This is a genomic window from Glaciihabitans sp. GrIS 2.15, assembly GCF_035984695.1.
Classification (GTDB): Bacteria; Actinomycetota; Actinomycetes; order Actinomycetales; family Microbacteriaceae; genus Lacisediminihabitans.
The window spans coordinates 1-45,045 of record NZ_JAXCHU010000016.1 but is presented as its reverse complement, the minus strand read 5'-3'; the positions used below and the strand labels follow the sequence as shown (position 1 = coordinate 45,045).

The 45,045-nt window shown below is 62.7% G+C and carries 37 protein-coding genes and 3 pseudogenes; 23 read left to right on the top strand and 17 right to left on the bottom strand.

Annotated elements, in window-relative coordinates; all coding sequences use genetic code 11:
- Nucleotides 1-89: 89 nt before the first annotated feature.
- Nucleotides 90-458 (bottom strand): IS3 family transposase, encoded by a 369-nt coding sequence (locus RCH11_RS18250; protein WP_442789062.1) that lies wholly within the window; start codon nt 456-458, stop codon nt 90-92.
- A 787-nt stretch (nt 459-1,245) separates the two neighbouring features.
- The gene (locus tag RCH11_RS16665) at nt 1,246-1,539 is read right to left on the bottom strand and encodes a hypothetical protein (RefSeq protein ID WP_327058146.1); all 294 of its coding nucleotides are present in this window, start codon (nt 1,537-1,539) and stop codon (nt 1,246-1,248) included.
- Between RCH11_RS16665 and RCH11_RS16660 the strand changes: the two genes are divergently transcribed.
- The 8 genes and pseudogenes from RCH11_RS16660 to RCH11_RS16625 all read left to right on the top strand — a co-directional run bounded on the left by RCH11_RS16660 (nt 1,510) and on the right by RCH11_RS16625 (nt 6,445).
- Complete coding sequence (locus tag RCH11_RS16660) at nt 1,510-2,244, top strand: DUF488 domain-containing protein (protein WP_327058145.1); 735 nt, start codon at nt 1,510-1,512, stop codon at nt 2,242-2,244. The genes RCH11_RS16665 and RCH11_RS16660 overlap by 30 nt on opposite strands.
- Before the next feature lie 91 nt (nt 2,245-2,335).
- Nucleotides 2,336-2,545, top strand: coding sequence for a DUF2945 domain-containing protein (locus tag RCH11_RS16655; protein ID WP_327058144.1), 210 nt, complete (start codon nt 2,336-2,338; stop codon nt 2,543-2,545).
- A gap of 346 nt (nt 2,546-2,891) precedes the next feature.
- The gene (locus tag RCH11_RS16650; RefSeq protein ID WP_327058143.1) at nt 2,892-3,500 is read left to right on the top strand and encodes a DUF2231 domain-containing protein; all 609 of its coding nucleotides are present in this window, start codon (nt 2,892-2,894) and stop codon (nt 3,498-3,500) included.
- 48 nt (nt 3,501-3,548) lie between these two features.
- Nucleotides 3,549-3,935 carry a ferredoxin gene (gene fdxA, locus RCH11_RS16645; RefSeq protein ID WP_327058142.1) on the top strand — a complete coding sequence of 129 codons (387 nt, stop codon included), beginning with the start codon at nt 3,549-3,551 and terminating at the stop codon, nt 3,933-3,935.
- Between the two features lie 126 nt (nt 3,936-4,061).
- On the top strand, nt 4,062-4,394 hold the full coding sequence (locus RCH11_RS16640) for a LuxR family transcriptional regulator (RefSeq protein WP_327058149.1): 333 nt from the start codon (nt 4,062-4,064) through the stop codon (nt 4,392-4,394).
- 95 nt (nt 4,395-4,489) lie between these two features.
- Nucleotides 4,490-4,828: a hypothetical protein gene (locus tag RCH11_RS16635; protein WP_327058141.1), complete on the top strand. Its 339-nt coding sequence runs from the start codon at nt 4,490-4,492 to the stop codon at nt 4,826-4,828.
- Between the two features lie 42 nt (nt 4,829-4,870).
- Nucleotides 4,871-5,347, top strand: a pseudogene (locus tag RCH11_RS16630) (molybdopterin-dependent oxidoreductase).
- A 27-nt stretch (nt 5,348-5,374) separates the two neighbouring features.
- Nucleotides 5,375-6,445, top strand: coding sequence for a tellurite resistance/C4-dicarboxylate transporter family protein (locus RCH11_RS16625; RefSeq protein WP_327058140.1), 1,071 nt, complete (start codon nt 5,375-5,377; stop codon nt 6,443-6,445).
- A gap of 47 nt (nt 6,446-6,492) precedes the next feature.
- On the opposite strand, the gene RCH11_RS16620 is transcribed toward RCH11_RS16625, so the two are convergent.
- The 5 genes and pseudogenes from RCH11_RS16620 to RCH11_RS16600 all read right to left on the bottom strand — a co-directional run bounded on the left by RCH11_RS16620 (nt 6,493) and on the right by RCH11_RS16600 (nt 13,668).
- Nucleotides 6,493-7,842: a pyruvate dehydrogenase complex dihydrolipoamide acetyltransferase gene (locus RCH11_RS16620; protein WP_327058139.1), complete on the bottom strand. Its 1,350-nt coding sequence runs from the start codon at nt 7,840-7,842 to the stop codon at nt 6,493-6,495.
- A 9-nt stretch (nt 7,843-7,851) separates the two neighbouring features.
- Entirely contained in the window at nt 7,852-8,892 is a 1,041-nt protein-coding gene (locus tag RCH11_RS16615; RefSeq protein WP_327058148.1) for an alpha-ketoacid dehydrogenase subunit beta, read from the bottom strand.
- Nucleotides 8,892-9,998, bottom strand: coding sequence for a pyruvate dehydrogenase (acetyl-transferring) E1 component subunit alpha (gene pdhA / locus RCH11_RS16610; protein ID WP_327058138.1), 1,107 nt, complete (start codon nt 9,996-9,998; stop codon nt 8,892-8,894). The genes RCH11_RS16615 and pdhA overlap by 1 nt, the downstream gene beginning before the upstream one ends.
- 363 nt (nt 9,999-10,361) lie before the next feature.
- A complete protein-coding gene (locus tag RCH11_RS16605) occupies nt 10,362-10,730 on the bottom strand; it encodes a carboxymuconolactone decarboxylase family protein (protein ID WP_327058137.1) in 369 nt (122 codons plus the stop codon).
- A 144-nt stretch (nt 10,731-10,874) separates the two neighbouring features.
- Nucleotides 10,875-13,668, bottom strand: a pseudogene (locus tag RCH11_RS16600) (aconitate hydratase).
- Nucleotides 13,669-13,789: 121 nt separating this feature from the next.
- On the opposite strand from RCH11_RS16600, the gene RCH11_RS16595 reads away from it, so the two are divergent.
- The 5 genes from RCH11_RS16595 to RCH11_RS16575 all read left to right on the top strand — a co-directional run bounded on the left by RCH11_RS16595 (nt 13,790) and on the right by RCH11_RS16575 (nt 18,727).
- Entirely contained in the window at nt 13,790-14,431 is a 642-nt protein-coding gene (locus RCH11_RS16595) for a DNA-3-methyladenine glycosylase (protein WP_327058136.1), read from the top strand.
- Nucleotides 14,432-14,598: 167 nt separating this feature from the next.
- On the top strand, nt 14,599-14,961 hold the full coding sequence (locus RCH11_RS16590; RefSeq protein ID WP_327058135.1) for a DUF488 domain-containing protein: 363 nt from the start codon (nt 14,599-14,601) through the stop codon (nt 14,959-14,961).
- A 24-nt stretch (nt 14,962-14,985) separates the two neighbouring features.
- Nucleotides 14,986-15,567 (top strand): universal stress protein, encoded by a 582-nt coding sequence (locus tag RCH11_RS16585; protein WP_327058134.1) that lies wholly within the window; start codon nt 14,986-14,988, stop codon nt 15,565-15,567.
- 44 nt (nt 15,568-15,611) lie between these two features.
- Nucleotides 15,612-16,370 carry a beta-phosphoglucomutase family hydrolase gene (locus RCH11_RS16580; RefSeq protein ID WP_327058133.1) on the top strand — a complete coding sequence of 253 codons (759 nt, stop codon included), beginning with the start codon at nt 15,612-15,614 and terminating at the stop codon, nt 16,368-16,370.
- Nucleotides 16,367-18,727: a glycoside hydrolase family 65 protein gene (locus RCH11_RS16575; protein WP_327058132.1), complete on the top strand. Its 2,361-nt coding sequence runs from the start codon at nt 16,367-16,369 to the stop codon at nt 18,725-18,727. Before RCH11_RS16580 ends, RCH11_RS16575 begins: the two co-directional genes overlap by 4 nt.
- A 36-nt stretch (nt 18,728-18,763) precedes the next feature.
- On the opposite strand, the gene RCH11_RS16570 is transcribed toward RCH11_RS16575, so the two are convergent.
- Together RCH11_RS16570 and RCH11_RS16565 are read right to left on the bottom strand one after the other, a co-directional pair.
- Nucleotides 18,764-19,147 carry a VOC family protein gene (locus RCH11_RS16570; RefSeq protein WP_327058147.1) on the bottom strand — a complete coding sequence of 128 codons (384 nt, stop codon included), beginning with the start codon at nt 19,145-19,147 and terminating at the stop codon, nt 18,764-18,766.
- A gap of 62 nt (nt 19,148-19,209) precedes the next feature.
- Nucleotides 19,210-21,111, bottom strand: a complete 1,902-nt coding sequence (locus RCH11_RS16565; protein ID WP_327058131.1) for a transketolase — start codon at nt 21,109-21,111, stop codon at nt 19,210-19,212.
- Between the two features lie 122 nt (nt 21,112-21,233).
- On the opposite strand from RCH11_RS16565, the gene RCH11_RS16560 reads away from it, so the two are divergent.
- Nucleotides 21,234-21,680, top strand: a complete 447-nt coding sequence (locus RCH11_RS16560; protein ID WP_327058130.1) for a hypothetical protein — start codon at nt 21,234-21,236, stop codon at nt 21,678-21,680.
- A 15-nt stretch (nt 21,681-21,695) separates the two neighbouring features.
- Complete coding sequence (locus RCH11_RS16555; protein ID WP_327058129.1) at nt 21,696-22,310, top strand: NAD(P)-dependent oxidoreductase; 615 nt, start codon at nt 21,696-21,698, stop codon at nt 22,308-22,310.
- A gap of 63 nt (nt 22,311-22,373) precedes the next feature.
- On the opposite strand, the gene RCH11_RS16550 is transcribed toward RCH11_RS16555, so the two are convergent.
- Together RCH11_RS16550 and RCH11_RS16545 are read right to left on the bottom strand one after the other, a co-directional pair.
- Entirely contained in the window at nt 22,374-23,600 is a 1,227-nt protein-coding gene (locus RCH11_RS16550; protein WP_327058128.1) for an NAD(P)/FAD-dependent oxidoreductase, read from the bottom strand.
- Between the two features lie 96 nt (nt 23,601-23,696).
- Complete coding sequence (locus tag RCH11_RS16545; protein ID WP_327058127.1) at nt 23,697-25,061, bottom strand: NAD(P)/FAD-dependent oxidoreductase; 1,365 nt, start codon at nt 25,059-25,061, stop codon at nt 23,697-23,699.
- A gap of 110 nt (nt 25,062-25,171) precedes the next feature.
- Here RCH11_RS16545 and gap point away from each other — a divergent pair, with 110 nt between their 5' ends.
- The 5 genes and pseudogenes from gap to RCH11_RS16520 all read left to right on the top strand — a co-directional run bounded on the left by gap (nt 25,172) and on the right by RCH11_RS16520 (nt 33,668).
- Entirely contained in the window at nt 25,172-26,239 is a 1,068-nt protein-coding gene (gap, locus tag RCH11_RS16540) for a type I glyceraldehyde-3-phosphate dehydrogenase (RefSeq protein WP_327058126.1), read from the top strand.
- A gap of 7 nt (nt 26,240-26,246) precedes the next feature.
- On the top strand, nt 26,247-29,117 hold the full coding sequence (locus RCH11_RS16535; RefSeq protein WP_327058125.1) for a bifunctional transaldolase/phosoglucose isomerase: 2,871 nt from the start codon (nt 26,247-26,249) through the stop codon (nt 29,115-29,117).
- 4 nt (nt 29,118-29,121) lie between these two features.
- Nucleotides 29,122-30,135 carry a phosphogluconate dehydrogenase (NAD(+)-dependent, decarboxylating) gene (gnd, locus tag RCH11_RS16530; RefSeq protein ID WP_327058124.1) on the top strand — a complete coding sequence of 338 codons (1,014 nt, stop codon included), beginning with the start codon at nt 29,122-29,124 and terminating at the stop codon, nt 30,133-30,135.
- Nucleotides 30,132-31,861 (top strand): annotated as a pseudogene (locus RCH11_RS16525) (L-aspartate oxidase). The gene gnd and the pseudogene RCH11_RS16525 overlap by 4 nt, the downstream one beginning before the upstream one ends.
- 16 nt (nt 31,862-31,877) lie before the next feature.
- Nucleotides 31,878-33,668, top strand: coding sequence for a molybdopterin-dependent oxidoreductase (locus RCH11_RS16520; protein ID WP_327058123.1), 1,791 nt, complete (start codon nt 31,878-31,880; stop codon nt 33,666-33,668).
- A 413-nt stretch (nt 33,669-34,081) separates the two neighbouring features.
- On the opposite strand, the gene RCH11_RS16515 is transcribed toward RCH11_RS16520, so the two are convergent.
- Nucleotides 34,082-35,590, bottom strand: coding sequence for a GntT/GntP/DsdX family permease (locus RCH11_RS16515; RefSeq protein ID WP_327058122.1), 1,509 nt, complete (start codon nt 35,588-35,590; stop codon nt 34,082-34,084).
- Between the two features lie 21 nt (nt 35,591-35,611).
- Complete coding sequence (locus RCH11_RS16510; RefSeq protein WP_327058121.1) at nt 35,612-36,127, bottom strand: gluconokinase; 516 nt, start codon at nt 36,125-36,127, stop codon at nt 35,612-35,614.
- Between the two features lie 166 nt (nt 36,128-36,293).
- Between RCH11_RS16510 and zwf the strand changes: the two genes are divergently transcribed.
- On the top strand, nt 36,294-37,706 hold the full coding sequence (zwf, locus tag RCH11_RS16505) for a glucose-6-phosphate dehydrogenase (RefSeq protein WP_327058120.1): 1,413 nt from the start codon (nt 36,294-36,296) through the stop codon (nt 37,704-37,706).
- 291 nt (nt 37,707-37,997) lie between these two features.
- Here zwf and RCH11_RS16500 read toward each other — a convergent pair whose 3' ends face one another.
- The 3 genes from RCH11_RS16500 to RCH11_RS16490 all read right to left on the bottom strand — a co-directional run bounded on the left by RCH11_RS16500 (nt 37,998) and on the right by RCH11_RS16490 (nt 40,267).
- Nucleotides 37,998-38,405, bottom strand: a complete 408-nt coding sequence (locus tag RCH11_RS16500) for a hypothetical protein (RefSeq protein ID WP_327058119.1) — start codon at nt 38,403-38,405, stop codon at nt 37,998-38,000.
- Nucleotides 38,406-38,573: 168 nt separating this feature from the next.
- Nucleotides 38,574-39,959 (bottom strand): Nramp family divalent metal transporter, encoded by a 1,386-nt coding sequence (locus RCH11_RS16495; RefSeq protein WP_327058118.1) that lies wholly within the window; start codon nt 39,957-39,959, stop codon nt 38,574-38,576.
- Nucleotides 39,960-40,123: 164 nt separating this feature from the next.
- Entirely contained in the window at nt 40,124-40,267 is a 144-nt protein-coding gene (locus RCH11_RS16490; protein WP_327058117.1) for a hypothetical protein, read from the bottom strand.
- Between the two features lie 304 nt (nt 40,268-40,571).
- Between RCH11_RS16490 and RCH11_RS16485 the strand changes: the two genes are divergently transcribed.
- Nucleotides 40,572-41,033, top strand: coding sequence for a low affinity iron permease family protein (locus RCH11_RS16485; protein WP_327058116.1), 462 nt, complete (start codon nt 40,572-40,574; stop codon nt 41,031-41,033).
- A gap of 147 nt (nt 41,034-41,180) precedes the next feature.
- Here the strand turns inward: RCH11_RS16485 and RCH11_RS16480 are convergent, their stop codons facing one another.
- A complete protein-coding gene (locus RCH11_RS16480; RefSeq protein WP_327058115.1) occupies nt 41,181-41,339 on the bottom strand; it encodes a hypothetical protein in 159 nt (52 codons plus the stop codon).
- Nucleotides 41,340-41,585: 246 nt separating this feature from the next.
- On the opposite strand from RCH11_RS16480, the gene RCH11_RS16475 reads away from it, so the two are divergent.
- A protein-coding gene (locus RCH11_RS16475) for an IS3 family transposase (RefSeq protein WP_327058114.1) occupies nt 41,586-42,730 on the top strand; the annotation gives its coding sequence in 2 pieces (ribosomal slippage) (nt 41,586-41,865 and nt 41,865-42,730; 1,146 coding nt in all).
- The last annotated feature ends 2,315 nt before the right edge of the window (nt 42,731-45,045 follow it).

Sequence of the window (45,045 nt, the reverse complement as noted above, 5' to 3'; positions counted from 1 at the left end):
ACTCTAGACAAGCTCTATTTTCTCTGATCAGGAAGGCATTCTCGGTTTAACGCGCCGCTAGACACCCAGCCCGATCGGTGGATCGAGGCTTAGCGGCAGCACCCCCGCCCAAGCCATGCAACGACTACTATTCGACCCAGAAGAACCCAATGTTGCAACGACCGCCTGAATTCGCCGATCCTCTGCGGGACAGCTTGGTGTTTGAGGCGTAGCTCGTGCTCGATAGGAGTCGAACGGCCCAGTCGCGAGTGACGGCGATTATGGTTGTAGGAACTCTCGATGAAGTCGAACATTGCATTCGCCAGGCTGACCCGGGTTCGCCATTTCTTCCGATTCAGCAGCTCAACCTGCATCGATGACCAGAACGATTCTTGTCGATTGAGTTTTCGTAGCAATCGCCGATTGTTCCGAATGAGGGCATCAGCTCTGAAGCGCGGACCTTGTTGGTGACTGCTCACGAAGTGAACTGAAGCGGATTCAACCGGTTGTCGCAACACCCCGTTGTTGCAGCAATCGTAGATATTCGTCGAGCGCTTCGACGGGGTTGCGTCAGCCGCGCCTCTTGCCGGAGCGGGTGTTGAGGTAAAGGCGATCGCTTTTATCTCTTCGGCGTCCCACCGGGATAAATCGGTGCCTTTCCGAAAGTGCTACGCAGAAGCCCATTGGTCTTCTCATTCGTGCAGTGATGCCAAGAGCTCTTCGGTAGGTGAAGTAGAAGAGCTACACGCCAGTGGCGACGATGAACCTGGCGTGAACGGAGAGCTCTGTGCCGCAGTCCCACAAGTGACCGACCGACGCAACTGCTCCGGCAGGGTGGTGATCGTATTCGCAAGGGCGTTTGCCATCGTCATGAACAATAGTCGGCCAGGGCGGCCCCGTTCTTCGTGCGCAGGACCATTCCGAGGCCTTCCTCACTGAGCAGGTGGATCAGCCGTGTGAAGCGGGTGGTGCGCTCGACCATGGTGCATATCGAGGAGCGCCGCAACCCGATGATCAAGTCTCCGGATCTGATGCAATGCTTGGTACCAATTGGCCGGTGGTGCCGTAGGGTGCTGCCGGAAAGATGTCATCGTGGAAGCCTTATCCGAACGAGTTCCGGGAGGACATTGTCGCTATTGCGAGGCGTCGTGATCCGCGTGTCCAGATTCGTCAGATCGCTGCCGATTCTGGGATCAGCGAGTCGTATATCCAGAACTGGTGGCGCCAGGCTGATGTTGAGGACGGTTCGAGCGCGACCGCATGGACTCATCGCATGCGCTTGGGCATCCCCAATTCGTTCACGGGTTCGTCGTCGACCACCGGCGGCAGGTGAGGCGCGGGACAGTTCAACACGGTGTTGGCCGTGGAGCGATCGATCGTGTGTTCGGCCATCGGCCTGCCGCAGATCGGGCACACCGAGACGGCCACTCGCTCCACGACATGGTCGTAGGGTCCGATGTCCGCCGGACCGATCTTTCCGACCAGCTTGTGATTCAACCAGTCAATGAAACGGACGAAATTGTCTTGGTGATGCTCATCGAAACCAGTATCGTCAACCATGACGCCAGACTACGCTTCAATCCGCGGCAGCGGCAGGGGCGAATGCCGGGCGACAGGGTGATGGCCTACGGACTTGACCTCTCCGACACGTCGTTGGCCAGAACAACATCGAGCGTGCATGAATTCGATGTTCCTGATGCGGGCTTCGACAGCACGCAGTTCAATGGGATCATGGCGGAAACCTGTGTGTACACGATCGGGCATTCGACTCATCCAATCGATGAATTCATCCGGATGCTGAAAGCAAACGATATCGAACGGGTCATCGACGTGCGCACCGTTCCGGGGTCGCGTCACAACCCGCAATTCGGGGAACGCGAACTTGCCACAAGCATGCCGAACGTAGGTATCGATTATCAGCGACTCAAAGAGCTCGGCGGGTTACGGCACACCCCGATGACAGCGGCAACCATCAATGGGGCGTGGCGCAACAGAAGCTTCCGCAACTACGCCGACTACATGCAGACGCCTGAGTTCGCCGCCGGTATTGACGAGTTGATTGCACTGGCGAAGAAGCAGACGGTCGCGATCATGTGCGCCGAGGCCGTGCCATGGCGCTGTCACCGATCGCTGATCGGAGACGCGCTGCTGGCTCGCGGCCTGCAGGTGGCCGACATTATGAGCCTGAACTCCACGAAGCCACACACGATGACCGGCTTCGCGAAAGTCGACGGCGACCATGTTTGGTATCCGCCCGAAGATTGACCAGCGCGGTGCGAGCCTGAATCTGGAGTGAAATGGCGCACCGGTTAAGCTGGAGAGTCCCAGCAATACCGTGGCGGCGGAAGGTATACCAATGAGGAAGAAATTCTCAGTCGGTGATCATGTGCGCTGGAACTCCGAGGCCGGCCATGTGCGGGGCACGATCACGAAAGTCCATACGAAAGACGTGCAGTACAAGGGTCACACGCACCGGTGCAGTGCCGAGGATCCGCAGTACGAGATCAAGAGCGACACAACCGACCATGTGGCGATGCATAAGGGCGACGCACTGACGAAGATCTAGCCATCCCCGCCCACCAGTGAATACTGCGAACGTATGGGCGTTCTGTGACTGTGGGAAGCGATGATGATGACTATGGTTCCGACGGCCACACTCACGAGGTCGGCGGGATACGTATGCACGAATCGGACAGCACCGTCTCCGTCGTGGCGCGAGGAAACGCTGATAGCGGTGGGGCAGCCCGCTGTTCAGAGCCGGGGGCCAAGAAAGGGCCGAGACGGCTCGCTGACGAGGCGTTGACGGCGTACTGTTGAACGACCAGCGCGTTCACCGGCCCAGCTAGGCAGTTCGGTTTTTTCTGCACGGAACGCCAGCCGGCCGTTGATCGAATCTCTTAGGAGTAGACATTATGGCCATACGTCTGGAGCAGATGCGCCCCGCTCTCGTCCACCTACCGATCGCGCTTTTGCCACTTTCAGTCGGCGCAGACCTTGTCGGCGGCATGATCCGTAATAGGCCGCTCCTGTCGTTTGCGAAGACGGCATCGTGCATCGCGGCAGTGGGCGCAGTGGGGTCCGCCGTCACAGGACTGATCGCCGGCGAAGAGGTCAATGTCGAGGGTGCGTCGATGGACATGCTGATGACCCATCGCAACCTGAATTTCCTTGCCGCCATCGTTGCCGGCGGCATGGCGATATGGCGCGTCAGTCATCGGAAGCCGAACGCTGCCTATCTCGCCACGGGCATCATCGGTGTCGGAATCTTGACATACACCAGCTACCTCGGCGGGAAGCTCGTCTATGAGACCGGGGTCGGGGTGGAACCAGCGCACGGAGTGTATCGAGTCGACGCGCCGGCGCTGAAGTCCGGACAGGTAGGCACCTTCGTGAAGACGGCGGGCACTGACTTCGTTCACGGGGTGCAGCACATGATCCAAGAGGTGAAAAAAGGCAATATTGTCCCCACGATCATGGCGGGGCTTCGGAAGCAACCCGCTGCTCCTCGACCGGTTTCATAGTTTGGTGCCCATCCACTGCACGGACGGGCAATAAGGAAAAGGCATCGCATGACGTATGTGATTGCGGAACCTTGCATCGACGTCGTGGATCGCGCCTGCGCCGACGACTGCCCAGTTGACTGCATTTATGAGGGCAGCCGTGAACTGTACATCCGATCGGACGAGTGCATCGAGTGCATCGAGTGCATCGACTGCGGCGCCTGCGAGCCGGTGTGTCCGGTGTGTCCGGTTCAGGCCATCTACTACGAGGATGATCTTCCAAAGGTTTGGTCAGAGTTCACCGATGACAATGCGCGATTCTTCGTTGTAGCGTTGCGCGGCAGGCAAACGCCGCTCGGTTCCCCTGGTGGTGCGACGAAGATCGGACCTACCAGCATCGACAATGAACTTGTCACCGACTTTCATGCGACGGAAGAGCCTGATGGCCAAGAATGATCTGGCGTGTCGGCTATCTCGCGGTCTCGGAGGAAGAGCGTTACGGGGGACCTCATCGGAAGCCGTCGCTTGTGGAGATGAGAATTCTGCGCGCGAGCGCGCACATCACGAACGAGGGAACCAATGATGCAAAAAACGTCGCTCACCGCACTTGCACGAAACGAGCTGGAACTCGCTCGCGCCGCATCCAGCGGTCGGAGCGCCACAACCGTTTACGGTGGCCACGAACATGTTCTTCGGCAGACCGTGATCGCTTTGCACGCGGGCCGGCAACTCGACGAACATCCCAGCCCGGGCGAAGCAACTCTCTATGTACTGTCCGGGCGGGTCCTCCTGGAAAGTGAGGGCATGTCCTGGTCTGGCTGGACCGGTGACCTGCTGATCATCCCGAACGCGAACCACACCCTGAAGGCGTTGGAAGACTCGGCCGTGCTGCTCACCGTTGCCAAACTCATCTGAACACCACCGCCGAGTCACCAGTGGATGCGTGGGAGCTGAAGAAGCATTCGTGATCAGTGGTAGCGGGCGGCACAGTCGGGCGCAAAACCACTGAGGTGCTCGGCCGAAGTTACGACTGTGTTGACGTCATCCATGTGACGCTGGTTCTGACCACCGGTGCCCTCCGCAACCTCAACCCTACGTATGTATCGCAGAACACCGAATCGTGGATGGGGTTCTGGATGTTCGACGCATCGATGGTAGTCGTGATCGTCGGCTGGGTAGCAGCCACACCGTCCACGTCCCGGCATCCCCGGGTCGTACAAAAGGTGAGCTTCGCGCTCATCGGTCCGGCCCAGCGTCTATACGAGCACATCGACTCGAAACCTGGTCAGTACGCGGAGAAAGATATCTCTCCCTACTTCTGGCACAACGGCAAGTATCCCGAATCATAGGAGTACCAGCAGCTCGAGGCGGGCGCCTTCGCCAACTACAAGTTGTCGATCGGCGGTCTCGTCGAGAACCCGCAGGAGGTCGACCTCAAACAGTTGCGTGACTTCGCCTACCACGAGCAGATCACTCAGCATTTCTGCATCCAGGGCTGGCCGGGTGTGGCGAAGTGGGAGGGGGTCCCCATGCAGATCATCCTCGACCTGGTCACGCCGAAGCCATAAGCGAAGTAGCTCATCTTCTGCTCATTCGCGACCGGCCCGGAAGGCGGCCTCTGCTGCGACGCCCAACCCTTAGAACAAATGAGCTACCACCTGACCATGCTCGCCTACGACATGAACGACGCACCGGTGGCATTCGGTCACGGCGCGCCACTTCGGCTGCGCAACGAAACGCGGCTCGGCTTCAAAATGGTCAAGTGGATCAAAAAAATCGAATTCGTGGCGGGCTTCGCCGAAATTGGAGGAGGCTTGGGCGAGTGGAACAACGGTCACGAGTTCTTCGGCTACCGGCAATCCATTTGAGCTACGAGCTCCGGGATCGTCGCGACGATGGGCGGATCTTCGGTGTGGCATGAGGCCGTCGGTCGGCTTCCGACCGGCTCGTTCGCTTTCGTGATGGCAACGGGCATCGTTTCCACCGCCCTCGGCATCGTCGGCTGGCACGCAGCATCCCTTGCCCTCCTGGTTATCGCTGTTAGCTCCTTGATTGCGCTCGCCCTACTGACCACGGCGCGACTCGCCCTGTCGCGCCCGGCCATGATGCTGGATGCGCGGGATCCGAAACATGCTTTCGGTTACTTCACGATCGTCGCGGCTATCAACGTCGTCGGCATCCGGCTGTATTCATCGGAGACGCCGACGACCACGATCATCCTGGCGATCGCCAGCGTTCCCGTGTGGTTGCTGCTCACCTACGGAATTCCCGGAAACTTAATGCTCCGACCACGCACAGGCCCGGTTGCGGCAGATATCGACGGTAGCTGGTTTCTCTGGGTGGTCGGCACCCAGTCCCTCGCGACGGCGGCCGCAGTAGTCGGGAAATCTTCCGGGAACTCCGCTTTGGCTGAGATCGCGGTGGCACTCTGGGGTATCGGAGTGATGCTCTACATCATGCTGGCCACTCTAGTCACCCTGCGCTTACTCACGGTGGCCAGTAAACCCAGTAGCTTCGCACCCTCATACTGGATCTATATGGGAGCAACCGCGATTACCGTGCTCGCGGGCTCACGGATACTGATCTTGGCGCCCGATCTGCCGATCCTCAAGGCCACGGCACCGGTCGTGTCTGGCTTGACGTATGTTCTGTGGGCCTTCGGAGCGTGGTGGGTGCCGTTACTGGTCATCTTCGGGATTTGGCGCCACGTCGTCAACCATGAGCGGCTTCGCTACCAGGCGGGCTTGTGGAGCATCGTCTTCCCGCTTGGCATGTACTCGGTTGCGAGCATGCACTTCGGTACGGTGACACACCTTCCATTCCTCGTGACGGTTGGACGGATCGGCACCGGGATCGCCGCAGTCGCCTGGGCGGCGGTAACCATCGGCATGATCTCCGCGGGTGCTGGATATCTGCGCACACGCAACACGAAGAGCGTGCGCACCGTACACGAACCCGACGGTTGACGCCAGTAGTCCGCAGTGCCGCGACGCGGTGCACCGGGAAACTACCGCTAGATGACGATGCGCAGGGGCTCCTCGAGAATGACCTTCAGGTCCCGCATGAACGCTGCGGCGGTTGCCCCGTCGAGAACGCGGTGGTCGACCGTGAGTGTGAGTTTGATTTTTGGCACTGTGACCAGTTCTCCATCGCGCACGGCCGGCTCTTGTGTTGCCGCTCCGACGGCGAGGATGGCCGCCTCCGGCGGGTTGATTACCGCGGTGAACTGGTCGATGCCGAACATACCAAGGTTGCTGATCGTGAACGTGCCGCCGCTGAACTCCTGCGGCTTCAGTTTTCCCTCGCGTGCGCGTACCGCGAGTGCACGTGTTGCGACAGCGATTTCTCCGAGGCTCTTGCGATCGGCGTCGGTCACGACGGGAACTATGAGGCCGTCCTCCAGCGAGACGGCGACACCGATATTGATGCGGTGATGGCGCAGGATCTTGTCTTCGCCCCACGACGAGTTGACCTGCGGATGCGCGCGAAGCGCGACCGCGCAGGCACGTACGAGCAGATCGGTGACGCTGACCTTCATTCCGTTGCCGGCTAGTCGCTCGTTGACGTCGCTGCGGAACGCGGTGAGGCGTTCGGCGTCGATCACGGTGGTGAGGAAGAAATGCGGGACCGCTTGGCTTTCGGTCAGGCGACTGGCCGTGATCCGGCGGATCTTGCTCACCGGCACCTCTTCGACGTCGGTTACCGTAGACGGCCGCGGCGCTGCGTCAGGCTGATCTGTGGACTGACGTCGGGATTCCGGTGCTGAAAGTGGTCGATTCTCGTGGCTGTGCGCGGTGATCGCGTCCTCAACGTCGGCACGAACGATCCGCCCGCCAGGACCGGTCCCCTCGATCGATCCGAGGTCGATGCCGTGTTCGCCGGCGACCCGTCGGGAAAGCGGGGAGGCACGCAATTGGTCCGAGGAAGGATGCGTCGCCGGCTCGGCAGACGAAGGATGTGCGATCGTTTCTGCTGCCGTATGGGCGCTGAGCTCAGGCTCAGATACATTCTTTGGCGGCGTTCCCGGTCCTGCGGCATCTGACTTCGGTGGTGCATTGGGTGCCGGCGTGGCCGAAGCGCCCGCCGTGTTCTCCTTCGGGCGTTCCCTGGGCGTCGGGCTCGCGCCGCTGCCGTCGCCAATGAGCGCAAGGGGCTGGCCGATCGGTACGAGTGTCCCTTCGGCGACGAGGAGTTTTTCGAGCACACCCTCATCGAAGGCTTCCAAGTCCATGGTGGCCTTGTCGGTCTCGATCTCGGCCAGGACGTCGCCCTTGTGGATCTGATCGCCCTCCTTCTTCAGCCAGCGGGCGAGTTCACCCTCCTCCATGGTGTCGGAAAGGCGTGGCATAACGACCTCGGGCATTGTGGACTCCTATTCCCCAAACCTGGTGGCGGCGAGAACCTCGTGGATGACTTTGATCAGCGTGTCCCCCGTCGGCAGGGCGGCTCGCTCCAGTGGTTTCGCATACGGTAGCGGCACCTCGGCGGCGGCAACCCGGCGAACGGGTGCATCCAGATAGTCGAATGCGCCCTCGCTGATCGTGGCGGACACTTCCGCCCCGATCCCGTAGCTCAGCCAGTCGTCTTCGAGCACGATTGCGCGGCTGGTCTTGCGCACGGAGGCGCAAATCGTCTCCCGGTCAAGCGGCCGCAGGCTGCGCAGGTCGACCACCTCGATGGAAATACCTTCGTCTTCAAGTTTCCGCGCAACATCCAGAGCGACAACAGCCGCTCGAGAATACGCCACAACGGTGAGGTGGGTGCCTTCTTTCACTACGGCTGCCTTGCCGATCTCGGCGACCTGCTCGCCGTCGGGGACCTCACCTTTGGTGTTGTACAACGCCAGGTTTTCAAGGAAGATCACCGGATCGTCATCCCGTATCGCCGCCGTCAGCAGGGCCTTCGCATCGGCAGGCGTGGCCGGGGCGACGACTTTGAGCCCCGGAATGTGGGCGTACCAGACCTCGAGGTTCTGTGAGTGGGTGGCGGCGAGTTGTTGCCCCCCACCGCCAGGGGTGCGGATCACCATGGGCACGGAAACCTGGCCGCCGAACATGCTGTGCATCTTCGCGGCGTGATTGACGATCTGGTCGATGGCCAGGAGGGTGAAGTTGATTGTCATGATTTCCACGACCGGCCGCATGCCGAGCATCGCAGCCCCGAGCGCTGCCCCGGAGAACCCCTCCTCGGCGATCGGGGTGTCGATCACTCGTTTCGGACCGAATTCTTCTAACAGGCCTGCGGTGATCTTGTACGACCCCTCGAAAATTCCGATCTCTTCCCCGATGAGAAACACGTTCTCGTCACGTATGAGTTCCGACCGCAACGTGTCGTGCAGCGCCTGTCGATACGTCATCACCGACGTCCCCTGGGTGGTGGCCTGCTCCTGGGTGGTGGCCTGCTCCTGGTTCATCACAGTGCCATCAGCGGTTCGCCGGGCAGCGCGTGCGGCGCATTGGCCACGGGGGTGGCATATGCGTAATCGAACAATTGATCCGGCGTGGGATCGGGGCTTTCATCGGCGAACTTCACGGCCTGCTTCACTTCCTCGGCAACCTCCAGCTCGATCCGGTTCGCCTCTTCTTCGTCCAGAACTTTCGTTTCGATGAGGCGAGCGCGAAACGCAGGCACTGGATCGAACTGCTGCGCCTGCTCGGTGTCGACCTTGGAGCGGTAGCGAGCGGGATCGACGACCGAGTGTCCTTTGAGCCGATAGGTCATTACCTCGAGCAGGCCGGGTTTGCGATCAATCCGAGCGCGTTTCATCAGCGCCAGCGCGGCGTCTCGAACGGCGAGCACGTCGTTGCCGTCCACGCGCTTCCCGGGAATCCGATACGAACATCCACGCTTGTACAACTCGGGTTCAGCGGAGGCCGCCTCGACCGTGGTACCCATACCGAGCCGGTTGTTGATAATCACATAGAGGATCGGTAGATCCCAGATCCCCGCGAGGTTCAGTGACTCGTGAAACGCACCGATATTGATGGTCCCGTCCCCGAGCAGACACATGACAACCTCGGCGTCGGGACCCGGCTCGCTGCGCAGACTGAGCGCAAGAGCGGCCCCCGTGGCCGGCGGTATTTGGCCCCCCACTATTCCGTAGCCGCCGAGCATGCGCAGCTTCGCGTCGAACATGTGCATCGACCCACCCCGACCGCCAGAAACCCCGGTGGTCTTACCGAACAGTTCCGCCATCACGCGCCGCGGTTCCATGCCACGCGCAATCGCATAACCATGGTCACGGTAGGTCGTGAACAGGTAGTCGCGTGTCTCCAGAGCCTCGGTCAGTCCGACGACGGCTGCCTCTTCGCCTAGATTGAGGTGGCAGTAGCCGCCGATTTTCGCTTTCGCATACATTTCCGCCGCGGTCAGCTCGAACGAACGGATCAGGGCCATCTCGCGGTAATAGGCCAGAAGTGACGGCACGGTTTCGACCTCCGCCAAGCTCTTCGGCTTCTTAGATCTAGCCGCGCGGTTCGTGGCCGCCATTGGTATCTCCACTCTGTCGACCGTGATCATCGATTGTCGATGCATCCCGCTCAGCCAGCACCTTCAGCTTATGTCTGATCGCTCGTTCGCGGCTAGCGAACGCCGCTTACACGTTCGGCTGAAGCGGCCTCACGTGGGGGGGCAACTGGTGCGGCGCCCTTCAACGACCACACGAAGGACACCGAACGATCGCCCGAGTCACACGCGGTAACTTCCGGCTTCTGGAGCGTCCTGTCCTCCAAGTTGAGCGAGTGACGAAAATTAATCGCCTCACCTCACCGTCACCACCAACATCGACGAAGACATCATCGAAATACGGAGGTAATCGGAGCCCGCGAACTGAGTCCGATTGGTCGCTATCGGCCAGGGGAGGCGGGGCGCAGAGTCATTCGTTCACGCGGTGTCACCGTCGGGTAGAGCCTTGTGTGTTGCGACGGCGAGCCTGTTCCACACGTTGATTGTGGCGATGGCCATCAGCAGTTTCACCAGCTCGACTTCATCGAAGTTCGCGGCAGCGTCATTCCACACGTTGTTGGGCACCCCGGTGCGAGAGATCAGGGTGACCGCCTCGGTCAATGACAGTGCGGCCCGTTCCGGCGTGGTGAACAGGTCGGGTGCTTCCCGCCACCCGGCCAGGACGTACAGTCGCCGCGGGGATTGCCCTTCCTCGGCTGCCTCGCGGGTGTGCATGTCGAGGCAGAATGCGCTCGAATTCAGTTGCGAGGCTCGGATTTTGATCAGATTCAGCAATCGGGGAGGCAACCCGCTCGCCCGCAGTTAGTTCTCCAGTGCCAGAACGGCGTGGTGTGAAGCGGGGTCGACCTCGTTGGTGACCAAACGTGGGGTGCCGATCATGGTTCTCGTCCTCTCTTTCGGATGCCGCACTGTGTCCGCGTCCGCTCGGGTTCAGGTGTCGAGCAGTTGCCGCAGCACATACTGCAGGAGCCCGCCGTGCAGGTAATAGGCCGCCTCTGCCGGTGTGTCGATGCGCACCACCGCAACGAACTCACGAGCAGCACCATCCGAGTCGATCCGCACCGTCACTTCACTCGGCGGCGTTTGACCGCCGGCCAGGCCGACGATGGAATAGGACTCCTCGCCGGTCAGACCGAGGCTTTCTGCGGTGTCGCCGGCTTGGAACTGCAGCGGAAGCACACCCATCCCGATGAGGTTGGACCGGTGGATCCGTTCGTAGGATGTGGCCAGCACGGCCTTGACCCCGAGTAGCAGTGTCCCTTTGGCAGCCCAGTCGCGGGATGACCCGGAACCGTAATCCGCGCCTGCGATCACGATCAACGGGGTGGCTCTGCCCGCATACACGGTCGCGGCGTCGAAGATGCTGACGGTGTCACCGTCAGGAAGCACCCGGGTGAAGCCTCCTTCCACGCCGGGCACGAGCTTGTTGCGCAGGCGCACATTGGCGAAGGTGCCGCGGATCATCACCTCGTGGTTCCCGCGCCGGGATCCGTATGAGTTGAAGTCAGCAACAGCATCGCCGTTTTCGATCAGGTAGCGACCGGCCGGCGAGTCTTTCTGGATCACTCCGGCCGGCGAGATGTGATCGGTCGTCACCGAGTCGTCGAGATAGGCGAGCACACGTGCGCCGGCAATTTCCTGCAACGGTTGCGGATCGCGCGGCATCCCCCGGAGATACGGTGGGTTGCGCACGTAGGTTGAGTCCGGGTCCCATTGGAACATTTCGGATGTTGACGCGTCCATGCCACGCCACCGGTCGTCACCGGTGAGGACGTCCCGGTAACCGTCGGTGAACATCGACGCCCCGACGTTGCACCGACGACAGAGGCGATCTCCGCGGTGGTCGGCCAGATGTCCCGCAGGTACACCGGGTCGCCGTTCTGGTCGTCGCCGAGGGGTTCCTGCAGCAGATCCGCGTGCATGGTGCCGGCAAGCGCGTACGCGATGACCAGCGGCGGAGAGGCGAGGAAGTTCATCTTCACCTCGGAGTGGATGCGCCCCTCGAAGTTTCGGTTCCCGGACAGCACCGATGCCACGGTCAGATCATTTTGGGTCACCGCCGCGCTCACCGCCGGGATGAGCGGTCCGGAGTTGCCGATGCAGGTGGTGCAGCCGTAGCCGGCGAGGTTGAATCCGAGAGCTTCGAGGTAGCGGGTGAGGCCGGCCCGGTCGTAGTAGTCGGTGACCACACGAGATCCGGGCGCGAGGGTGGTTTTCACCCACGGTTTGCTCCTGAGTCCGCGCTCGACGGCGTTCTCGGCCAACAGGCCGGCGGCGACCATCACAGTCGGATTCGACGTGTTCGTGCAGGAGGTGATCGCGGCAATCACTACGTGCCCGTGATCGATGTCGTGAATGGTCCCGTCCGGGAGTTTCGCCGCGGCCGGGTTTGTCGGCCAGGCGGACGGCTCCTTGTACTTCTTCGAGTGAGGTCGTTCGTCACGCGCCACGTCTGGACTGATCGAGATCGGGTCGCTGGCCGGGAACGAGTGGGCGTCCGCGTCATCCAGACCGCCTTGCGCGGCTTCGATTTGTGATTTGCGGGCCAGCAGGGCCAGAAGGCGCGCTGCGCCTTTTTCAGCGGGATCCGGTCCTGTGGGCGTTTCGGTCCGGCGAGGGAGGATTCCACAGTCGTCAGGTCGAGTTTGACGACTTGGCGGAAGTCGGGCTCATGGCCGGGGTCATGCCACAGCCCCGGCGCCTTGGCATAGGCTTCGACGAGGTTGATGTGGTACTCGGTCCGCCCGGTCAGCCGCAGATAGTCCAATGTCTCGTCGTCGATCGGGAAGATGGCACAGGTCGACCCGTACTCCGGGCTCATGTTTCCGAGGGTCGCCCGGGTTGCCAGCGGCACATTCGCCACACCAGGGCCGAAGAAGTCGACGAACTTTCCCACCACCCGGGTGCGACGCAGAAGTTCCGCCACGGTGAGCACGAGGTCGGTGGCGGTGGTGCCCTCGGGAAGCTCGCCGGTGAGTTTCAGGCCGACGACCGGCGGGATGAGCATGCTCATCGGTTGTCCGAGCATGGCGGCTTCGGCCTCGATCCCGCCGACACCCCAACCGAGCACGCCGAGACCGTTGACCATCGGGGTGTGCGAATCGGTCCCGACCAGAGTGTCCGGGTATGCCCGCGGCCCACTTGGGCCATCGGTGGTGAAGGCGACCCGGGAGAGGTATTCGAGGTTGACCTGGTGGCAGATTCTGGTGTCCGGCGGCACGACCAGGAAGTCGTCGAAGGACTGTTGCGCCCAACGCAACAGTTGGTAGCGTTCCTGGTTGCGCTGGAACTCGAGTTCGGCGTTGATATGGAACTCGTCCGGTCGGCCGAAAACGTCGGCGATCACGGAATGGTCGATCACCAGTTCGGCGGGGATCAGCGGGTTGATTGTGCGCGGGTCCCCGCCGAATGCGGCCATGGCATCGCGCATCGCCACCAGATCGACCACGCACGGCACTCCGGTGAAGTCCTGCATGAACACCAGTGCCGGCGTGTACTGGATCTCAGAGCTGCTGGCCACGTTGGGGTCCCAGGCGCCGAGCGCGGTCACCTGATCCGCGGTCACCAGGTGGCCGTCTTCATTCCGGAGAAGGTTCTCCAGCAGCACCTTCAGGCTGTATGGCAACCGCGCCGCGCCATCGATGGCGTCGAGCCTGAAGATCTCATAGTGCGTGTTCTCGACAGCGAGTTCACCGCGCGCACCAAAACTGTTCGAGGTCATCATCGCTCTCCATCCGCGGGGTTGCCGGTGCCTACCGTGCTGTCCGGTCGCACCGGTACTCTTCCAGTACTCACCCGCGTGCCTCACTTCGGGAGGGCACAGGATGAGCAGGTACGGTTGCCTGGTGAGCGACTTCGGCGGGTTGCGGCCCGCGAGCCGCAGTTTCTTTGCCCGCGATGTGCTTGAGGTGGCGCCGGAGCTTCTAGGTTGCGTCCTGCAACGCACCGACGGTGAGGGGACGGTCGCCATCAGGATCACCGAGGTCGAAGCGTATGCGGGCGAGCGCGACCCCGGTGCACACGCTTATCGCGGCAAGACGAACCGCAATAAGACCATGTTCGGTGCACCCGGCCACATCTATTGCTACTTCACGTATGGGATGCATCACGCCCTGAATCTCGTTGCCGGGCAAGCCGGGGAACCGTATGGGTGTCTGATTCGGGCTGGCGACGTCATCACGGGCAGCGAACTTGCCCGGGCCCGGCGCGAAATGAAACCACGGAAAGTTCCGCTTCCGGACCGTGGGCTGGCACGGGGCCCCGGCTGTGTTGCCCAAAGCTTCGGGGCCAATCTGACGAACGACGGCGACGACCTCTTCGGCGGACAATGGCGGTTCTTCGCCCCGGATGATGGTGCCGTTCTACCGCATGCGAGTGGTCCGCGGGTGGGCGTCAGCGGGCCTGGTGGCGACGCGACGAGTTTCCCGTGGAGGTATTGGCTAACGGGCGCCCCATCCGTTTCGACTTACAAACCCGGACGCACGTAACAACGCGGCTCCTATCCATCAACCGATGGTTTCTCCCGGGTGCGATTTCGGCCGGGAAGAGCATAATGACAACAAGGGCAAGAGACGGGCGGCCGGCCTGTTCCGACGATGTTTCGCCTAATTGGTGGGTGCACACTGTTGGCGTGAGTCGCCCAGAAGGTCGGGCCATGACGAAGAAACCGGACGTGCGGGTGCGCAGAGTGTACGAGGGCGCCGAAGAACAGGATGGTGTCCGGGTTCTGGTCGATCGGATCTGGCCACGCGGCATGACGAAGGCGAAGGCGGCACTGGATGAGTGGTGCAAGGATGTGGCGCCGTCAACGGAATTGCGTAAATGGTACAGCCATGACCCGGCGAAGTTCAGCGAGTTCACCCACCGCTACCGCACAGAACTGAAACAAGTCGAGCGGGGCAAGGCACTCCAGCACCTACGAGATCTGGCCGCCGACAAACGTCTGACCTTGCTCACCGGCACCAAAGAGCCGGACATCAGCGAAGCCGCCGTCCTCGCCGACATCCTGAACCGATGAGCAGATGCCCGTCGGATCCAGGTCATGGTGCGAGCGATTCGCAAGGAGGAGCTCATGGGCGACAGCGACAGTGACTTTTACGGGACTGGGGGCTCGAACAATCCGGGCGAGGCGCAGGTCAGGGTCACCGAACGTCGACGCAATCCTGGACGGATCGTGGTCGGGGTTGACGGGTCGGCCGGGTCGGGGGCTGCATTGGATTGGGCGGTCAGTGAGGCGCAGCTACGCGATGTGCCCGTCCATGCGGTCATGACCTGGCAGGAACCGCAGTTCTATGGGGCCGCCGGGATCGGGGCACTGGGAATGAATCCGTCCGAGGATATGGCCCGTAAGTTGTCAACGGCAACCACCCGCGCGGTCGCCCGGCTGGCGCAAGACGCGTCCCGCGGTCGTAATGTGGTGATCACCAGTGAGGCGGTTGAGGGGCCTCCGGCCGAGGCCCTGCTGCTCGCCGCGGAAGACGCGGCGATCCTGGTGGTCGGATTGCGCGGGCATGGCGGGTTCGCCGGCGTCCTGCTCGGATCGGTGAGCCAGCATGTGGTGGCGCGCGCCCGGTGTCCGGTCGTGGTGGTACCGGACCCCGTGCGCGAAGCAAACAGTCCATGACCGGCCCGGCCGTAAGCAAGCCTGCCGAGGGGGACTCCTCTGGGGTGACGGATGTTGCCGCCGTTGGTCTGCCCGACGGGGTGCGCGGATGCTTGTTCGATCTGGATGGTGTCATCACCAAGACGGCGACCGTGCACGCGGCGGCGTGGAAAGAGATGTTCGACGCGTACCTGGCGAAGGCCGCCAAGCGCGCCGGTGAACGTTTCACGCCGTTCGACAAGGTTGCCGACTATGACGCGTATGTTGATGGGAAGTCGCGGGAAGATGGTACCCGGTCATTCCTGACGTCGCGGGGCATCACGTTGCCGGAGGGCGAGTCTGGTGACCGCGCGGGGGCCGAGACCGTGTCTGGGCTCGGCAACCGCAAGAACGACATTGTTCAGCGGCGGATCCGCGAAGACGGCGTGGCCGTGTACGACGGATCGGTGCGTTACCTGCGCGCGGTGCGGGCGCACGGGCTGAGGTGCGCGGTCGTCTCCTCCAGCGCCAATTGTCAGGCGGTGCTTGTCGCGGCAGGGATCGAGAATCTCTTCGACCAACGTATTGACGGGCTGACGGCCCGCCGCGAACATTTGAATGGCAAACCGGCGCCGGACATGTTTCTGGCCGGTGCGCGCGCGGTGGGGCTGAAACCGGCGCAATGCGTTGTCTTCGAGGATGCCCTGGCCGGTGTCGCGGCCGGCCATGCCGGCAATTTCGCTCTGGTCATCGGCGTGGATCGGGTCGGACAGACTGACGCGCTTCGCAAGCATGGCGCGGATGTCGTCGTCACCGACCTGACGGAATTGTTGGCCACGAAATGATCGATCATCCAAGCTTCACGGTTGAGCCGTGGTGCCTCCGGGAAACGAGCTTGGACTTGGACGTGCTGGCGCAGACGGAGTCGGTCTTCGCGCTGTCCAATGGGCACATCGGTTGGCGCGGGAACCTGGACGAGGGCGAACCGCACGGACTGCCGGGCTCCTACCTGAACGGGGTGTTCGAGGAGCGGCCTCTGCCGTATGCCGAACGCGGGTACGGGTATCCGGAGTCCGGGCAGACGATCATCAACGTGACCAACGGCAAATTGATTCGACTGCTGGTCAACGACGAACCGGTCGATGTCCGCTACGGACAACTACGCTCCCATGAACGCAGCCTCGACTTTCGTGCCGGTGTCCTGAGCCGGCAGGCCGAATGGGTGTCCCCGGCGGGCTGTGCGGTCAAGGTCACCTCCACCCGCATGGTGTCCCTCGTTCAGCGGGCGGTCGCGGCGATCTGTTACGAAGTCGAGGCCCTCGACCAGACGACACGGATCGTCGTGCAGTCCGAGCTGGTGGCCAATGAGCAGCTTCCCGATCCTGGTGGGGACCCGCGGGTGGCTGCGGCATTGGAGTCCCCATTGGTGGAACAGGCGGATTCTGCGCGGGGCGCGCGCGCCGGTCTGGTGCACTCCACCCGGAACAGCGGTTTGATCGTGGCTGCGGTGATGGATCATGTCGTGGACGGACCGCCCGGAACGGAGGTGCACTCGGAGAGTTTCCCGCACCTGGGGCGAACGACGGTGTCGACCACCCTGGAGCCGGGGCAGCGGTTGCGGCTGGTCAAGGTGGTCGCGTATGGCTGGTCCGGTTCCCGGTCGCTGCCGGCGGTCCGCGATCAGGCCGACGCGGCGTTGGCCGGTGCGATGCAGACCGGGTGGGATGGGTTGCTCGCCGAGCAGCGCACTTACCTGGACGAGTTCTGGGATCGGGCGGATGTGGAACTCGGCGGCGATACCGCAATCCAGCAGGCGGTGCGGTTTTCCCTCTTTCACGTGTTGCAGGCCGGCGCACGCGCAGAGGGGAGGGCGATCGCCGCGAAGGGGCTCACCGGACCCGGATATGACGGGCATGCCTTCTGGGACACCGAAACCTTCGTGCTCCCGGTGCTGACCTACACGGTACCGGATGCGACAGCACACGCGCTACGGTGGCGACACAGCACCCTGCCTGTCGCCCTCGAGCGGGCCACGCAACTCGGGCTCACCGGTGCGGCATTCCCGTGGCGCACCATCCGCGGCGAGGAATGCTCCAGTTATTGGCCAGCCGGCACCGCCGCATTTCATGTCAACGCGGACATCGCCGCCGCCGTGATCCGCTACGTCTCTGCCACGGGAGACTACGATTTCGAGCGGACGATCGGCGTGGAGCTGCTGGTGCAGACTGCGCGGCTCTGGCGTTCCCTCGGCCACCATGACGGCGCGGGCCGATTCCGGATCGACGGGGTGACCGGACCCGACGAGTACAGTGCGATTGCCGACAACAACGTGTACACCAACCTGATGGCGCAACAGAACCTGTCGGGAGCCGCAGACGCGGCGGCACGCCATCAGGACCGTGCCCGGGAACTCGGTGTCGACGCGGAGGAAATGGCGAGCTGGCGGGATGCCGCAGCCGACATGTTCATCCCCTACGACCAGGCGCTGGGTGTCCACCCGCAGGCCGAGGGGTTCACCGGTCACCAGGTGTGGGACTTCGAGGCCACCACAGCCGTGCAGTACCCGCTGCTGCTGCACTTCCCGTATTTCGATCTGTACCGCAAACAGGTAGTCAAACAGGCCGACCTGGTGCTCGCCATGCAGCTTCGCCCCGATGCGTTCACCGCCGAGCAGAAGGCCCGCAACTTCGCCTATTACGAGGCGGTGACTGTGCGTGACTCATCGCTGTCTGCCTGCGTGCAGGCGGTGATCGCCGCCGAGGTCGGCCAGCTGGACCTCGCCGAAGACTACCTCGCCGAGGCCGCCCTGATGGACCTCGACGACCTGGAGCACAACACCCGCAACGGTCTGCACCTGGCTTCGCTGGCCGGGGTGTGGACGGCGCTCGTGGCGGGTTTCGGGGGGATGCGCCACACCGAGGGTGCGCTCAGCTTCAGGCCTCGCCTACCCAGCGGGCTCACCAGCCTCGCGTTCGGGTTGCTGGTTGCGGGCCGAACCCTGCACGTGGAGGTCACGCGTGCGAGCGCAACATACTCCATCCGTGACGGCGAGACACTGCAAATCGTTCACCATGATCGGTCGATTACCGTCACAGCCGGGGAACCGGTCACCTGTCCGATACCGGATATGCCACCGGTTGGTGTCAGGCCGACGCAACCAGCCGGGCGAGCTCCCGAACCCCATCGTCCGTCCGGATTGTAATAGCCGAAGACAAAGATTTCGCGCGGCCGGTAACTCTTACCAGGCGTAGATCCGTTGCAGAATCTCATGCCGTGGTGCCTGATCGGGGCCCGGGAAAGTCACCACAACCGGCACATCATCCGGTCCCCGCCCCTCGACCATCCGAAACCCATCAACGGTCGTGCTGGTGACTCTCGGCGATTGCGCTTTCAGAACCCGTTCGCATCGTTGGAGGTCTTCTTCGCTTTCGGCAGTCCACACGAGGTATTGGATGCCGACGGCGCCGGTGAAATGCTGCGCCCGTTTTCCTATGCTGCGCAGATACAACTGGTACCCGTCGGGGCTGACCAGAAGTGCGGCTTCGTCGCTGCGGGTGGTGGCCTCGAGTCCGAGGAGTTCCTGATAGAACACCACCGACTGGTCCAGGTCGGCCACGAACATCACGGCGGACGCCAACATCAAGCGGGGTCGTCGCGCAGGGATGTCGGCCGTCTCGTTTGCGTTCATGCCTGGGCCTCCACGAGTTTTCGTGCCGCTGCAACAATGTGGCGTGCCGAGATGCCGGCGGCGTCCAGGAGTTCGGCGGGCTGCCCCGACACGGGCAGTCCCTTGACGCCCAGGAGCGTGACGTGAAGTTGCCCTATGTCCGCGTCGGCGAGTGCCTCCATCACGGCGCCGCCGATGCCGCCCTGCGGGTAGTGGTCCTCCACCACGACCAACCGGCTGTTTGTAATGCGGCAGGTGTCGATGAGAGTGTCGCGATCGAGCGGTTTGATCGAGTACAGGTCAATGACCCGCGCCGGGATGCCCGCCTCGGCCAACTCTTCGGCCGCAGCGAGGCATTCGTGCAGGGTCACTCCGGCCCCGATCAACGCCACCTGATCGTTCGGCTCTGCCCGGTGTATTTTGCATCCTCCGATGGGGAATTCTTCCTCGGGTCCGTAGATGACCGGGTAGGCGCCACGGGTCGCCCGCAGGTAGACGACGCCGTCGGTGTCGGCCATGGTGGCCACCAGTGCCGCGGTTGACGGTGCGTCGCTGGGGTACAGGACCACGGAGGTGTGGATGGCGCGCATCGCCGCGATGTCCTCCAAAGCCATCTGCGAGGGACCGTCCTGCCCTATCTCGACGCCGGCATGGGTGCCGACCAGCCGGATGTTGGCTTCGGAGACGCCGGCCATCCGGATGAAGTCGTACGGCCGGGCGATCAGGAACGCAGCGAAGCTTGACGCGAAAGGGATGTAGCCGCGTACCGACAGGCCCACCGCGGAGGCGATGAGCTGCTGCTCGGAGATGAACATTTCGAAGAATCGTTCCGGGCAGACATCCTTGAATTCGCCGGCGTGCGTGGAGTTGCCGACTTCGCCGTCGAGGACGACCACCTTGGGGCGCACGGCCAGGGCGGAGATGGCGGCACCGAACGCCGCCCGGGTGGCCACCTTCTCGCCGATATCCCAGACGGGCAGGGTGACCGTCGCGGATGGGTCGGCCTGGATCGCCGGCGCGCCGGCATCCGGGGTGGCGGTCGTGATGGTCAGGTCGGTCACCCCACCGAGGGCGGCGATTGCCCGCTCCGCCATGTCCTTCGGGAGTGCTTTGCCGTGCCAGCCGTTCTTGTCTTCGATCTCCGGAACCCCCTTGGCCTTGATGGTGCGGGCCAACACCACCGTCGGCTGCTCCGGGTTGGACCTCGCCTCGCTCAGGGCCGCGTCGATGGCTGCCAGGTTGTGGCCATCGATCACGAGGGCGCGGGCGCCGAACGCTTCGACTCGTTTGGCGTACTTCTCCATCTCCCACTGCAACTCGGTTGGACCGTTCTGGCCGAGCCGGTTGACATCGACGATCGCGGTGAGGTTGCCGAGCTTGTAATAGGCCGCCTTATCGATCGCCTCCCAGATGGAACCTTCGGCCAGCTCACTATCCCCGCACAGCACCCACGCATGGTACGGCAGCTTGTCCAGGTATTTCCCGGCCAGACACACCCCGACGGCGTCGGGCAGGCCCTGCCCGAGCGACCCGGTCGCCACATCCACCCAGGGCAGGATCGGCATCGGGTGCCCCTCAAGGCGGGATCCGAACTGACGGTATGTGTTAACCAGCTCGTCCTCTCCCACCACGCCGACCGCCCGATACATCGAGTACAGCAGCGGGGAGGCGTGTCCCTTGGAGAAGATCAGGTGGTCGTTGGTTGCCTGGTGGGCGTTGGCCCAGTCGTAGCGCAGGTGGCGAAGAAGCAGGACCGCCATCAGATCCGCGGCGGACAAGGAGGAGGTTGGATGCCCGGAGCCTGCCTGGGTGCTGCACCGGATGGAATCCACCCTCAACTGGGTCGCCAACCGGTGCGCGAGATCCAAGTGTTCACCAGTCATTGTCCCGACATCCGACTGTGTGTTGTTTGTTGTCATGTCGTTGTCCTTCGCGATAAGAAAATGTGTCTGTCCGCGGCGAAACTGGGTGGGTCGCGTCTATGCCCCAAGGTACGCCGCAGACCATGGATCGGATAGGGACCGAAGACTAGGGTGAAAAGATGAGCACGTCGGACCGAAGGGTCATCGTGGCTGTCGCCACGCCCTTGGAGCCAGGGCTCGTGACCCGCATTGCGGCCGTCGATAACCGACTCGAGGTGCGCTACCAACCGGATTTGCTGCCCCCGACTCGGTTTCCCGGCGACCACCGCGGGGTCGACGGATTTCACCGCACCGCCGGACAGGAGGCCCGTTGGCGCCGGCTGCTGGCCGATGCGGAAATCCTGTTCGGTCTGCCCGGCAACTCCCCGCAGGCGCTGGCGGAGCTCGTGAGGGAGAACACCGGTCTGCGGTGGGTGCAAGCAACCGACGGCGGGGCGGGTGAGCAGGTGGACGCCGCGGGCCTGACCGGGCAGGAACTCGACCGGGTGCTGATTACCAGTGCGGGCGGAGTGCACGCCGGACCGTTGGCGGAATTCGCCATGTTCGGCATTCTCGCCTTCGCCTAACAACTTCCACGCCTATTGGCGGACACCCAGGCGCGCCGCTGGGGGCACTACCCGATGTCCGGCCTTGCTGGTAAAACACTGCTTGTCATCGGGTTGGGATCGATCGGCACCGAGGTTGCCCGGCTCGGCCAAGCGTTCGGCATGCACGTCTCCGGGGTGAACCGCACCGGGCGCGGCACAGGACCAGGGGTGGAGACGATCCGGCCGCCGCGTTTCCTGGGCGACCTGCTGCCGACCGGCCATGCCGTCGTTCTGACGCTGCCGCTGGTCGAGCAGACCGTCGGCATGATCGGTGCGGGGCAGATCAGCCGGATGCGCGCGGACGCCGTCCTGGTGAACGGAGGCGGCGGCGGAGTCGTCGATGAGCAGGCATTGATCCGAGGGCTGGAACAAGGTCAGCCAGCTGCGGCGGTCCTTGATGTTTTCGCGACGGAACCGCTGGCGCCCGAGAGCCCGCTCTGGCGGAGGCCGAATGTGCTGATCAGCTCACACACGGCAGCCCTCTCGCAGCACGAGAACGAACGAATCGTCTCATTGTTCATAGGCAACCTACGACGTTACCTGGGCGGAGACGAACTGCTCGGTCGGTTTGCACAGCCCCGAATTTGTGTTGGGCCATCGCCGAACTGATACCGTCCTGGCGTTTGGCTGCGATCAACAGGATCGCGCCCTGCAGGCCAGGCATCTACCCGCCTACGCAGCCGGAGTGCTCAGCATGTCCGTCAGCGCCGTTCCGATGTCGGCCAACCTTGCACTGTCGATCTGCTGGCCGGATTCGATGAGGGTTCGGATGTGTTCGGTTTCGTCCCAGATGTTCACATTCATGCCGGCCAGCACCTTGTGGTCTTTCATCCAGAACGCGATGAACTCAAGCTTGTCCCTGTCCCCGCGAAACACGACCTCGTCGTAACCGCCGGGCTCGACATATCCGGAGTATTCCATCCCCAACTCGTACTGGTCGCTGAAGAAGTAGGGCAGCAGGTCATAGACGGCGTCGATACCTAGCATTGACTTGGCTGCGATGGCGGGCTGGTTCAGCGCGTTGGCCCAGTGTTCGACCCGAATGTGTTTGCCCAACCGTGGGTTGAACTGATTCGCAACGTCCCCGGCCGCGTAGATGTCCGGGTCCGAAGAGCGCAGATGTTCATCGACCTGCACCCCGTTATCGACCACCAGTCCAGCCGCCTCGGCCAGCTGGGTGTTGGGGATGGCGCCGACACCGACGACCACCATGTCCGCGTCGATGTGGGTACCGTCGGCAAGGAGCACACCGGTGGCCCGCGCCGGGTCGTCCCCGGTGATCTTGGCCACGTGGACGCCGCAACGCAAATCCACTCCGTGGCGGCGGTGCAGGTCAGCGAACACTTCGGCCACTTCGCGGCCCAGCACCCGCAGCAACGGCAGCTCTGACGTCTCCAACGCGGTCACCTCCACGCCCGCGGCACGGGCTGCCGCCGCCACCTCCAACCCGATCCAACCGGCACCCACCATCGCGACTCGGGAGGCGGTTGCCAATGCGGTCTTGAGTTGCTCGCAATCCTCCACCCGGCGCAGCATGAACACCCGCTCCGGGTTGGCGCCCGGCAGAGTCAGTATCCGCGGTGACGAGCCGGTGGCCAGCAGTAGCTTGTCGTAACCGATCGGCTCACCGCTGTCGAGGCTCACCCGGTGCGCGGACGGATCGATTCCGGTCACCCGGATTCCCCGCCGTAGGTCGACGTTGTGCTCGGCATACCAGCCCTCGGGGTGGACGTAGATCTTCTCCTTCTCGGACTTTCCCTGCAGGTAGTCCTTCGACAGCGGCGGACGCTCGTAAGGCCGTTCCGCCTCGTCGCCGATCAGCACGATGCGCCCGTCGAAGCCTTCAGCCCTGAGTGCCTCGGCAGTTTTCGCTCCGGCCAACATTGCGCCGATGATCACGAAGGTTTGTTTAGTTTCCATGGGTGCTGCTCCTTGTTTTCACCTGGTGATAGTGCCGCGTCCTCGGTCGTGGAAGGTGTCGCTTGGACGGTGCTGTTACCCGGCGTCAGTTTTCTTGGCTGGCACGGTTTTCTCGCTCGCTTGCATCCCGGTGACGAACTCGTCCCTCGGGTGTTCGGTTGCGGTGATCGGGGTGAGATCGCGGGGGGTGAACAGGTTGATCGCCCACCCGGTGAGGATGCGGAATTTCCGGGCGTAGGTGGGCATGGCCATGCCGTGGTAGGTGCGATCAACGAGCCACGCCGGAAAGCCTTTCAGCCGAATCCCGAAGACGACGGCGGCGCCTTTGCCCACGCCGTAGCTGGCCAGGGTGCCCAGCGACTTGTGCCGGTACTCGATCAGCTCTTCACCTTGGATGGCGGCGACCAGATTCTTGGCGAGGACCTTTGCCTGCCGTACAGCGTTCTGGGCGTTTGCCGGATAGTAGGCCGGCTGTTTCGCGGCGGTGAGATCCGGCACCTGGGCGTTGTCGCCGGCCGCCCATGCCCCGTCGACGACGCTTCCGTCGTCGCGGATCACCTGAAGTTGCGGGTTCGCGGTGACGTGACCCTTCGGCCCGCGCGGAACGTTGGTGGCATCCAGTACGGGGTTCGGTTTCATACCCGCCGTCCACACGATCGTGTCGGCGTCGAACGTGTCGCCGTCGCTGAGCACAACCTGACCGTCGACGCAGGAGGTCATCGTGGTCTTCAGGCGGACGTCGATTCCACGGTTGATCAGGTGGGAGAGGGTCCACCGGGAGAGTTTCGGTCCGACCTCTACCGCTACCCGGTCTGCTGCCTCCAGCAGCACCCAATTCAGTTGGGGTCTGGTCAGTGTCGGGTAGGAGCGGATGGCGATCTTGGACAGATCGCTCAGCTCGGCGATGGCCTCAACTCCGGTATATCCGCCGCCGATGAAGACGAAGGTCAGCGCTTTGGCCTGCTCGAGCGGATCGGTGGTCGCCGCGGCGTGAGCGATGCGCTCGAGTACCCGGTTGCGCAGGTATAGTGCCTCCTGGATCGTTTTGAAACCGACCGCGTTTTCCTCCAGGCCCGGTGTCGGAAACGTGCGCGTGATCGCCCCCAACGCAAAAACCACATGGTCGTACTTCACGGTACTGACTTCCCCGTCGATGGAGACGAGAGTTGCCGTCTTCCCGCCACACTCGAGCGACTGCAGACGGCCGCGGAACAGGTCGACCTTGCGCAGCGCACGACGAAGTTGGACCGTCACGTTGCGCGGTTCGACCTCACCGCCGGCCACCTCGGGCAGCAACGGCTGGTAGGTCATGTAAGCGTTCGGTTCGACCAGCGTGATCTTCATCGGCACCGATGGCAGGTGTTTCCGCAGCCCCCAGGCGGTGTAGAGGCCAACGTAACCGCCGCCAAGAATGAGCACACGTGGCTGCGAGGCTGACATGACCTCATTAGACACCCGGGTACCCGAATCGACAAGGGGAGCCCTGATTCGCACCTACCCGTTGACGGAACCCCACGGCAGGCGCAGCATGAAAGAGCACGCGTCTGGTCGTGCAAACCTATGACTGCAACTGCGGGGTGATCTCGATGCCGAAAGTGGCGATTAACGGATTGGGCAGGATCGGGCGGGCCGCGCTGAAGATTCTGCTGGACTCCGAGGACCTCGAACTTGTTGCGGTCAACGATGTGGCGTCGATCGAAAATCTTGCCTACCTGCTGCGCTACGACACGGTGTATGGCCGGTACCACCGTCAGGTGGTCGTCGAAGCGGACGCGCTGGTCATCGACGGCCACCGGGTGGCCGTCCTTGCCGAAAGGGATCCAGCCGCGTTGCCGTGGCGGGACCTTGGTGTGGATCTGGTGTTGGAGTGCACCGGTGTTTTCACCCGGGTGGAGGACCTGACCAAACACATTGAGGCTGGTGCCTCGTTCGTCATCTTGTCCGCCCCGACGAAGTCCGACACGGTGCCGACGGTCGTGCATGGGGTGAACCGGCCGGATGGGCATCCGCAGATCATCTCCTGCGCCAGTTGCACGACGAACTGCATCACCCCGGTCATCGAGATCGCGTCGAGGCGTTTGGGGGTGGAGCGGGCGATCATGACCACGATCCATGCCCACACGGCAACGCAGCGCCTGGTCGACTCGCCGAACAAGAATTTCCGTCGCGGTCGGGCCGGCGGGTCGAATCTGGTTCCCGCTCCGACGGGCGCCGCCAAAGCCACCATTCGGGCGTTGCCTCAACTGGCAGGCCTCTTCGACGGCGTTGCGATCCGCGCTCCGATCGAGGTGGGATCCATTGCCGATATTGTTGTGGTCACCTCCCGCCCGACCAGCGTGGAGGAGGTCAACGCCGTGTTCACCGAGGAGGCACAGACGCCCAGATATCAGGGCATCCTCGGCGTTTCGGCGGACCCGATGGTGTCCTCCGACATCATCGGCGATTCACGCGCGTCGGTCGTGAATCTCGATCTGACGCAGGTGGTGGACGGCACCTTGGTCAAGATCATGGCCTGGTACGACAACGAGTGGGGTTTCACCCACCAGATGATCCGCGAGGCCCGCGCCACCCTCGGGGTGTCCCCTGCGGGGACCGAATCCGCGCGAAAGAGTAGGTGAGCTTCCGATGCAACCGTCTACGGGCAGGGTAACCAGCCGGATCAGTCAGATCGGGGCGCTGCGGCAGAGTGTCTGGTTGGATTACATCCGGCGGAGCCTGTTGACCTCTGGGGAGTTTGAACGGATGGTGCGCGAGGACGGGTTGAGCGGGGTGACCTCGAATCCGTCGATCTTCGAGAAGGCGATCGTCGGCGGGGCGGACTACGACGAGGCGTTGGCCCAGGCGCGGGCCGCCTCTGTGACCGACGGCACGGCAGCGGATCCGAAGTCGGTGTATGAAGGGATGGCTATCGCCGATCTGCGCCAAGCGGCCGACGTGCTCCGCGGCGTATATGAGGACACCAAAGCTGGCGACGGGTATGTGAGCATGGAAGTGGCACCGGATCTGGCGCACGACACCGCCGGCACCGTTGCGGAAGCGCAACGGCTGTGGGCCGCGGTCGACCGGCCGAACCTGATGATCAAGGTTCCCGGCACAGTCGAGGGCATCCCGGCGATCCGGCAGTTGATCGGTGAGGGCATCAACGTGAACATCACCCTGCTGTTCTCCACCAAAGTGTACGAACAGGTGGTCGAGGCGTACCTGTCCGGGCTGGTGGATCGGCTGGCCGGCGGCGGCAAGATCGCCCGGGTGGCGTCGGTGGCGAGCTTCTTCATCAGCCGCATCGACTCTGCCGTCGACCCGAAAGTGAGCGAACGGCTGCAGGGAAAAACCGGCATCGCTAACGGGAAACTCGCCTACGTCCGCTTCGGGGAGCTGTTCACCGGTCGGCGCTGGCAGGCACTGCATGCCCAAGGAGCCCAGATTCAACGAATCCTGTGGGCATCGACCGGCACCAAGAATCCGGCGCTCTCCGACGTGTACTACGTGCAAGCGCTGATCGGACCGGACACCGTCGACACGATCCCACCGGCAACCTACGAGGCGTTCCAGGCGCACGGCGTGGCGCACACCACCCTGACCGAGGATCTGCCCGCCGCCCGGACGGTCCTTGCCGATCTCGCCGGCGAAGGAGTCGACCTGGATGAGGTTACGGACACCCTGGTGCGCGAGGGCGTGGAAAAGTTTCTGGACGCTCAGCGCACGTTGCTCGCCTCCCTCGAGCAGTCCCTGCAGTTGCCGGCGCGGCCGAAATCCGCAACGCTTGCCTGCAGTTTCCCGGACGAGCTAGCCGCCCGGGTCGATGCGGTCATCGACGACTGGGAGGCCGGCGGCAAGATCGCCCGACTGTGGAACGGCGACGCCGGGTTGTGGACGGGAGGCGACGAGGCACACTGGCTCGGCTGGTTGGGAGTGGCGATGGACCAGCTGACCCATGCCCACCGGTTCACGGCGTTGGTCCAGGACATCCGCTCGGCTGGGTTCAGCCATGCGGTTGTTTTGGGGATGGGTGGCTCGAGCCTGTGCCCGGACGTGCTCTCCCACACTTTTCCCGACACAGCCGGGTTCCCGCGCTTGCGGGTGCTCGACTCGACCGACCCGCAGCAGATCAGCACACTCGAGGCCGAGCTGGACCTGTCGAAGACGCTGTTCTTCGTGTCCTCGAAATCGGGCACCACCCTGGAACCGAACATCTTCGCCGCCTACTTCCGGGCCCGCATGAACGAGGTGCTCGGTGTCGAGGAGGTCGGGCGGCACTTTGTTGCGATCACCGACCCGGGCACGGCGCTGGAACGGCTCGCGGCGAGTGACGGCTACCAGGCGGTGTTCCACGGGTGGCCGACGATCGGGGGCCGGTATTCGGCGTTGTCGGATTTCGGGATGATTCCCGGTGCTGCCGTCGGTGTCGATGTGCTGGGGTTGCTGGACCGGGCCGAGCGGATGGCGCATGCCTGCGCCGCAAGCGTGCCGGCCGTCGACAACCCGGGCCTGCAACTCGGTGCGATCATCGGCGCCGCGGCGACCGCGGGGCGGGACAAAATCACCCTGATCGCCTCGACCGGGATCCGGGGCCTCGGGGCGTGGCTGGAACAGTTGCTGGCCGAATCGACCGGCAAAGACGGCAAAGGGGTGATCCCGGTCGATGGGGAACCCCTGGGCGCCCCGGTCGTCTACGGCGCCGATCGTCTGTTCGTCTACGTGCGCCTGTCCTCGGACGACGACGCGGAGCAGGAAGCGAAAGTCCACTCCCTTGAGCAGGCCGGGCAACCGGTCGTGCGGATCGTGCTGGCGGAGGTGGCAGATGTGGGTGGTGAGTTCTTCCGCTGGGAATTCGCGATCGCGGTCGCCGGCTCCATCATCGGCATCGACCCGTTCGACCAACCCGATGTTGAAGAGGCAAAGGTCGCGGCACGTGAACTCACCGACGCCTACGACCAATCCGGGGCACTCCCGGGGTTGACCTGGTTCGGTGAGAACGACGGGCTACAGCTCAGCGCAGACGTCCGCAACACCGGGGAGATAGACAATGCGACGGTTGAGACACCATCATTTGATGACTATCTGGCCGCCCACCTGCGACGGGCCGAGCCGGGCGATTATGTCGCGCTCTTGGCGTATCTGCCGATGACGGCCGAACACGAAGGGCTGTTGAGCGAGATTCGGGTACTCATCCGTGACCGGATGCGGGTGGCGACCTGTGTCGGCTTCGGCCCCCGTTTCCAACACTCGACCGGGCAGGCGTACAAGGGCGGCCCCAACACCGGTGTGTTTCTGCAGCTCACCTGCCAGGACACCGTTGAGCTTCCCGTGCCGGGGCACGCGTACACGTTCGGGGTGGTCAAGGAAGCCCAAGCGCGCGGCGACTTCGACGCACTGGCCGGCAAGGGACGCCGCGCCCTGCGCGTCGATCTCGGCGTCGAGACTGCGGCGGGGCTGAGGCGGCTCCGCGCCGCCATCGAACGCGTCTTGCCTGAGTCTGAAGCGGAACGGAGATAGGCGCATGCAACTAGGAATGGTCGGACTCGGTCGAATGGGATCGAACTTGGTGCGACGACTGCTGCCCGCCGGCCACGAGTGCGTTGTCTTCGACGTCAACGCAGAGCAGGTGAGCGGGCTCGCCTCCGAGGGGGCGGTCGGCGCCGAAACCCTCGACGTACTTGTGGCGAAGCTTCAGAAACCCCGGACCGTGTGGATCATGGTGCCGGCCGGCGCCATCGCCGAGCAGACCGTGCACGACCTCGCCGAGCGACTGGAATCGGGCGATACGGTCATCGACGGCGGCAACACGTACTACCGTGACGACATCGCCCGGGCCACCAAACTCCAAGACAGCGGAGTCCACTATCTCGATGTGGGCACCAGTGGCGGTGTGTGGGGTCTGGAGCGCGGGTATTGCCTGATGATCGGCGGCGAAACAGCGGTTGTCGACCGTCTACGGCCCATCTTCGAGGCGATCGCCCCGGGTGTGGACGCCGCGCCGCGCACCCCCGGCCGCAGAGGCAGACCGGCCGAGGTTGAGCGCGGTTACCTGCACTGTGGTCCGGTCGGTGCCGGACATTTCGTGAAGATGGTGCACAACGGAATCGAGTACGGGATGATGGCCGCGTACGCCGAAGGCCTGAACATTCTCAAGAACGCCAACGTGGGAAAGATTAGGCGTGAGGACGACGCGGAGACGGCGCCGCTGGAACACCCCGAGTTCTACCAATACGACATCGACCTCACCTTGGTAACCGAGGTGTGGCGGCGCGGCAGCGTGATCGCGTCCTGGCTGCTGGATCTCACCGCGGAAGCGTTGCTGGAATCCCCCGACCTGCACGAATACTCGGGCCGCGTGTCCGACTCCGGTGAGGGCCGGTGGACGGCGATCGCGGCAATCGAGGAAGGCGTGCCCTCGCCCGTGCTGATGAACGCCTTGGTGTCCCGGTTCGACTCCCGGGGTCTGGACCATTTCGCCGATCAGACCCTCTCGGCGATGCGCAAACAATTCGGCGGACACGTGGAGAAACCATGATCGAACTCACCATCGCCACATCCGTGCTGGTGATCGGCACCGGCGGTGCCGGCCTGCACGCGGCCATCGAGCTTCGGGCGCAGGGTGTGGATGTTCTCCCCGTCGGCAAGCGGCGCAAATTCGACGCCCACACGACGTTGGCAGCCGGGGGCATCAACGCGGCGCTGGGCACGGTGGATCCGGAGGACTCCTGGCAGCAGCACGCCGCCGACACGATCAAGGAATCGTATGACCTGGCCGACCCGCGCATCGTGGAAACGATGGCGAGAAACACGCCGGAGGGCATCCAGGAACTCGAGGCATGGGGGATGCCGTTCGCCCGCGAAGCGGACGGTCGCTTCTCGCAACCCTTCTTCGGCGCCCATACCTACCGGCGCACTTGCTTCGCCGCAGACTGCACTGGCCTGGAAATTCAACGCACCCTCTTGCGGCGCGCCGCTATCGTCGGGGTGTCTATTATCGACGCGGTTTATGTGTCGCGGCTTCTCGTGTCGGACGGGCAGATCTTCGGGGCGTACGGGTTCGACATCGTCGACGGGTCGCGGGTGGTGATCCACGCCGATGCGGTTATCCTGGCTACCGGTGGTCACACCAGAATCTGGCGGCAGACCACCTCCCGCCGAGACGAGAACACCGGCGATTCCTTCCGCCTGGCCGCTCTGGCCGGCGCACGGATCCGGGATGCCGAGCTGGTGCAGTTCCACCCGTCCGGGCTTCTGGAGCCGGCCGAGGCGGCCGGTCTACTCATTTCCGAAGCGGCCCGCGGTGAGGGAGGCATCCTGCGCAACGCCGACGGCGAACGGTTCATGGCCCGATACCACCCGGAGCGGATGGAGCTGTCCACCCGGGACCGGGTGGCCTTGGCGATCTCCACCGAGATCAGCGAAGGCCGCGGCACGCTCAAAGGTCGGGTGCTTTTGGATTTGACTCACCTTGATCGCGAGCAGGTCCTGACCCGGCTGCCGCGGATCTACCGCAACATGCTCGACCTGCAAATGCTCGACATCACCCGGGATCCGATCGAGATCGCCCCGACCGCGCATTACTCGATGGGCGGCGTGTCGGTGCGGCCGAAGGATCACGGCAGCGATGTTGCCGGGCTGTATGCAATCGGGAAGCCAGTTCCGGCACCCACGGCGCCAACCGGCTCGGCGGCAACTCGCTGGCGGAACTGCTGGTCTACGGCCGTATCGTCGGGCAGGCTGCCGCCGAATATTCTCGGCAGCTTCCCGCCCAGGTTCGAAGCCAAGACGCCGTGATGGAAGCGAAAGGGGAGATCGATACGCTGCTGGCCGGTCGCGGATACGACAACGTCCGCAGCATGCAACGCGCCATCCGCAACCTCATGAGCGAACAGGCCGACGTGATCCGCAACGATGAGGGCCTCCGTGCTGGTTTGACGAAGCTGGATGCCGTCGAGGCGCGGATGCCGGACCTGGCCGTTCACCCGGATATCGCCGGTTTCGACGACCTCGCCCACGCCCTCGACCTGAAAGGGTCGATGATCGCCGCCCGCGCCACACTCGAATCGGCCCTGGCACGCACCGAGACACGCGGTGCACACAACCGCTCCGACTACCCCGCACTTGACCCAGCGCTTAAGGTGAACATGGTGTGGTCGCTCGATGCCCCACTCGCACAGGAGCCGGTTGTGGACACGCCGGTCGAGATCGCCCGGTTGATCCCGTCCGTCGACGACTCGGTCATCGGAAAACTTCTCGAATAGATAGAGGGAAAGCAAAGTGAACGCAGAACGCCGTCCCTCCCCGGAAGATATCCCCGCGCCGGCAACTGATGAGCTCCCCGAAATCCTACGAAGTTACCGATCGGAACTCACCAAGAAGAGCGAAGACATCATCGACGCGGAATGGGCAGGCAGCATTCCGGCCCAGTACGGCGTCGCACCACGCATCCGCATCGGACATACCAAGTGGTTCAACCTGCTCTGGTTCATCCCGATCGGGTTCGTGATGCTTGTCGCGGCCATCGCCGTCGCGCGTGGCCTGCGCACCGTTCCGGCCGTGCAGGATTTCATGCACACCTACCCGGGCACATCCGAATTGCCGTCCTGGGCGCCGGTCGGGCTCCCGGCGTGGTTGGGCTGGCAGCACTTCCTCAACCTGTTCTTCATGATCTTCATCATCCGGTCGGGCTGGCAGATCTTGGCCGACCATCCGCGGCTGTACTGGACCCGAAACAGCGGGCCGGGTCGGAACTGGTTCCGAATGCAGCACCCGATCCCGCCGAACCCGCTCTACACGGCGAAGGAGGACTCGATCACCCTGCCGGCCGGCGTCGGACTGCCTGGGCGCAGGCACACGATCGGCCTGGCCCGCTGGTGGCACCTCGGTGTCGACACGCTGTGGCTGACCAACGGCATCGTCTTTTATGTTCTCATCTTCAGCACCGGTCAGTGGGTGCGACTCGTGCCGCTGCACTGGGATGTCATCCCGAACTCGATCTCGGTCGCGATTCAATACCTGTCCATGAACTGGCCGCTAGAGACGGGTTGGACCAACTACAACGGCCTGCAGCTGATCGCCTACTTCATCACCGTGTTCATCGCAGCTCCGCTTGCGCTGATCACCGGACTTGGAATGTCGCCCGCGCTATCGACCAAGTTCCACTGGGTCAGCAGGGTGCTGAGCATCCAGGTCGCGCGATCGCTGCACTTCTTGGTCATGGTGTGGTTCGTCGGATTCATCATCATCCATGTGACGCTCGTCATGGCCACGAGCGCCCTGCAGAACCTCAACCACATGTACGCCAGCCGCAACGATGACTCCTGGGTGGGTTTCTGGATTTTCGCCGCGTCCATGGTCGTCGTCGTCGTCGGCTGGGTCGCGGCCACACCCGTCACCTACCGGTATCCGCGCACGATCCAGAAAGTCGGATACGCGCTGATCGGGCCGGCGCAACGCTTGTTCGAACACATTGACGCCAACCCCAAGCAGTACACCGAGAAAGACATCTCCCCCTACTTCTGGCACAACGGAAAATATCCGGACAGCACGGAGTATGCGGCATTGCGTGAGCGGAACTTCGCCGACTACCGGTTGCGCGTCAACGGGCTGGTGGAGAATCCGGTCGAACTCGACCTGGTTCAGTTGCGCAATCTTGTCCAACACACCCAAATCACGCAGCACTTCTGCATCCAGGGCTGGTCGGGCGTCGCCAAATGGGGCGGCGTTTCGATGCAGACAATCATGAATTTGGTCAAGCCCAAAAACGAAGCGAAATGGGTGATCTTCTACTCGTTCGGCGAAGGATCAGACGGCGGCACCTACTACGACGCGCAGCCGATCGAGCAGATGTCGTACGACCTGACGATGCTGGCCTACGACATGAACGACCAAGCTCTATCGTTCGGTCACGGTGCACCATTGCGACTGCGCAATGAGGTGCAATTAGGTTTCAAAATGGTCAAATGGATCAAGGGGATCGAGTTCGTCGAGAACTTCTCCGACGTCGGCGGCGGCCAGGGCGGCTACAACAACGACCACGAGTTCTTCGGCTATAGCCAGTCGATCTGATCAGGCACGGTCATCCGCTCCTTCTCCACCTGACCGAAGACGGCCCACCGCTAATTCCGGCGGTCACGACACCAATCTAGCCCTTCAGCCCAGGGCAGAGGGTTCTTCGGACCGCCTGCTGGTCCGTCGGTGGCGCCCCCACTCGACCGTGGCCGGTGATGGCATTCACGCACAGCAAATGTGGCGACCAGTCGGGTTGCTCGAGCAATTCCTCATGCTGGTTCAGGTTGTAGCCCAACAATGACCAGCACTCCCCGAACGAGCCGCAGCCGCGATTACTCCAGCAGCTGTAAGGGAATGATTTACATCGAAGATGGCCGGATCGCGTTCGAATAAACGACCACGAATTCTTCAGACACCCCCAATCAATCTCGGACGATCCCGACAGGCTCCGACGAAACCACGGGTGCGGGTCAGGCGACAAGCCAGAGCAGGGATGTCAGGATCAGCCCCATCACGGAGATGATGGTCTCCATCACCGACCAGGTCTTGATCGTCTGACCGACGGTCATGCCGAAATATTCTTTGACCAGCCAGAACCCCGCGTCGTTGACATGGGAGAAGAACAACGACCCAGCACCGACACCGAGGACCACCAACGCCAACTGGGCTGGGGACAGGCCGTGTGCCAGCGGCGCGATGATGCCAGCGGCAGTGACGGTGGCGACGGTTGCCGACCCGGTGGCGAGCCGGATTAGGACGGCCACCAGCCAGCCCAGCAACAGCGTCGAAAGGCCAGCCGCGAGAGCGACCTTCGCGATCGCCACGCCGGTACCACCGTCGACCAGCACCTGCTTGAAGCCGCCACCCGCGCCGACGATCAGCATGACGCCGACGATCGGCAGCAGGCTCTGACCGATCTTCTTGGTCAGGACGGAAGCGCCGAAACCGACTGTGGTGCCGAAGGTGATCATGGCCAGCAGCACCGCGACCAGAAGCGCGACGATGGGGTCGCCGATAAAGTCCAGTAGGGGCCGCAGGAGTGCCCCTTTGGCCACCCAGATATCCGCCCCGGCCTTGATCAGCATCAAGACCAGCGGTGACAACAAGGTGATGATCGTCCAGGCGAAAGTGGGGCTGCGGGTGGCAGCCGGATCTTGCGCTTTCTGCCCTGCCGCTTTCTGGCCCGCTACTTTCGAATCGTCGGCGGACGCGCTCGCCGATCCGTCTGCCGAAATGCCGGCCACGGCGAGGCCGGCGCCAGCGGCTCCGATCGGAACCATTCGTGCCGCCAGCCGGCTGAACAGGGGGCCCGCGACGATGACCGTCGGGATCGCGACGATCAGGCCGAAGGCGAGGGTGATTCCCACGTTGGCGTGCAGAATGCCGATGGCAGCTAGCGGACCTGGGTGCGGGGGAAGGAATCCGTGCAGCACAGACAGACCGGCCAACGCTGGGATTCCGAGCCGCATCGCCGGCCCCTTCGAACGGTGCACGGCCAGCATCACCACGGGGATCAGGAGCACGAGTCCGATCTCGAAGAACATCGGGATACCGATGATGCCGGCGATCAGGGCCATCTTCCACGGCAGCGTTGCCGGCCGGCCGCGCAACAGGGTGTCGACCACCTTGTCAGCGCCACCGGAATCGGCCAACAATTTGCCGAGCATTGCACCGAGCGCGATCAACACGCCGACGTAGCCGAGCACCCCGCCGACCCCGGCCTCGTAAGAGGCTGTCACCTTGTCCAGTGCGATACCGGATCCGATGCCCACGAACAGGGAGCCGATGGTCAACGCCAGAAACGCGTGGATCTTCAACAACACGATCAGCAGGACGACGATCGCGATACCGATCGCGGCGACGATCAGCACTTGGGTGTCGTGGCCGCTCCACGGCGATTGTGCGTTATCCGTCGCGGCGGCGGCAACCTTCAGCGTCCGGTGCGCGAGAATGCTGCTCGGGCTAGCGAGTACGGTCATGGTCTCTCTCCCTCACTGCGCTCAGCCGGTGAGGTTGAGCTGCTCCACGATGTGTTGCGCGATCACCCCGGGTGCCGGGCCGACGTCAATCGTGATCTCCGGTTCGTCCGGTGTTGGTTCCTCGAGTGCGGCGAATTGGCTCTCCAGCAGGCTCGCTGGCATGTAATGGCCGTGACGCGCCGTCAAGCGTGCAGCGATCGTCTCCCGCGTACCCGACAGATAGACGAAGACAATGCCGGAACCGCGCCGGTTGATGACGTCCCGGTAGGCGCGCTTCAATGCAGAACAGGTAATCAGTCCGCTCTGTCCGGCGTCAAGTTGTTCCTCCACCCAGGCGGCGACTTTCTGCAGCCAAGGGGCCCGGTCCTCATCCGTCAGCGGATGCCCTGCGGTCATTTTCTCGATGTTTGCCTGCGGATGCAGGGCATCACCTTCCTCGAACGGCCAGGCCAGACGACCAGCAAGGAGCGCGGCCACCGTCGACTTGCCACAACCCGACACGCCCATCACGACGAGCACAACCGGTTTGGCGGTCATCCCAGTACCGTTGGTATCCATAACGTCATCGTGGCACTTTCGCCAGAATTTGGCGAGTCATTGAACTCAAAGCCGACTCAGTGGACTGCTGATTCGCTGGACTACTCGCCGCCGAGGAGGCGTCGTGTGAAAAGTGAGCGTTGGTTTGCGGGCGTAGGGTGCAGACATGGCTGACAGCTCAGACGCGGGTGCGACGGTATTCGTTCTCTTCGGTGCGACGGGAGACCTCGCCAAACGCATGGTCATCCCGGCTTTCTACCAATTGGCTCGGCATGGACTGCTTCCGAAGAAGTGGATGCTGATCGGTAACGGGCGCGGAGACGTGTCTCACGAAGACTTCCGTGGTCACGTTCACGACGTGCTCACCGAGTTCGGGCTGAAGCCGGAAGACGGCCCGTGGGACGAGTTCAGCGCGAATCTTGGCTTCGCCGGCGGTGGATTCGACAGTTCCGATCCCGGTACGTTGCTCGATGTGATCGAGGAGGCGCGGAAGCAACTGGGCGAAGACGCCCAATTCATCCACTACCTCGCTATCCCGCCGGCCGCCTTCATCACGATCACCGAGGGCCTGGGGGAGCATGGCCTCGCGAAGGGCTCTCGCGTGGTCTACGAGAAGCCGTTCGGTACCTCGCCGGCGAACTTCCGGGAACTCGACGCCGCCGTGCACAAGGTGCTCGACGAGTCTCAGGTGTTCCGCATCGACCACTTCCTTGGCAAGGAGGGTACGCAGAACCTCCACGTGCTGCGTTTCGGCAATGGTGTGTTCCACAGCATCTGGAACCGCGAACACATCCGTGCCGTGCAGATCGATGTGCCGGAGACGCTCGACATCGACGACCGCGCCGTCTTCTACGACGAGACTGGCGCATTCCTCGACATGATAGTGACCCACCTGTTTCAGGTGGCCGCCGAGATCGCTATGGAGCCGCCGGTGTCGATGAGGGCCGACGACCTGCAGGCGGCTCGCGAGTCGGTGATCGCGGCATTCCGACCCCTGGCGAAGAAGGATGTCGTGTTCGGCCAGTACGACGGCTACACGGCCACCGAGGGCGTCGCTCCCAATTCGACCATGGAAACGTACGTCGCGGCGAGGCTCTGGATCGACACCGACCGATGGCGCGATGTGCCGTTCCTCCTGCGCACCGGCAAACAGCTGGCGGTGAGCGAGCAGCAGGTGAGTCTGATTTTCCGCAACCCGTCGAGCGGACCGCTGAGCCACGACGCTCCCGTCGATGGCAACGTTCTGAGGGTGAAGCTATCGGGTTCCGGCGAGATCGATTTGAGTGTCGTCATCAAGGAGCCGGGGGCCGACTTGACCTTGACCACGGCATCCGCGAATCTGCCACTGGCCGCGGTGGAGGAAGCCGATTCGCTTCCGCCGTACGTGAAGCTGATCAACGACGTGATACTAGGAGACCGTTCGCTGTTCACCCGGCCCGATGGTCTCGCCCACGCGTGGGATGTGATCACGCCGATCCTCGAGGATCGTCCGGAGGTGCAGCCCTATGCCCGCGGATCGTGGGGACCGGATGCCGCGGTCGACCTCGCCGCGCCCGACGGCTGGTTGCTCGGCCAGTAGCGTCGTGGGTCGAGCCACCCCGCTGGTCGAGCAACCCCGCTGTCGAGTAGCGAGCCCTTCGAGCGTGTCGAGATCAGTACCTCGCACGGCTCGAGCCCCGAACGCGGATCGAGCTTGGCCCACGCGACGCAGTCCGCACGATCCCGTCCTTGGATCGGGCGGCATCGTGGGGAGTGAGATCATGTCTGTGGGGGTTCCCTTGTGACGCGAAGTAATCGAGCTCGCCCGTCTGATCAATCGACCGTGGATCTGTCGCGTTGACCGTCCCCCTTGCGGAACGGCTAGTCCGATCTATCCATCGGTGGCGATCTCGGATTCTGCTGCCACCGTGGTTCTGGTCCGCACCAGCGGGACGGCCAAGGTAGTGACGACGATGAGCCGACAGCCGGCCATGATCGCGGGGTTGAATTCCTTGTTGCAGTCCATGAAACTCATACCGTTGAACAGCGCCCTCAGCGTGAGCAACGCTGCGATGCCGCTGGCCCACCGCCAACGTCGTCCGCCACTTGGAAGGCTTTGCACAAACAGCGCGATCGCTCCGATGACCAGAGAGAAGGCGATCCAAGTATGGATGAGTAGTGAGGGGCCACCCGTCCCGGACAGAGCCCAGAGTAGGTTAGCCCCAGATCTGCCGAAGTCCTTGCCACCCGTTGTGCCCGGGTGTGTGATTGGCAACTTGACGAAAAGGTTCACGGTCATGCTGGCAGCGAACTGCACCGCTTACCAGATGGGCAGGGCAATGGCGAGTTGACGCAGGTGCAATTTGTCCATGCCTACGGAATAACATCAACCCGACGGTCAGGCAACCGTTGTTGCGTAACTGGCGTCAGGTATCCGGGTGGTGCAGAGATCGAGAATCGAATACGGTCATCCTCCGGCGATGGTGTACCAGATCCCGTATGCGCCAGCGACGCACATGATGACGGTGGTGAGCCATCCCATCGTGGCGGCAAGTTTACCGTTGCGGTAGTCGCCCATGATCTTCCGATCGCGGGATATCAGCATGATCACGATGAGGAACGGGCCGGCGGCGATGCCGTTGACGATCGCGCTGAGGATCAACAGTCCGATCGGGTCGGTCGAGACGACCGCAAGCACTGTTCCGGCTATGATTCCGACGCCGAGCAGGATGTAGAACAGAGGGGCTTTGCGTGGGCTGCGGTCCAGGCCCCAGTTCTTGTTCAACAGTCCCGACAGACCGGCAGCGCCTGAGGCTGCTAGAACGGGAACGGCGAGCACACCGGAACCGATGAAACCAACTGCGAAGAGAATGCCGGCGTAGTTGCCGGCGATCGGCTGGAGTGCCTTCGCGGCATCGGCGGCGCTGGAGACGGCCTTGTGGTGGGCGCCGAGGGTCGCGGCGGAAGAGGCGATGATGGCGAACATGATCAGGACACTGAAAACCATTCCGGTGAACACATCCACCCGACCGTTACGCAATCGGCGACGGGCTTCTTGCGGGGGGCGTTCCTCTAGGGCGGGAGCTTTGTCTCCGCCGCGTTTTTCAGCACGGAGTTCTTCGATGCGTTGCGCGGATTGCCAGAAAAACATGTACGGGGAGATCGTGGTTCCGAGCACGCCCACGACCAACCCAAGGTATGCGGGTGAGAACTTGATCTGGCCGCCGATGAGTCCACGGCCGACATCGGCCCAGTTGACGTGAGAGACGAAGAGCACGCCAACATATACCAGCAGGACCATGCACAGCCATTTGAAGATCCGGCCGATCATCGCGAACGAGCCCGCGATAACGGTGATGACGATGGCGATGCCAGCGATTGCGGCCCACAGGAACGCCGGGCCGGCATGGAGAAGATTCATGCCTTGCCCGATGGCGTTCAGATCGGCGGCGAGGTTCAAACAGTTCGCGACGATCAACGCAACGAGGAGCACCCCGATCGCGAGCCGGAACCCACGACTGAACTTGCGTCGGATCAGCATTCCCAGGCTGTCGCCGCTGGCCAACGCCATCCTGTCGCAGATCTCCTGAACCGCCATCATCAGAGGAAGAGTCAGGGGCACCGTCCACAGCATGCTGTTCCCATAGGTGGCGCCGGCTTGCGAATATGTTGCGATCCCGGACGGGTCATCGTCGGCGGCCCCAGTGACTAACCCCGGACCCAACACTCCAAAGAACCGTGCGACCGGGTTCTTGCGTTTGCCTTCTTCTCCAGGCTGATCAGATGTTCCTGCATCTAGCTCAGGAGGTACTCCCTGCGGTGGTTGCACAGCGGTTGATTGTCCGTCGTCCATTCGTCGCCCCTCAACTCGGAGGCGTAACACTTCCGCCAGAACGCCATTTCAAAAATATAGAGCAGGACTACCCCGAGTTCGACAACTAATTCCGCCGCGCACGCGAACGTTCATCACGCAAGCAACAGGGCAGCGTCGCCCGCTGCCCGCTGCTGCGGTGGAGGTTACACGTTTCGTCGTCCTGAGATCATTCGAAGCAGGAATGCGATGACGGTGAGAATCAACAGCACCACACCGACCCAGAGCAGGAAGTTGAGGGACTGCACAAAGCCCCCGGTGATCAAGAGCACAACCGCAATGGTGGCCACAATGACAAATAGGATATGGCCGGCGGCGGCTTCATCGTGGCCGCAAGTCGAGGTGGCCGCGGCCGCGCTGCTCCACGGAGCACCAGATGTCTTGGATTCCGAGGGCGCGCATCCCGTACACGCCGTTGGGCGAGGCACATCGCAGCAGACGTGCACCCGTGTTGTGGTCGTGTGCAGCGAGGGCGTGTAGCGTTTGGCGACACCCGACTTCCCTGTTCGGCGTCCGACCAGACGCGCGAAGCGGATGCATCCGCCGGGTTCTTCAAGCTGGGCCAGATCGCTGTTCCGACCCGGTCGGAAAGCCTTGACGTTTGAGAGTTTCAAGATGACTCATCCAGATCCAGATACAAAGCGCGCCTCGGTTCATTCCACGATGAGCCGACTATTGACGGAGCTTGACCGGGTGGCGTCGCGTCCGCTAGTTGCCGTGATTTTTGTGACGGCTGACGCGGTCTGGATCGTGACGAGTGTCTTTCTTGAGTTCCCTGCTGGATTGGAGACGACCGTCCTCACTCTTGTTGCTGGCCTGACCTTCGCGATGCTGTTTGTGATTCAGCACACTCAATCGCGGCTTCAGGCCGCGACACAGAGAAAGTTGGACGAGATTTTGAAGGCACTTCCCGCAGCAAACAAGGCGGTGCTGAGCATCGAAAAAGCCAACGATGAGGAACTTCGCGATGTCGGCGCCGCCCACATAGCGATTCGGGAAGAAGCCATCGAGGACGCGACCGCATCTCGCAACAAATCGACGGACGGTCCCCCCTAGAGGCAACACCCTGCAGCGTTTAAAGGCTTCCAGCAACTATGTGCGTTCCCGGCGTCACATTCTGAAAAACAGTCCCTGGGCGAGAAGTCCACGGCGTCAGTCTCACCGCGATGGTCGTGATTGTGACATTCACCGTGGGACCTCGCCTCAGATGTTTGTCGTTGAGCTCGGCAGGTAGGGGGGCATTGGGATGTCGATGGGCTGGGTCGCACTGAGATCGATGTTGTGCGGTTCGTCGGCGCCTACGACTTCGATGGAGCCACTGATGTCAGCGATGAATGTATGGAGTGGGGAGGGAGTGCTCATGAGCGGATCCTGACAGGCAACGTTCGCGTGAAATACGGGGGAAGGAGAACGAGGGCCGTCGTCGGACAGTATGAAAGAAGACGCCGTACCTCGTTGCGAAAATGCGTGATGCCGAGGACTGGAGCAGCAGCAATAATCCTAGCTTTCCAAGCCAAAACCTCGGGAACTTTGGTCCCGCTCGGGACTGCCCCCGGTTTGGTTGACTCCTGACCTGTGGAGATTCGTCTTCGCTGGAAGGATGTCACCATGCCCAAGCCCTACCCACTCGAGTTCCGCCGCGATGTCGTCGCGGTTGCTCGCAAGCACGAAGCCCCGTTGGGCCAGATCGCGAAGGACTTCGGTATCTCGGAGTCGTGCCTGGCGTACTGGCTGAAGAAAGCCGATGTCGAAGAGGGGGTGAAGCCTGGCGTGACGGAGAAGGAGTCCGCTGAGCTGCGGGATGCGAGGAAACGGATCCGCCTGCTGGAGCAGGAAGCCGAGGTCATGCGCCGCGCGGTCGCGTATCTCTCCCGGGATGTCAACCCAAAATGATGTACCCGCTGGTCCGCGAACTGGCCGTCGACGGGGTCCCCGTCACGGTGACCTGCCGGGTATTGCACTTCTCCAAACAAGCTTTCTATCAGTGGCTCCGAAACCCGGTCACGCAACGCGATTGGGACGACGCTCACCTGACCAACGCGGCGTGGGACGCCCACCAGGACGACCCCGCGTTCGGCTACCGGTTCATCGCCGACGAACTCAACCATGCGGGTTTGAAGGCGGGCGAGAACCGGGTCTGGCGGTTGTGCTCCCAGCAGCGGCTCTGGTCCGTGTTCGCGAAGAAACGCGGTCCGAGGGGCAAAGCCGGCCCGCCCGTCCACGACGACCACGTCCAGCGCAACTTCACCGCGACAGGCCCGAACCAGCTGTGGTTGACCGACATCACCGAGCACCGCACCGATGAAGGCAAAATCTACCTCTGCGCGATCAAGGACGTCTGGTCGAACAAGATCGTCGGCTACTCGATCGACTCCCGGATGAAAGCATCTCTGGCGGTCGCGGCGGCCCGCAACGCGATCGGGCAACGCGACATCGCCGGCACGATTCTGCACTCGGACAGAGGCTCGCAATTTCGCTCTAACGCCTTCGTCCGGGTGTTGAAGAACAACGCCATCACTGGGTCGATGGGCCGCGTCGGCGCCTGCGGCGACAACGCCGCGATGGAGTCCTTCTTCGCTCTCCTGCAGAAGAACGTCCTCGACCGGCAGCGATGGTCCACCCGAGAGGAACTGCGCCTGGCGATCGTGGTCTGGATCGAGCGGACCTACCATCGGAAGCGTCGGCAACGCCGCCTCGGTAAACTCACCCCAATCGAGTTTGAGACCATAAACATGGCCCTCAACGCCGCGTGAAACCACTAACCCACCGAGTCAACTGAACTCGGGGCAGTCCCGCGGGGACTTTCAGTTCGATAGACGGCCAAACGACGGCTCAGCTACAAGCGTCAGGGGCATTAGGTGGATCTGCGTACCCTGGGTCAACCGTCCCATCCGTGTCGGTAAGCCTTCCGGCGCCCACGACTCTCACGGATTACCGGTCAGGTCAGGCATTGACCTGGACTCAGTTCATGAACCAGACAGCACGTGCGAACAATGCGCCCACCTGGTCTCAAGGTCTCACAGCAAACCCGGGATGCACGATGTCCTCGTTGGGTGCAAGCGTCAATGGATCATCGGTCTCAATCTCCGGGGATACTGAGGTCGATGCGACAGGATCCGGGTGCGCTGCGGTGAATTTGCAGACGATGACCGTCAAACTCAGCGGTGACTTGACTATCTATGCGAACGGTTTCTCCACCATCAACGGTTCGAGTTTCGTTTCCGCTGACGGAGCGACACATCGGGTCAGCATTGTCACCAAGGGCAACCGCAACTGTGGCACAGCCGGGAACGTGTCATTCTCGACCAATACGACCTCCACAGGTTCGCATCTAAGCGTTGACGCTGCTGGAACACTTACTGTAAACGGAGTTGTGGACTTGAATGGGAAGGTCACAGCTGGTTGTTTCGTAGGTTCTGGGTCCGGAATTATTGGGGTGCACTAGGTGAGACTGCGAGATCCATTTCAACCTCCGTATCTCGCGCGCCGCGATCCGCAGCCGAAAACGATTCGTTTGTTGTGGGCGCTCCCATTGACATTGTTCCTTTTAGCTCTGAACTTGTGGATCGGAACTGGAGCTTGGTTTTGGACTGGCGACCGCACCCAGAAGAATATTGACTACCTGTATCCCGGCTTATTGCGGGACTTCGTATTTTATGGCCTCTTTAATGTTCTCCCGATCCTTTTAGCGAACTGGAGCCGAAGATTCTGGCCCCGGCTGGCGTTAGCATTGTTTTTGGTGGCCATCGAGGTGTCAATCGGGAGCTGGCTAATCTTGAGCTCAAAACTGCCCGCGCAGTAACTGTGCTTACAGCGTTTGACGCTGCTAAGGCTTCCACAGCAGACGCGCCCCAGTAAAGGCTCCGAGTAGCAGGCAGGTGACCTGTCGAGCTCCTCTAACAGCCCGGTCAAGGTTCCCTTGTGACACGACATCGGCGTGTTCGACGGTTGGGTGGTGTGGCCACAGATCTGTCGCAGTGGAGGTTCCCTCACCGAACAAAGGACACACGCCCATCGCGGCTATGAGCGGACAAACGCAAACAGCGCCTTCCACCCCTTTCGCGGCGGTATGACGCGCCCTGATCGCGGCCATGAGCGGTCGATCTTGACGTCCGTGACATGACAGGATCAGAGGTCGGAGACACACGCAAAAGGCGGAGGTTTCATGTCCATCGTGCGGGGCGAAGACCGCCCGGTTCTCGAGCGTGGGCCCGGCCTGACCGAATGCGAAGACGCCGACCTCCTGTAGCTGTTCAACGATCCCAGCCTATACGACAAGCTGGTCCGCCAACGCGGCTGGTCCAGCACCAGGTTCCAGGAGTGGCTCACCGAGTCACTCCTCAGAAACCTGCTCAATGCAAGACCCACGTCCGTGTCGTCGTGTGGCAAACCCCTTACTGCCCGGCCCTGATCACGCCCACTGCGGTGGGAGCGCGCCATCAACGAAGCCGCCATCACAGCCAGGCATCCAACGACTGCCCGCGCACGAGCTTGGGCCCGTCCGGTGCCAGCCTAGGACTCGCGTCGTCCAGTATCAGTACTCGACACCAGTACTCGACACCAGTACTCGACGGGCGTCAACCCCTGACGCGACTCCGGGAAGCTCACGCAGCCGCCCGAGGCCGTCACCCCCGCGCACAGGGCACGGCTAATGGAAGTTCGGGCAGCTGCACGGATGTAAAGGGGGCATAGGTAGCTGGAGCCAGGTCAGGCGGGCCGCGCACGCCGATCGGCATCCACCCAACGATGAAGCGTCTGACGACATCGTCTTGGGAAAAAGCGTGCACGCGCACGCCCTCGGGACGCCCAACTCTGCCGCCCTCAGTGCTGCAAGCCTGGCTCATGGCTCATGGCTCATGGCTCATGGCTCATGGCTCATGGCTCATGGCTCATGGCTCATGGCTCTTCGATTCAGGTGAAGCCAGGCCGTCGTGGTGGGGCCAGCTCGCCTTAATCGTAGTTACTCACGTCCGCTTAGCCTCGATCCACCGACCGACTCGGGGTGGCTGCCTGATTTCGATTTAGGTGGGATTGTTGGTCGCGGGCAGGACTGAGCGTCGGGCCTCGC

What these genes read in the sequence shown, in the direction of transcription:
- RCH11_RS16660 (WP_327058145.1), top strand. Translation starts at nt 1,510, where the DNA reads ATGCTCATCGAAACCAGTATCGTCAACCATGACGCCAGACTACGCTTC.
- RCH11_RS16665 (WP_327058146.1), bottom strand. Translation starts at nt 1,539, where the DNA reads ATGGTTGACGATACTGGTTTCGATGAGCATCACCAAGACAATTTCGTC.
- RCH11_RS16655 (WP_327058144.1), top strand. Translation starts at nt 2,336, where the DNA reads ATGAGGAAGAAATTCTCAGTCGGTGATCATGTGCGCTGGAACTCCGAG.
- RCH11_RS16650 (WP_327058143.1), top strand. Translation starts at nt 2,892, where the DNA reads ATGGCCATACGTCTGGAGCAGATGCGCCCCGCTCTCGTCCACCTACCG.
- fdxA (WP_327058142.1), top strand. Translation starts at nt 3,549, where the DNA reads ATGACGTATGTGATTGCGGAACCTTGCATCGACGTCGTGGATCGCGCC.
- RCH11_RS16640 (WP_327058149.1), top strand. Translation starts at nt 4,062, where the DNA reads ATGCAAAAAACGTCGCTCACCGCACTTGCACGAAACGAGCTGGAACTC.
- RCH11_RS16625 (WP_327058140.1), top strand. Translation starts at nt 5,375, where the DNA reads ATGGGCGGATCTTCGGTGTGGCATGAGGCCGTCGGTCGGCTTCCGACC.
- RCH11_RS16620 (WP_327058139.1), bottom strand. Translation starts at nt 7,842, where the DNA reads ATGCCCGAGGTCGTTATGCCACGCCTTTCCGACACCATGGAGGAGGGT.
- RCH11_RS16615 (WP_327058148.1), bottom strand. Translation starts at nt 8,892, where the DNA reads ATGAACCAGGAGCAGGCCACCACCCAGGAGCAGGCCACCACCCAGGGG.
- pdhA (WP_327058138.1), bottom strand. Translation starts at nt 9,998, where the DNA reads ATGATCACGGTCGACAGAGTGGAGATACCAATGGCGGCCACGAACCGC.
- RCH11_RS16590 (WP_327058135.1), top strand. Translation starts at nt 14,599, where the DNA reads ATGACGAAGAAACCGGACGTGCGGGTGCGCAGAGTGTACGAGGGCGCC.
- RCH11_RS16585 (WP_327058134.1), top strand. Translation starts at nt 14,986, where the DNA reads ATGGTGCGAGCGATTCGCAAGGAGGAGCTCATGGGCGACAGCGACAGT.
- RCH11_RS16575 (WP_327058132.1), top strand. Translation starts at nt 16,367, where the DNA reads ATGATCGATCATCCAAGCTTCACGGTTGAGCCGTGGTGCCTCCGGGAA.
- RCH11_RS16570 (WP_327058147.1), bottom strand. Translation starts at nt 19,147, where the DNA reads ATGTTCGTGGCCGACCTGGACCAGTCGGTGGTGTTCTATCAGGAACTC.
- RCH11_RS16565 (WP_327058131.1), bottom strand. Translation starts at nt 21,111, where the DNA reads ATGACAACAAACAACACACAGTCGGATGTCGGGACAATGACTGGTGAA.
- RCH11_RS16560 (WP_327058130.1), top strand. Translation starts at nt 21,234, where the DNA reads ATGAGCACGTCGGACCGAAGGGTCATCGTGGCTGTCGCCACGCCCTTG.
- RCH11_RS16545 (WP_327058127.1), bottom strand. Translation starts at nt 25,061, where the DNA reads ATGTCAGCCTCGCAGCCACGTGTGCTCATTCTTGGCGGCGGTTACGTT.
- RCH11_RS16535 (WP_327058125.1), top strand. Translation starts at nt 26,247, where the DNA reads ATGCAACCGTCTACGGGCAGGGTAACCAGCCGGATCAGTCAGATCGGG.
- gnd (WP_327058124.1), top strand. Translation starts at nt 29,122, where the DNA reads ATGCAACTAGGAATGGTCGGACTCGGTCGAATGGGATCGAACTTGGTG.
- RCH11_RS16515 (WP_327058122.1), bottom strand. Translation starts at nt 35,590, where the DNA reads ATGACCGTACTCGCTAGCCCGAGCAGCATTCTCGCGCACCGGACGCTG.
- RCH11_RS16510 (WP_327058121.1), bottom strand. Translation starts at nt 36,127, where the DNA reads ATGACCGCCAAACCGGTTGTGCTCGTCGTGATGGGCGTGTCGGGTTGT.
- zwf (WP_327058120.1), top strand. Translation starts at nt 36,294, where the DNA reads ATGGCTGACAGCTCAGACGCGGGTGCGACGGTATTCGTTCTCTTCGGT.
- RCH11_RS16500 (WP_327058119.1), bottom strand. Translation starts at nt 38,405, where the DNA reads ATGACCGTGAACCTTTTCGTCAAGTTGCCAATCACACACCCGGGCACA.
- RCH11_RS16495 (WP_327058118.1), bottom strand. Translation starts at nt 39,959, where the DNA reads ATGGACGACGGACAATCAACCGCTGTGCAACCACCGCAGGGAGTACCT.
- RCH11_RS16480 (WP_327058115.1), bottom strand. Translation starts at nt 41,339, where the DNA reads ATGAGCACTCCCTCCCCACTCCATACATTCATCGCTGACATCAGTGGC.